The sequence below is a fragment of the Mesorhizobium sp. Root552 genome (genome assembly GCF_001427285.1).
Taxonomy (GTDB): Bacteria; Pseudomonadota; Alphaproteobacteria; order Rhizobiales; family Rhizobiaceae; genus Mesorhizobium.
Window position 1 is genome coordinate 1 of record NZ_LMFV01000007.1, and the last position, 57497, is coordinate 57497.

Genomic DNA, 57497 nt, shown 5'->3' on the forward strand with positions numbered 1-57497 from the left:
ATGCCTATCGTCCAGCTTATGTGCGGACGTGTTCATGTCAAACGGTCGCTTGCCGACATGGTTGCAAAGTTCTCCTTTGCCGATCCTTCGGGCGCGGCAGGGCTGGAGAACCAGTTTCCACGCTGGAATGGCGCTCCCCGCCAAATGTATCCGATCATCGTTGTTGATGAGATCGCGAGACGTTCCAGTGCCTTTGTAAAGGCGCGCTGGGGCCTGATCCCGCGATGGGTTACGGATGAGAGTGGCGGAAGGCAGCCGATCAACGCAAAGGCAGAGACGATCAAGGTGCTGCCCTCGTTCCGCTCGGCATACCGCACTGGGCGGGCGCTTATGCCAATCGACGGCTTTTTCGAGTGGAAGGACATCCACGGCACCGGCAAGAACAAGCAGCCCTACGCCATTGCGATGAAGTCGGGCGCACCGTTCGCCCTGGCTGCGATCCATGATGAGTGGGTGCATCCGACCACAAGAGAGGTAATCAAGACGTTCGCCGTTATCACCTGCGAACCGAACCGGATGATTGCCGATATCCATGACAGGATGCCCGTCATCCTGAAGCCGGAAGACTATGACCGCTGGTTGTTCGATCCCGATCCGGCAGACCTCATGAAGCCGTTTCCGGACGAACTCATGACCATGTGGAAGATCGGCAGCAAGGTCGGTAAGCCGGTGAACAACACGCCCGATATCCTAGACCCACTCAGGGATGACCTGTTCGACCTTTGACGGCTATTCCATGTCCGGTACATCGCCAGCCGTGAACAACGTCGTCGGTGCGCCATATTCCCCAAGATCGGGATTGGCGTCACGGCTCCATGCAATCACACCGGCGTGCTTGTCGGCAAGAGAGCGCGCCAGCGTCACGGCCCGTTCCTCTGATCGCTGGTCGGCGGGACCGAAGGCGGTGAACAGGTTGCCGTCATCGTCCTTGTCGAACGCCATGACGACGATCAGCTTCGGCATTTTCCGTTGAGGCAATACGTGGTCGGACATGTCGAGCCCTCATATGATGGCCGACGCGGTTTGCACCTTCAGGAGGGAGGGAATACTCCGCGCCGGCCTGACGGTCCTTTTCAGGTCCGCCGCTTGGAATAGATGGAGCGCGCTACCCCGTTCGTCAAATATCCGATTGCGTAGGGCAAGAAGGTTCGGGATTTCTCGCCTAAACTGCGGGAAAAGGGAGCGCCCTAACTTTCGATAAGTCGTTGTATATCAATCCGATATACACCCCGCCCCTGGGCACCAAGATTCGCAAGCCTCGCTGCAGCCGCTTTCCTTAGGCCATGTGCCGGGCAATGCGGTAGGCCAGCCTCATCGCAGCGCTTTCGAAACCAGTTGCCGAAACCGTTGGCTGAAAACGGCTTCCGAAACTCAGTTGCCAGAAACGTCAGATCGCCGCACGGCGAAGCATCGACAATCGTCTGAAGCTCAGGTCGGGCCTTGATGATACCGTTTGCAGCTTCGGGCGTTTCTGTGCGCGCATATATGGCATGGCTCCAGTTCAGCAAAATAATCCTCGGCTTGACGCCTTGCGCACGCGGGAACGAGCAAAAAGATAGGACTTTTATCCTCTCGTGCGCCTAAAGTTTATGACGAACTGTTACACGATGCAACAATTCTGTGATATCTTTAACGGGTACTCATCGTCAGACTAACAAAAGGGAGAACAACGATGACAAACCCAGAATGGGTAAAGCCCGGCATGTTAGGCGCAGTAGTCGGCGCTATCGGGATTGCGGTAATAGGTTTTTCGTGGGGAGGCTGGGTCACTGGTGGAACCGCTGAAAAGATGGCCGAAGACGCCAGCGTCAAAGCGGTTGTAGGTGTGCTGACACCGTATTGCATTGCGCAGTCCAAGAGCGCACCGAACTCGGCAGAGGTACTCGCGGCGCTCGAAGCGGCAAAATCCTATGAACGGCGCGGCATTATCGAAAAGGCGGGATGGGCAACTCCCCTTGGAAAAGAAAAACCCAACGACAAACTAGCGGTCGCGTGCAGCACCGCTCTGGCGTCTACCTAAGCGCATATGGCGGCGGCTTCAGGGCCGTCGTCTCTCCCGTTGGACTGCTGCCAATCCCAAAAATTTCTTCTACAGCTGTGGTGAAGCTGTTGCCCATCACCGGCTGGTGCCATGACATCGCCAGAATGTGCAGTCGCCCCTACCACTTGAATTATATGTCTGCTTGGCCGACATAGGCCTCATGACAATTGCGATTGCTCATCGAAAAGGGCCGATCCAAATCGGCTAGCCGCCTGGTGCCGCCACCTGCGATGGCAAGCGCGGCGCCAGGGCAAATCTCACACCAATTCAATTTGAACCGCCAATCTGGTCATCGCCACCTGCGCGATACCGGGCGGCGACGGCACATGGATATCGCAATGACCTTTCAATTTAGCGCAACCTTCCCGATCAGTGGCCCGAACAAGCTGCCCCGTTTCAAGACGTGGGCCGAGACCAATGTCCCCGGCGTCGCTATACACACTCCACCGCAGGTTCCTGTGAAGGCAACGGCCATGACGATCCGGTTGAAATCCGATACGGATCGACAGACCGTTATGGGCAAGTTGGCAACCGCAAAACTCTAAACGGCGCGCTGCCGGCGGATAGTGGCGCCGCCGGCGGTCTGCTTCGCCACCGCATGAAGGCGTCTGTCGATTTCATCCTGCGGATCTTCCGCATTGATGTACCAAACCCGCAACGGCGCCTTCAGCGACCCATCTGAATCAAGCAAAGGCCGTCCGATCACCATCGCCAGCACCTCCGATACGGCATGCGCCGATGCGAGGTAGTCAAACACCTGTCAGACGTTGACCACTGAAAAATCGGTGGGCCGGGATTCTGAAAAACTCAATGAACAGTGGGGCAATCGAAGTGTTCCACTTTTGCCTAAACTGTTGAGTTATTTATCTTTAAGTTCTCCACCCTGGGCACCATCTGGCCCCAGAGACCGAATTCTTTCACATAATCCACACCATGGCGCGGCAAGGGGCGCAACAATGAACCGCCAATGTGAGGCTTTTCACAGAACGGGCTTTTTCATTGTCGGAATGTCCCCGCGCAGGGGCTGACGCATAGAACCCGACTGTTGCACATTCAGTCGCGTTGCCCCTTGCAACCGATCAGTGCCGAGCCAGCGCATCATGGATGACAGCCCGCCAAGCGGCAGTTTGCGTACGGCGCTATTCTCATGTCCGCCCGATGCTTTTTGGCAGCGCTTGGAACAAAGTCTGGCCAAGACCATTGTCCTCTTGCAAAAAACAGGAGGGCTACATGCTTCGAGGTTTCATACTTTGGCTACTTGGTGTCCCGTTGATCGGCATCATCATTCTGTATCTGCTCGGATATCTGTGATCCCCTTGCCCAAGGTCGCCGCTCACGGGCCCAGAGCCACGATCTAATCCGGCTGGACGAGGGTGCGGAACGCGCCCGCCCACATCGCGCTGCCCAGGCCCATGCGGCACATGGCTTTGCGGCGCGGCGAAAACGAAACAGTTCTCGTTACGCTCCCAGCACGACAATCGACACAGCTCCTCCCCTCAGCCGGGGAGCTGTGCCGTTCGTTTTATCGATTTCAACCCAATTTCAGAAATCACTTGACTGCACCCATCATTTCCATCTGAATTGAACCAATTGCAAATTGGTACGCACCATTGCGCCATATCGATGGATGAGCCTCGCGGAAACTCCAACTACGCGCTTGAGAAGCTAAGGGAGCTTCTCCAGTCGGGCGAGGTTGGCGCCGATGGAAAATTGCCAACCGAACGCACGCTCTCCGATCGTCTTGGTCTTGGACGCCGCGCCATTCGACGCGCGCTGGAGGTGCTTGAGGCGGAGGGCCGAATCTGGCGGCGTCAAGGATCCGGCACCTATGTCGGTTTGCGGCCGGACGGCTGGAGCGAACATCTCGGCGCAATCGTCGCAGGCACCGACTTCATGGAAATCATGGAGGTGCGGCTGCGCATCGAACCTCAACTGGCACAACTGGCGGCACTTCGGGCCAAGGCGCCCGACGTCGAGCGGATGTACGACCTGATCGACAAGACGCGTCAAAGCACTGATGCGGACGGGCATGAACTTTGGGATGGCGCATTGCACCGCCAGGTTGCCCAGTGCGCCGGCAACACGTTCTTTCTCGCTATCTTCGATGTGGTCAACCGGGTCAGGCAGGATCCAGCCTGGCAAACCATTCGCGAGCGCGCACGCAACGCAACAAGAAGCATGCCGCTAAGCCATCGCCAGCACCTGGCGATTGTCGATGCAATCGCCGCGCATGATCCGGTTAGGGCCGGCGAAGCGATGCGGCAGCATCTGCTGACACTGCAGGAGAGCTTGATCCGTCTTACATCGCTGGATCGTCAGGAAACGGAGGCAGAGAAGGAACTTAGCTAAGCGAGACACTTCGGCACGACAGACTGGCCGAAGTGAAAAATGGGAGGAAAACAAAAATGAGAATTACCAGATTTCTGCCGGCGCTGGTGGCAGGAGCGCTGTTTGCGCTGCCCGCAGCCGCGACTGAACTTAAAATCGGCTTGCAGGACGATGCGGATATACTCGATCCGGCGCAATCCCAGACCTTCGTCGGCCGCATCGTATATACGGCGCTGTGCGACAAGCTGGTCGACGTCTCGCCGGATTTGCAGATCGTGCCGCAACTCGCAACCGAGTGGCATTGGTCCGATGACGGCAAGGAACTGTCGATGAAACTTCGCGAAGGTGTGAAGTTTCACGACGGCACACCGTTCAACGCAGAGGCCGTTGTCTATGACATCACGCGTTCGATGACATTGCCTGAATCCAAGCGCAAAAGCGAACTCAAGTCCGTCGAAAAAGTCGAAGCAACCGGCGAGTACGAGGTCAAGTTTACCCTGAAAGGGCCGGACGTGACCCTTCTCGCGTCACTTTCGGACCGGGCAGGTATGATGATTTCGCCGACGGCGGCCAAGGAAATGGGACTGGATTTCGGCAACAAGCCAGTGTGCTCAGGGCCTTTCAAGTTCGTCGAAAGGGTGCAGCAGAGCCGCATCGTGCTTGAGAAATTCCAGGACTACTGGAACAAGGACAATATCTTCATCGACAAGCTCACGTACATGCCGATCCCGGACACGACCGTGCGCCTTGCCAATCTGCGCGCCGGTGATCTCGACATGATCGAGCGTCTGGCGGCAAGTGACGCCGCAGCTGTTAAGTCGGACCCCGGTCTCTCGTACGAAAGTGTTGTCGGCACCGGCTGGCTTGGCATCTATTTCAATGTCGGCGACAGCGCGCAGGCCGACAATCCGCTCGGCAAGGATAAGCGCCTGCGTCAGGCCTTCTCGCTGGCAATCGACCGCGAGGCGGCCAACCAGATCGTCTACGAGGGCACCTCGGTTGCCGGGAACCAGCCGTTCAGCCCGCAAAGCCCGTGGTACGACAAGGATATTCCAGTTCCGGCCCGCGACATCGAAAAAGCGAAGGCACTGGTCAAGGAAGCCGGCTTCGACCGCGTGCCGGTCGAATTGATCGTCACCAACAATCCGGTCAGCATGCAGATGATGCAGGTCGTCCAGTCGATGGTGGCGGAAGCCGGCTTCGACGTTTCCCTGAAGGCGACCGAGTTCACCACGCTGCTCGACGAAATGGAGGCCGGCAACTATCAGGTCGGCCGATCCGATTGGTCAGGGCGCGCCGATCCTGATGGCAACATTCATCAATTCCTGACCTGCAAGGCGGCACTCAACCAGTCCAAATACTGCAATCCGGAAGTCGACAAACTTCTCAACGAAGCGCGACAGGCCCCGGACACTGCCGTTCGCAAGCAGAAATACGACGCCGCGGCAGCAATCCTGCAGGACGACCTGCCGATGACCTATATCGGCCATCAATCATGGATCTGGGCGCTGAACAAGAAAGTCAGCGGGTTCGTCGCTTCTCCTGACGGCATGATCCGACTTGCCGGCGTGAAGAAAGCCGACTGAGCAATGGCAGTCGCCGGTCGGGGTGCACCCCTCGCCCGGCGTCGCATTGCGTGAAACCGCGGCTGCAGGAAGCGCCCATGTACAGCTACATCGCAAAGCGGCTTCTGGTCGCCATTCCGACGCTATTGATCATTTCCGTGTTCGTATTTTCGCTGCAGAAGCTCTTGCCGGGCGATCCGGTACTTGCCATGGCAGGCGAGGAACGCGACCCGCAAGTGATTGAGTACCTGCGCGAGAAGTACCGGCTCAACGATCCTGTTCCAATTCAATATGCTCACTGGCTGGGTTCTGCGCTCCAGGGTGATCTCGGCATTTCCCTGCGCACCAATCTGCCGGTCTTGACGCTCGTGGGGCAAAAGCTGCCCGTCACAATTCAGCTTGCGATCATGTCGATGATCTTTGCCTTCGCGATAGGCATACCCATGGGTATCCTGGCGGCGGTGAAGAAGAACACTGCGCTCGACTACATTGCCAATGTGGTTGCGCTGTCGGGGCTATCGATCCCGAACTTCTGGCTGGGGATCATGCTGATCCTGCTTGTTTCGGTGAACCTCGGCTGGCTGCCGGCTTCGGGATACCGGCCGTTTTTCGAAGACCCGCTCAATTCCATCAAGACCATGCTTATGCCGGCGTTCGTCCTGGGTAACGCCTTGGCGGCTACGCTGATGCGCCACACACGCTCCGCCATGCTCAGTGTGCTCAGCGCCGATTACATACGCACTGCTCGTGCCAAAGGGCTTTCGGAACGAAAGGTGGTGCTTGAGCACAGCTTCCGCAACGCGGTCCTACCCATCGTTACATTGAGCGCGCTTTTGTTCGGCGAACTTCTCGCGGGCGCGGTGTTGACCGAGCAGATATTTACCATTCCCGGTTTCGGCAAACTGATCGTCGATGCCGTCTTCACCCGCGACTATGCGGTTGTGCAAGGCGTGGTGCTTTGCACGGCGATCGGCTTCATCCTGATGAACCTCATCGCCGACGTCCTCTATGTCGTCCTCAATCCGCGCATGAGGGCCAATCTATGACCACCGTCGAACAGGTCGTGCTTTCGGCGCCTGCGAGCCAACGTCCGCAAAGCCGGGCATGGCGCAAGCTGAAGGCCAACAAGGGTGCGTTGGTCGGACTGGCGATCATCACATTCTTCACCGTCCTTGCGCTCACCGCGCCGCTGCTTCCTATTGCCGACCCGAACGGTACAAACTGGTCGGCAATCCGCAAGGCGCCATCAGCGGCCTACTGGCTAGGTACCGATGATATAGGCCGCGATATCCTGGCTCGCATGATCTGGGGTGCGCAGGCATCTCTTTTGGCCGGTGTGCTGTCGGTCGCCATTGCCGTTGTTATCGGCGTGCCATTCGGCCTTGTCTCGGGTTATTTCGGTGGCTGGATCGACCAGATCATCTCGCGCATTACCGAAGCCTTCCTTGCCATGCCGTTCCTGATAACGGCCATCGCACTGGCCGCTTTCCTCGGCCCGAGCCTGATGAATGCCATGATTGCCATCGGGTTGTCGGCGATGCCCGTTTTTATCAGGCTGACACGCGGCCAGGTACTTTCGGTCAAAAACGAAGACTATGTCGAAGGCGCGCGCTCGATCGGCCTCAGGCACTACACCATCATCAAGCGATACATCCTGCCCAACGTCTTCGCCCCGATCCTCGTACAGGCAACACTGATGATCGCGACTGCCATCATCGCGGAGGCCAGCCTTTCCTTCCTCGGCCTCGGCCAACAGCCGCCGGCGCCAAGCTGGGGCTCGATGCTGAACGTCGCCAAGAACTACCTCTCACAAGCGCCCTGGATGGCGATGTGGCCTGGGGCCGCGATCTTCCTCGTGGTCATCGGCTTCAACCTTCTGGGCGACGGACTGCGCGACGCGCTTGATCCGCGCGAAGCATGATTTGCCAAAAGGACATTGCATGATGAACTCATTTACGACCCGTCCCGAAATCCTGGGAACCTTCGGCGTCGTCGCTTCCACCCACTGGATCGCTTCGGCGGTCGGCATGAGCATCCTCGAGAAAGGCGGCAATGCTTTCGATGCCGCGGTGGCAATGGGGTTCGTTCTGCAAGTCGTGGAACCACATCTTGTCGGCCCGGGCGGGGACATGCCGGCCGTGCTCTATTCGAAGAAGAACGACAAGGTTGAAGTCATCTGCGCGCAGGGCCCGGCCCCCGCCGGGGCCACCATCGAACACTACACGTCCGAGGGGCTGAAGATGATCCCCGGCGACGGCTTGCTGGCGACAGTTATTCCGGGATCATTCGACGGCTGGATGCTGATGCTGCGCGACTACGGCAGTATGAGCGTGCGCGATGTCCTGGAGCCGGCAATCTACTATGCTGAGCGCGGACATCCGGTGTTGCCGCGCGTGTCTGCAACAATCGAGGGGCTGGTCGAATTTTTCAAGTCCGAGTGGCCGACCTCTGCTCAAACATGGTTGCCGGGCGGTTCGGCGCCAGCCCCGCATTCGAATGTAATGAACCTGGATCTTGCCGCCACATGGAAGCGCATCATCGCAGAGGCAGAGGCAAAAAGAGGGCGGGAAGAGCAGGTCGAAGCCGCACGCAACGCCTTCTACCGTGGCTTCGTGGCCGAGGTGATCGGCAACTACTTCGCAACCGCCGAGGTCATGGACGCAAGCGGCAGCCGCCACAAAGGCGTGCTGAGCGCAGATGACATGGCAGGCTGGTCGGCGACGATCGAAGCGCCCCTGACCTACGACTACCACGGCTGGACAGTCGCCAAGACCGGCCCTTGGGGCCAAGGGCCGGTCTTGTTGCAGATGCTGTCGATCCTCAAGGGTTTTGACATCGCGGGGATGGACCCTGTCGGCGCCGATTTCGTCCATGTCGTCACCGAGGCAATGAAACTCGCCTTCGCCGACCGCGACGTCTACTACGGTGACCCGAAATTCTCCGATGTGCCGGTGGCCCATCTGTTATCGGACACTTATGCGGCGGCGCGGCGCAAGCTCATTTCCCCGCAGTCGTCACTCGACCTTCGACCGGGCCTTGTGCCGGGTTTTGAAAAGCAGTTCGACCTGACAACGGCCATGTTGGGCGAGGATTCACGAACGGGCGCCGTTTATGAGCCGACCATGGCCCATCTGTCCGAGAAGCGCGGCGACACCGTCCATATCGATGTCATCGACCGCGAAGGCAACATGGTTTCGGTGACACCGTCAGGCGGCTGGCTGCAATCTTCGCCAACCGTCCCCGGGCTTGGCTTCTGCCTGAACACGCGCGGCCAGATGTTCTGGCTCAAACCCGGCCTGCCGACCTCTCTGGTGCCCGGCAAGCGTCCACGCACCACGCTTACGCCATCGATCGCTCTCTATGAGGGCCGCCCGACCTTGTCGTTCGGCACGCCCGGCGGCGACCAGCAGGAGCAATGGCAGCTTTCATTCTTCCTGCGCCATGTCCATCACGGGCTGAACCTGCAGGCGGCAATAGACCAACCCTTGTTTCACACGGCCCATTTCCCAGCATCCTTCTACCCACGCACGCGTGAACCGGGCAGCCTGATCGCCGAAGCGTCTTTCGGCAAAAGTGTCCTCGACGAGTTGAGCAAAAAGGGGCATCGCCTGACGGTTGCCGACGAATGGACCGTCGGACGCCTCACTGCAGCGAAGCGCGATGCGGATGGGTTGTTGCGCGCGGCTGCAACGCCGCGCCTGATGCAGGCCTATGCTGTAGGGAGGTAGTCGTGACCTGGTCCATCGTCGCAAGAGATGCCGAAACCGGCCATCTGGGAATTGCCGTCGCCAGCAGATTTTTTGCCGTGGGCGGGGTGGTGCCGTACATTCGTGGCAATATCGGCGCCGTCGCGACGCAAGCATTTGTCAACCCGCTCAACGGTGTCGACGGGCTGGCACTGCTGGCGGCTGGCAAAGCTCCCTCGGATATTGTCACGGAACTGGCTGATCGGGATGCAGGCCGCGACCAGCGGCAGTTCCACCTCATAGACGGGGAAGGGCGCAACGCCGCCTATACCGGGTCCAAATGCATCAACTGGGCCGGGCATATTGTCGACGACAATGTTTCGCTTGCCGGCAACATGCTCGCGGGGCCGCAGGTGCTGCAAGCAACGTTCGAAACCTTTCGCGGAACTGCGGCGAAACCACTCGCAGAACGTCTCCTTGAGGCCATGCAAGCTGGCGAGGACGTAGGCGGCGACAAGCGCGGCAAGCAATCCGCGGCATTGGTTATCTATCGCGATCAGGACTACGGCTGGCTAAGCCTGCGCGCCGATGACCATGGCGATCCCTTGGCGGAATTGCGACGCCTCTACGCCGTGGCGCAAGAGCGCTACCTCTATGTGGCGGAGACCATGGCGACCCGTCAAAACCCATCCGGCATGATCGACAGGCGCGAAATCGACCAGAAGATCGCGACGCTTGAGGCGGAGCGGATTGCGACTGGCCGCAAATCGGTCTCGCTCGCCACTACGGCCGCAACTTGAGCGAGGCACGCATGGCAACGGAACCAGGTCGCGCGAGACAGCCATGAAAAACCCGATAGACCCGCTGCTTTCCAAACCCGCCTCTGCCGCAAGCGCGCCGGTACTCTCCGTGTCCGACCTGACCACATCCTTTCTCATCGATGGCATATGGAAGCCGGTCGTCAGAAACGTCTCGTTTGAGGTCGCACCCGGAGAAACCGTTGCTATCGTTGGTGAAAGCGGCTCCGGAAAAAGCGTTACATCGCTGTCGATCATGCGCCTGCTCGCCAAGAGATCCAGTCGGATCGAAGGGTGTGTCATGCTCAACGGCAGAGATGTGCTTTCACTCCCCGAAAAGGAGATGCAACAGGTGCGTGGCAACGACGCTGCCATGATTTTTCAGGAGCCGATGACCAGTCTGAACCCAATTTTCACGATCGGGCGGCAGATTTCAGAGGCTCTGACCTGCCACGGAGATATCAGCAAGATTGAAGCCCGGGCGGAAACTATCCGCCTGCTGGAAAAGGTCCGTATTCCGAATGCGGCCTCACGCTTTGAGGACTACCCGCACCAGTTTTCCGGCGGCATGCGGCAGCGCGTCATGATCGCCATGGCGCTCGCCAGCAAGCCCAAACTGCTCATAGCCGACGAACCCACCACCGCCCTCGACGTTACCATTCAGGGGCAAATCCTCGACCTCATAAAGCTGCTTCAGGAAGAGGAGGCTATGTCGGTTCTGTTCATCACCCATGACATGGGCGTGGTGGCGGAAATCGCAGACCGCACCATCGTGATGTTCAAGGGTGAAGCGATCGAAACCGGAACGACCGAGGATATATTCCACAAAGGCAAGCATCCCTATACGAGGGCGCTGCTATCGGCCGTCCCTCGCCTCGGCTCGATGACCGGCCACAAATGGCCTTTGCGGTTTCCGACCGTCGATGCCGCGACAGGTGCGCGCATCGAACCAATTGAAGTCGCCGACACCGTCGACCGCCGCACGCAGCCGATCCTGAAAGTCGAAAACCTGACGACACGCTTCGATATCCGTGATGGGTTGTTCAGCCGCAAGATCGGTGCAGTTCATGCCGTCGAGAGCGTCTCCTTCGAACTTTTCCAGGGGGAGACGCTGGCACTGGTCGGTGAATCGGGATGCGGCAAGTCAACCACAGGCCGTTCCATAACGCGCCTTGTCGAACCGAACGCAGGCAAGGTGGATCTCGACGGCCGCAATGTTCTAAGCCTGGGCACATCCGAACTTCGCGAAATGCGGCGCGGCATCCAGATGATTTTCCAAGATCCGTTCGCCAGCCTCAACCCGCGCATGACGATCGGCGCGACAATCGCCGAACCGATTGTCGAGCATGGAATTGGAAAGCCGACCCAAGCCCGGCAAAAGGCTGCGGACCTGCTCGAGCGCGTCGGCTTGAATGCCGACATGATGACGCGCTACCCGCATGAATTTTCAGGCGGCCAACGCCAGCGCATCTGCATCGCAAGGGCATTGGCGCTCGACCCGAAAGTCATCGTCGCCGACGAGAGCGTGTCGGCGCTCGACGTATCGATCAAGGCACAGGTCTGCAACCTGCTGATGGATCTGCAACAGAGCCTGCAACTGGCATTCCTGTTCATTTCCCACGACATGGCCGTCGTCGAGCGCGTCAGTCATCGCGTCGCAGTCATGTATCTGGGCGAGATCGTGGAGATCGGACCGCGGGAGTCGGTATTCGGCAATCCACAACACTCCTATACCAGGAAGCTGATGGCTGCGGTTCCCGTGCCCGATCCGGCACGGCGCGGGATCAAGCGTAACCTCAAGGCGGACGAACTCAAGAGCCCTGTACGTCCCGTCGGATATGTGCCGCCAACCCCGAATTATCGTAATGTTGGGTCCGGGCATATTGTGCGGATCGAGGCTTGAGCAAACGAGGCTGGACCGCCGCAGCTGTTGCTGCTCGCAATGAAACCGTCCGGTTGGTCGCGTGTGTTGCTGCAAAGGGCGACAACTTGCGATGGCCCGCATGAATTTTCCGGCGGCCAGCGCGTCTGCATTGCGCGCGCACTCGCGTTGAAGCCCAAGCTGATCATTGCCGATGAGAGCGTGTCCGCGCTCGACGTTTCAGTTCAGGCGCGGGTGCTGGAGTTGCTGAAGGAACTGCAACGGGAATTCGGCATCGCCTACCTGTTCATCTCGCATGACATGGCGGTCGTCGAGAACATCTCCGATCGCGTCGCAGTGATGTATCTCGGCCAGATCCTGGAGATGGGCACGCGAGATCAGGTGTTCTCGAACCCTTCCCACCCCTACACCAGACGCCTGATCGAAGCCGTTCCGGTACCGGACCCGGCAAGGCGGCGCATCCGCTTCGAGCGTCTGGATAAGGAAATCCCGAGCTCAACCTACAAGGTCGGCGACGCGCCCCACAAAGTGGCTTTGCAGGACATCGGCGGCGGGCATCTCGTCGCCATTTAGACGTGAAAAGATTTAGCGGAAATCGACGAGGCTGCCCGTCAGGTTGCTCGCGTTCTTGCCGATCATCAGAACGCTGCTATCAGGCGCCAGCAGTGCTGTCATCGGCAATGTCGCAGCCCCGATCGGTGACGCTTGCGAACCGAATTGACCGCTCAGGATTTCTGGAGGCACGATACCAAGGGCGGATATCCGATTGAACTGCATCTGCACCTGATTCAAAAGCTCAAGGTGAATTGGCCTCGGCAGGATGCTGTCCAATATGATCGCCTCGAGGTCGATGACCGAGGTGATTGCGATTATCGCCTCCACCAACGCGCCAGCGCAATCGTCCATCCACTCGGCCAATGGCGCGCGCGCCGCAGCCGGCAGCGGGTCCAGTTCGCGGATGCGGTTGATCTCTACGCCGCGCGACCTCAGATGATTGACCAGCACGTAGATCGACGCCCGATGCAGCAGGCTTTGGTATCTCGCCGGCTTGGCTGCCATGGAATCGAGGCTGGATGGCGACACCGGCAAAGGACCGAGCGCAGCGCTGTTGCCATGCGGCCCAGTATGCACTTTTCCATTCTGCACAAGACCCCCGCCGATGAACGTATCGATGGAAATGTGCATGAAGTCGCGAAAGCGCGAACCGACACCTAAAACCAGTTCGGCATGGGCCGAGGATGAGGCATCGTTCTCGACAAAGACGGGTGTCTTCGGGTCCACGTTAAAGAAGTTCGTCAGGTCATACGCTTCCCATCGGCTGTCCAGGTCGCTTGGAAAATCCAGTTCTTCACTCCAGCCCCCGAGAAAATAGGGCGATGCAATGCCAAGTCCGACAATGGACGCCTCACCCAGACGCTCCACCTGAAGCTTGAAATTCGCCAAGGCCGCATTTCCGGCCTTCAGAACCAAGGCCGGATCCGGATAGCCATATTCGTGCTCTTCCCGCGAGCGCACATTGCCGACAAAATCGATCATTACCGCCTCAAGGGCGCGTCGTCCGATCTTGATCCCGATGCTGAACAGACGTTCGGCGTTGAGTCGATAAAGCGTGGAAGGCGAGCCCCGCTGGCCAAATCTTTTTCCAACCTGCTTTATAAAGCCGGATGCTTCCAGGCTGTCGACGATGTCCGCGACGGCGGCATTGGTCAGGTTTGCAGTTCGGGCCAGATCCGACTTCGAGGCCTCCCGCAGACGCCGGATAGCATCGAGCACAAAGCGCTCGTTGTAATGTCGCAGCTTAACGGAATTACTGCCTTTTCCCGACAAAAAGCCACTCCCCTCGGCGCTCGTCAACGCACCTGCTCACCACCGCCATCACCTATCCGCATATTATCCGGCGGGGTCAAGGGGGATGCGGTTCTGTCCCCGCCGAACCATCCGGAGCGATTTACCGATTGCAACATCACTTCATTTAATATAGCAAGTTAAAAAAAGATATAGCACATGGGAGGATATGTGCTGGACACTCACGCGACCGTCGACCGGCCCCAAAGCGATGCCACCACTGCCGCGCCGCTTGCACTCAAGGACGTCACGAAGGCGTTTGCAGGCACTATCGCGCTCAAGGATGCCAGCATCGAACTGCGCGCGGGCGAGGTGCTGGCGCTTCTGGGCGAAAACGGGGCTGGAAAAAGCACCTGCGTAAAGCTTCTCGCCGGCGTCTATACGCCCACGGAAGGCAGCGTCGTCCTGGACGGGCAGCCGGAGATCTTTCACTCGCCGCTTGATGCACAGACGGCAGGCATTGCCGTCATGCACCAGCATCCGGGTCTTTTCCCCGACCTGTCGATCGCCGAAAACATCTATCTTGGCCACATGCCGCGCGACAGCTTCGGTGGCATCGACCACTCCGCTATCCTGTCCGGCGCGCGCAAGGTCATTGCCTTGGTCGGCCTCGATGTTCCTGTCGAGACCCGCCTCGGCACGCTCCGGACATCCGAGCAGCAGTTGGTGGAAATCGCGCGCGCGCTCTCGCTCGAGGCTCGCGTCCTCATCATGGACGAGCCGACCGCCGCGTTGTCCCAGCGCGAGGTCGAGCGTCTGTTCAGCGTTGTCGGCGAACTGCGGCGGCGCGGTGTTGCGATGATGTTCGTCGGACATCGCATGGACGAGATTTTCCGCATCGCCGATCGCATCGCCGTGCTGCGCGACGGTCGTCTGATCGATGTCAGGAAGAAGGATGAACTGACGCGTGCCGCGGCAATTGCCATGATGGTCGGCCGCGAGATCAGCGACTTGTACCCCGACAGAAGCCACCAGCCAGGCGAGGTCGTTCTGGAAACCAGAGTGCTTTCGTGCGGCGATGCTTTCTCGGGCATCGACCTCACTCTGCGCGAGGGCGAAGTTCTTGGCCTAGGTGGCCTCGTCGGAAGCGGCCGTACCGAAATTGCCCGCGTTCTTTTTGGCATCGACAGACCCGACAGCGGAGAGATCCTCGTCGACGGCAAACGGGTCAGCTTCGCCTCGGCGCGGGATGCGATGGATGCGCGTATCGCCTATGTGTCGGAAGACCGCATGGGGCAGAGCCTGGTGATGGATTTTCCCATCCTGGACAACGCCGTACTTCCTATTCTGGACAAGGCCGCGCCAAACGGTCTCTACAGCACCAGGCGTGCTACCGATCTGGTTGCGGATTGGCTCAAGCGCATGAAATTGCGGTTTGCTGGCTATGACCAGCCGGTCAACCAGCTCTCGGGCGGCAATCAACAGAAGGTGGCGCTTGCCAAATGGCTGCGCACGGAACCTCGCATCCTCATTCTCGACGAACCGACGCAAGGCATTGACGTCGGCACCAAGGCCGAGGTCCACACAATGATCGCCGAGCTTGCCCGGCAGGGCATGGCAATCATCCTGATCTCTTCGGAGATGCCGGAACTGATCGGCATGTGCGACCGCATCGTCGTCTTGCGAGAAGGCCACAAGACGGCGGAATTCGCGCGCAAGGACGCAACCCAGGAAAAAGTTCTCGAAGCCGCCACCAAAAGTGGAGACCATGCGGTCGCTGCTTCGGCTGACGATGCGAATAGTCAAGAAGATCAACCGAGGCCTGGGCCATTCGATGCCTTCAAACGGCGCGAGCTTGGACTGCTCGCCGCCATGCTTGCCGTCATCATCCCGGTTGCGATCATCAATCCGCGCATCTTCAGCGCCGCCAACATAACGGCCGTATCGATGGATGCATCGTTGCTGGTAATCGCAGCACTTGCGCAGATGCTTGTGCTGATTACGCGCAACATCGACCTGTCCATCGCGTCCGTGATCGGCCTGTCCGCCTATATGGCGGCGAGCATGGTGCAATCGTATCCGGGCCTCGACATCCTGATGGGTCTGTCAACGGCCTGTGCTGTCGGGCTTGTCGCCGGCCTGCTCAATGGCATCGTCGTCACCAAGGGCAACATCCCGGCAATTGTCGTTACGCTCGCCTCGATGTCGATCTTTCGCGGCTTCGACTCGCTTTGGGCAGCTGGCGATCAGGTCAGCGCCGACGAAGTTACCCAATCATGGCTGGACATGACCAACCAGCGCATCGTTGGCATACCCCTGATCGTGCTGATCGCCATTTTCGTGGTCGCTGCGACCTACGTCATCCTTTACCGCACCGCCTTTGGCCGCGAACTGTTTGCGGCAGGTTCCAACCCGGAAGGCGCGCGGCTGATCGGCATACCGGTTGACCGACGCATCCTTGCCGCCTTCGCATTGGCAGGCCTGCTTGGCGGCCTTTGCGGCGCGCTATGGGCCTCGCGCTATGCCACGATCGACGCCCGCGTCGCTCTAGGCTTCGAACTGACCGTGATCGCCGCAGCAGTCGTTGGCGGGGTCGCCATCCGGGGTGGCGCCGGAACGCTGCTGGGGGTTGTGTTCGGCTCGCTTGCGCTTCTCGTCATCAAGAACGGACTGACGCTGGTTCGCGTCGACCCGCTCTGGCTCCAGGGCGTCTATGGCCTCGTCATTCTCGTGGCCATCGGCATCGACTCGCTGATCGTCCGCCGTACGCAGCAATCCGGCCGCAGGAGGCCTTGATGCGGAAATTTTTCGCCTCCATAGACTTTTGGGACATGTTGCTGGCAGCAGCCTGCCTCGCCACTTTCCTCTACGCGGCCATTTTCGTTCCGAATTTCCTGTCCGGCTTCAATCTCTCGCAGCTGGCGGCGAGCGCCTCGGAAAAGGCTCTGCTGATCCTGCCGATGACCCTTCTCATCATAACGCGCGAGATTGACCTGTCGATCGCATCGGTGCTGGCGCTGACATCGGTGATCTTCGGTCTTGCTGTCCAGTCGGGAATCCCGGCGCTTGCCGCAATCCCGCTGACACTGGTCTTTGGCGCAATCCTTGGTGCGTTCAACGGCTTTCTTGTCGCCGCCTTCGGCCTGCAATCCCTCGTGGTGACCCTTGGCACGATGGCGCTCTACAGGGGCATCGGCTACATCCTGCTCGGCACAGGGTCGGTCAACATACTGCCGCCGACAATAGTGGATTTCGGCATCAACAACTTCCCGGGCACGCAAATTCCCTGGACGGTAGTCCCCTTCCTGCTGCTTGCGCCCATCTTTGCCATCGTCCTTCAAAAGACGCCGACCGGAAAGCGCATCTACGCGCTCGGCGGCAATCCGGAAGTTGCGCGCTACTCGGGCATCGACATAAGGCGAATGGTGTTCCGGCTTTTCGTCGTGTCGGGCGTCGTCGCCGCGATTGCCGGCATCGTCTATACGGCCCGCCTCTCCAACGCCCGCGCCAACAACGCACTCGGCATGGAGCTTGATGTCATCACCATCGTGCTGCTCGGCGGCGTCAGCGTCTTCGGCGGCAAGGGCAAGCTCACCGGCGTCATGCTGGCGCTCGCCCTCATCGCCATCATCCGCAACGTGCTTGCCCTCAACCAGATCGGCGGAGACGCCCAGGGCATGGTGATCGGGCTTTTGCTGATCGGATCGCTTCTGGTCGGCAATTTTTGGCGCTCCGCTCAGGAGACAAGGCAGAGATCGCGCGCAATGCGCGAAACACAAAGGGTGAGTTCGGCCCCTTGAATGAAGCCCGAATAGTATGGAGGAAAAAATGAAAGCGTTTCGACTGGCACTTCTTGCGTCGGCTGTCCTCTTGGCCCCGACCGGACTCGCCCTCAGCCAGGAATGCGCCAAGGAACCGGTAACCGTTGGCTTCCTGCCCAAGCTCGATACCGACCCCTATTTCAAGGTTGCCCAGCAAGGGGCCGAGGAAGCAGCCAAGGAGATCGGCGGAAAGGTCGTCCAGGTCGCTCCCTCGCAGGCGACTGCCGAAGCCCAGATCGAATTCATCAACAGCCTCGTATCACAGCAAGTTGGCGTGATTGCCATCTCGGCCAACGATGCAAACGCGGTTGCACCGGCGCTGAAGCGCGCCACACAACAAGGCGTGCGCGTCGTTTCCTATGATTCCGACGTCGCAGCCGATGCCCGTTCGGTCTTCGTCAATCAGGCCAAGGGCGACAGCCTTGCCGAAATGATGCTGGAAAGCGCCTACAACCTGATCGGCGGCGAAGGCGAGTTTGCAATCCTGTCCTCGACGCCGACGGCTACCAACCAGAACGCCTGGATCGACTTCATGAAGAAGAAGATGGAAGCCGAGCCGAAGTTCAGCAAGATGAAGCTGGTTCAGGTCGCCTATGGCGAAGAAAGCGAGCAGGTCAACCAGCAGCAGGCTCTGGCTCTGGTGCAGGCATTCCCTGGCCTGAAGGCGATCATCGTCCCGGCGGGTATAGGCCTGCCTGCGGCAGCCCGCGCGCTTGAGGAAGCCGGCATGATCGGCAAGGTCAAGCTGACCGGTCTTGCTCCGGCAACACTTATCTCCAAATACATCAAGGACGGCGCTGCCCAGGACATCTGGTGGAACGTCTCCGATCTCGGCTATCTGACCTACCAGACGGCTCAGGCACTTGCTCAGTGCAAGATCACCGGCAAGGAAGGCGAGAAATTCCAGGCCGGCCGCCTTGGCGAATACACGATCGGTGCAGGCGGCGAGCTCGTTCTCGGCCCGGCAAAGATCGTCACGCCCGACAATCTGGCCGAGTTCAAGTTCTGATCGGAATAAGGCAAGAGGGGCGCCGGCAGATGTCGGCGCCTCTCTGTCGTATTCCTATGCATGGGATTGTTTGACATGAATGTTCTGCTGGCCGGTGAAACGTTCTCGGCGATGACGTCGGTTGCCACTGGAGCCGACGTCATAACCGGCGCAACGTGGTCGAACGGGGCACTTGCCTTCAATGCCGCGCTCGCGGATGCCGGCATTGCGGTTACACAGATTGGCGGAGAGCGGTGCGGCGCGGAATTTCCCGTCGATCTGGCGACGCTGCAGCGCTATCGGGCAGTCGTTATCTCCGACGTCGGCGCGCTTACGCTCCTCGTCACGCCCGACACCCGAGCCGGCCGCACCGGCGTCAATCGCCTGGAGCTTCTCAAGACCTATGTCGAAGATGGCGGCGGGCTGGTGGTCGCGGGCGGATATATGGGCTTCCAAGGCATGTTTGGCACCGCGCGCTTCTACGATACGGCGGTCGAGGATGTGCTTCCGGTCCGCTGCCTTCCATTCAGCGATGGTCTGGAAGCTCCGGAAGGCCTTAGTGCCAGCGTGGTTCAAAAGGACCACCCCCTCCTCGACGGAATTGACGGGGCATGGCCCCCTATCCTCGGTCTCAACAAGCTCGACTTCCGGGCCGACGGTTCATCCCAGCTCATCGCTTCCTGTCCCTACCGAGGCACGAACTGGCCACTTCTGGCCGTCCGCCAATACGGCAAGGGCCGGACAGTGGCATGGGCAACCGACATAGGCCCGCACTGGCTGTCGCAGCAATTCGTCGCCTGGGAAGGCTATCCCAGGCTCATGGTCAACATGATCGACTGGGTGAGCGTGCGGCATGACCACCACACCCGGCATCAGAAATGACGTCTATCCGCAAAAGGTAAGGACACCTTCATGAAATTCTTCGTCGATACCGCCGACATCAAGGAAATCCGCGAGCTGAACGAGCTCGGCCTTGTCGACGGCGTCACCACCAATCCCTCGCTGATCCTGAAGTCGGGTGGCAAGATCGATGAGGTGACCCGCCAGATCTGCGACATCGTCTCCGGTCCGGTCTCCGCCGAAGTCACCGCCACCGACTATGCCGGCATGATGACTGAGGCCAAGGTGCTGGCCAGGATCGCCGACAACGTCGCCATCAAGNTCCGGTCCGGTCTCCGCCGAAGTCACCGCCACCGACTATGCCGGCATGATGACTGAGGCCAAGGTGCTGGCCAGGATCGCCGACAACGTCGCCATCAAGGTGCCGCTCACCTTCGACGGCCTCAAGGCCTGCAAGGCGATCCGTTCGGAAGGCCGCATGGTCAATGTCACACTGTGCTTTTCGGCCACCCAGGCGCTGCTCGCCGCCAAGGCCGGCGCTTCGTTCATCTCGCCTTTCGTCGGGCGTCTGGACGACACCGGCATCGAGGGCATGGACCTGATCTCCGAGATCCGCCAGATCTATGACAACTATGATTTCGCCACCGAGATCCTGGTCGCCTCGGTGCGCACCATCAACCATGTCAAGGATGCGGCATTGATCGGCGCCGACGTCGCCACCGTGCCGCCGGCCACGCTGCGTGCGCTGGTCAAGCATCCGCTCACCGACAAGGGTCTCGAAGCCTTCCTCGCCGACTGGGCAAAAACAGGCCAGAAAATCGGGTAGCATCTTGCAACAATTGAATGAGCTAGTGTCTCGTATCGTTGAGCTTGGCGATCACGAACGCCGGGCAATAATTGCGATTGCCGGTCCGCCCGGCTCCGGAAAATCTTTTCTCTCGGAAAGAACCTGCAACCTCTTGCCGCCGGGCAGCGCGCAGGTGGTGCCGATGGATGGCTTCCACTATGACAACGCGATCCTCGACGAGCTTGGACTTCGCAATCGCAAAGGCGCGCCAGAGACTTTCGATTTCGATGGTTTCGAAACAAACCTGAAACGCCTCCGGCACGACACAAACGGCGTGGCCGTTCCGGTGTTCGATCGGCCGATTGACCTCTCACGTGCCAGCGCCCGCCTGATCAGGCCGGAGACCAGATATATACTCGTGGAAGGCAACTACCTGCTGCTTGGCGAGGCACCATGGTCGGGCCTGAGGCCCTTGTTCGATTTTTCGATCTTCATCGACGTTCCCCGCGCCGAACTGGAACTGCGGCTGGTCAAGAGATGGCTTGACCTCGGCCATTCGGAAGCGTCGGCTCGCGCCTGGGTCGAGAACAACGACTTGAAGAACGTCGATCTTGTACTCGCATCGCGACAGCGCCCGGATTTCACATGGCATTTTGACTAGACAGACTGTCCACCAGTTCGATGTAGCGCTCCTACCCGAGCGTGAGTTAGACAGTTCCATGAAGAAAATTGGCTTTCTGTCGTTCGGGCATTGGACCCCCTCGCCCCAGTCGCAGACGCGGTCCGCGGCGGACGCGCTTCTGCAGTCCATCGACCTTGCCGTCGCGGCCGAACAGCTTGGCGCTGACGGAGCTTATTTCCGCGTCCATCATTTTGCCCGGCAACTTGCCTCGCCGTTTCCGCTTTTGGCCGCGGTTGGCGCGCGGACCAACCGGATCGAGATCGGCACAGCCGTCATCGACATGCGCTACGAAAACCCGCTCTACATGGCAGAAGATGCGGGTTCAGCCGACCTTATTTCCGGCGGACGCCTGCAACTCGGCATCAGCCGCGGATCGCCCGAGCAGGTGATCGATGGATGGCGCTACTTCGGCTATGTTCCCGAGGACGGCCAGACCGACGCCGACATGGCCCGCCGCCACTCAGAAGTTTTTCTGGAGTTGCTGCGCGGTCAAGGCTTTGCGCAACCCAATCCACGCCCGATGTTCCCCAACCCGCCCGGGCTGTTGCGCGTCGAGCCACATTCGGAAGGCCTGCGCGAACGCATCTGGTGGGGCGCTGCGACGAACGCCACCGCCGAATGGGCGGCGAAACTGGGAATGAACCTGCAAAGCTCGACGCTCAAGTTCGACGAGGGCGGCCTGCCGTTCCATGTCCAGCAAGCCGAGCAGATCAGGGCGTACCGGAAAGCATGGAAAGACGCCGGCCACACCCGCGAGCCTCGCGTCTCGGTAAGCCGCAGCATCTTCGCACTGGTGGACGATCGCGACCGGGCCTATTTCGGGGGCAGCGAAGGTGAGGACCACTTCGGCTATATCGAAGCGAATACGCGCGCCGTCTTCGGCCGTTCCTATGCGGCAGAGCCGCATGTCCTCATTGAAGAACTGAAAGGCGATGAAGCGATCGCCGAGGCGGACACGCTGCTGCTCACCGTCCCGAACCAGCTCGGCGTGGACTACAACGCCCATGTCATCGAGGCGATCTTGAAAGAGGTCGCGCCAGCCATGGGCTGGCGCTAGTCAACTATATCCGCAAGCTGGATAACCGGCGCCCAATTGGCGTCGACCCGTTTCAAGGTCGACTCCTCGTCGGCAGGATCTGAAGCCCCGCTACAATCGCCGACCACCAGTGGAATGAACCCGAAGTCGCGCGCGGTCCTCGCCGCCTGCTCGACACAGTGGTCCATATGGTAGCCGCAAATGATCAGCGTGCGGGTCCGCCACGTATTGAGCGTCGCCAAAAGCGGCGAGCCGAGGAACACGTTGCCGAACGACGTATAGACGCTGTCCAGGTCGCCTTCTTCACGCACCTCTGCGATCTCGTCGATCAACGCACCTTCCCAGGCCTTTTGGTCAGGCGTCCAGCGGCGGTTCTGATACCAGTAGTCATATTGCGCGGTATCGAGCGCCGTCGCCGGGTAGTGCTGGCGCAGATATTCATAGCGCAGCCATGCGACCGGGAAATTGCGCTCGCGAGCGAATTGGACAAGCCGAAGGATCTTCTCCAGCGAGCCGTTTTCGGCGCGGGCGCGCTTCCACAATCCATCGCCGCTTTGAGCGCCATCCTTGTGCAGGACGCCGTTGCTGGGATCGATTACCAGCAAGGCGGCGTCTTTCACGAAGTCGGAGAGATCAAGATCGCTCCATTGCGGATGGCGCCCTATGGCCATGGCTTACTCCCGTCCAAACGGCATCACTTGAGGAAATTCGTCCACAAGCGGTCATAAAGCTTGATGACCTTCTCGTTGCAAACCTTGACGAATTCCGGCTTCGGAGCTCCTTCCGGCGGGCGGTACTCATGCGCCTTGGCCAGTTCGGCATCGACGAATTTTTCGCTACCGACAACCCCGTTGGCGTAGCCGGTAAAATTGGTCATCATTGCCGCGTTTTCAGGGTCCATGAGGAAATTCATGAACAGCTTGGCGTTTTCCAGATTGGGAGCGCCCTTGATGACGACGAGATTGTCCATCCAGCCGGTGTAGCCTTCCTTCGGATAGGAATACTGGAGGTCCGACCGACCCTTCCTGGCCAGATAGGCCTTGCCGTTCCAGATCTGCGCCAGATCGACCTCGCCCGATTCGGCGAGTTCCTTCGATTCATAGGCGAAGCTCTTCACCGATGGCTTCAGTTCGGTCAACAGCGCCTGCACCTTCTTCAGGTCGTCGGGGTTTTCATTGCAGCGCGGCAATCCGAGGTAGCGCAAGGCGGCGTTGATGACGTCATTGACGTCGCGCAGCAGGTTGATGCGCCCCTTGAGTTCGTCCGGTGGGTTGAACATCACGCCCAGCGTATCGACGTCGCCCTTATAGACCTTGGTGCTGACCGTAAACGAGGTGGTGCCCCACACCCACGGCACCGAATAATGGCGGCCCTGGTCCCAGTAGACGTCTGCCCATTGCGGCTCGAGGTTCTTGTATTCTCGAACGTGTTTGGCTCGACCTTCTCGATCAGGCCTTCCTTGATCAGGATCTCCACCATGTAGTCGCCCGGCACGGCAAGATCGTAGCCGGTGATGCCCGACTTCAGCTTGGCAAGCATGGTTTCGTTGGAATCGTAGGTATCGACCGTCACCTTGACATCGTACTTGGCCTCGAATTTCTTGACCATTTCCTCCGAGATGTAATCACCCCAGTTGAAGATGGCGAGCGACCCCTCGGCGTGCGCCGATACAGGCATCATCATGAATGCAGCGATGGCGATGTAGGATGCTGTTGAAATGCGGCTCATCGAACCTTCCCCTTTTGATGTTTATGGTTGTTCTGTGGCTGGACGAACGTGCTTGGAACCCGCCTTGGCGACGAAATAGGAAGCGGCAACCAGGACGATTGAAACAGCAAGAAGCACGGTCGAGATCGCATTGATCTCCGGCGTCACCCCTTGCTTCAATTGCGTGTAGACATAGACGGGCAGCGTGCCTGAACCCGCGCCGGCAACCATTGCCGTGATGATGAAATCATCCAGCGAGACAACGAAAGCCAGCATGGCGCCCGATATGATGCCCGGCATCAGAAGCGGCATCGTCACATGGCGGTAGGCGTCCAGCGGCGAGGCATAAAGGTCTGACGCAGCCTCCTCCAGCCGCGCGTCCATCGTCTCCAGCCGGCTGCGGATCGGCAGGTAGGCGAACGGAATGCAGAACACCGTATGCGCGATGATGATGGTCAGCAGCGACAGCTTCATGCCAAGCAAGGCGAAGAAGGAAAGCGTGCCAACCGCGATAATGATCTCGGGCAACATCAGCGGCAGGTTGACCAGCATGTAGAACGCCTGCGAGCCACGAAAGCGCTGTCCGCGCCCGGTGGCAAGCGCCGCCGCAGTGGCAATCGCGGTGGCGACGATCGTTGCAATCACCGCGACGACCAGTGAATTCCACGCTGCATTCTGCAGCCCGCCATTGTAGGCAGCCTTGGCGTACCATTGCAGGCTGAAGCCGCCCCATACCGTGACCGCACGGTTGGCATTGAAGGAAAAGACGACGAGAACCAGCATCGGCACATAGAGGATGAACAGGCATAGCCCCGTCACCGAGCCAAAGCCGCGAAACGAAATAAGCGAATGAGGTTCTTTGCGCTGGAGAATTGCCATGTCAGCGTCTCTCTGCAGTATCGGGAACGCGGCTTCGACGCGCCGCCAGCATCAGCACGACAAGGATCGCCGCAAGCAGGATAACGGCAAGTGCCGCCCCGAACGGCCAGTTGCGGCTGCTGCCGAACTGCAACTGGATCAGGTTGCCAATCAGGAGCTTGCCGCCGCCGCCCAGCATGTCCGGCACCAGGAATGTTCCAAGGCTCGGAATGAAGACGAGCAGGCTGCCGGCGACGATGCCGGGACGAGCGTGCGGCAGGATTACTTCTGTGAACACACGGCGCGGCGTGGCGTAAAGATCGTAGGCAGCCTCGACCACGCGCCGGTCCATCCTCTCCAGGTTGGCATAGAGCGGCAGGATCATGAACGGCAGGTAGCTGTAGACGAGCCCGGCCCCCATCGCGAAGTCGTTGTAGAGGTATGTCACCGGCGTGCTGTAGAGGCCGAGACCAATCGCGATCGAATTGACCAGGCCGTCGTCGCGCAGGATCAGCAGCACGCAGAAGGTTCGGATCAGGAGGTTGGTCCAGAACGGCAAGGTGATCAGGAAAATGAGCAGGTTCTTTTGCCGGTCGGGCCGCGTCGCGATGAAGTAGGCGGTTGGAAAGCCGATGATGAGGCTGACCACGGTAGCCGAAACGGCAAGCATCACCGAGCGCAGGAAAATCTGCAGATAGGCCGCATTGAAGGCCAGCGTTTCGTCAAAGATATCGCGCTCGAACAGGAACTGCGTGTAGGCCTCGGTCGAGAACTGCCAGACCACGCCGCCGAACGTTGCCGGCACGAGGAACGAGTAGGTGATGATGATCACCAGCGGCAGAACCAGGAAAAAGCCGATCACCAAAACGGCCGGCAACAACAGCAGGCGTGACTTGGGAAACTTCTCCCGCTTGGGTTCGGGAGCCGGGATCAATTCCGGCATTGGTGCCGTTTCCAGTTTGGCGCGCGCGTAAGTCAAGTTGAACGCCCCACCGTCCTGAACGCACCTTCTTCGGCCCGCACCCTGACGGCGGCGCCGACATCGAACCGGTTGTCGATCGCGCTCGCATTCTGAATGCGGGCCCGCAAGGTTTCGCCACCCTCGAGATCCACATAGTAGACCGTATCAGTGCCGAGATAGAGCTTGTTGGTCACCACGCCGCGCAACCGTGCCTGCGGGTCGCTTGCCAGATCATCCGGGTTGCCGAGGCGCAGTTTTTCCGGGCGCACGAAGGCAAGTGCCGGGTTGTCGTCATCGGCAGGCGTATCGCCGAGCGGCAGCAAGGCGCCAGAGCTTGTCTTGAATTCCGGCTGCTTGCCGGGAAGCCGGATGAGCTTGCCTTCGAACACGTTGGTTTCGCCGACGAACTGCGCGACGAACCGGCTGCGCGGCCGCTCGTAGATGTCGTCAGGCGTACCGACCTGCTGTATGCGGCCCTCTGAAAGCACCGCGATGCGGTCACTCATGGACAGTGCTTCGCCTTGATCGTGCGTGACGAAGATGAACGTGATGCCGGTGTTGCGCTGAAGCAATTTCAGTTCCACCCGCATCTCGTCGCGCAGCTTGGAATCCAGCGCCGACAGAGGCTCGTCCAGCAGGAGGACACGCGGCCTTGCCGCAAGTGCCCGGGCCAGCGCCACACGCTGCTGCTGGCCGCCGGAGAGTTGGTGCGGGTAGCGATGCGCAAGGCCTTCCAGTCGGACAAGGCGAAGCATGCGCTCGATTTCGGGCTCGATCTCCGGCGCTGGCCGCCGCAGCATCCTCAGGCCGAAGCCGACATTTTGCGCGACGGTCTGGTGCGGAAACAAGGCGTAGTGCTGGAACACGGTGTTGACCGGACGCGCATTGGGAGGCGTCCCTTCTACACGCTCGCCAAACAATTCAATCGTGCCGGAGGTTGGATGTTCAAAGCCGGCAATAAGACGCAGCAATGTGGTCTTTCCACAACCAGAGGGTCCAAGAAGCGTGAAGAACTCGTTGTCGTTGATCGTGAGGTTTATGTCGTCCAGTACAGGGTGCGCACTGCCGCCGGCGAAAATCTTGCTGATTGATTTCAGTTCTATCGTCACGGATTTCACCTGCCCCGTAGCCGTATCAACCTTGTTCGGCGACACCGCCCGCAAAAGTATAGTTGTTCATGGTGTTGTCGATAGGCATAGTTTCCTTTGTTTTCGCCCTTGGGAAGAAATGACTGCGCCGATCACGCAGTTGGCTAGCACCTCTCAATTGGCGTCGACGGGTTAGCTATGGCCACCTCGTCGTCAGAACTTGCCGGCGCGTGTAGAAATTGACGCCATCCGCCCCGTGAACTGCAAGATCCCCGAAGATCGACTTCTTGCTGCCCCCAAAGGAATAGTAGGCGACAGGCGACGGCACCGGCACGTTGACGCCCGGCATACCGCAGTGAATGTCCCGCTCGAACTGGTGCGCAGCCTTGCCGGAGGAAGTGAACAGAACGGCGCCATTGCCGAGCATGTGCTCGTTGCTCAGCTTAATGGCGCCGTTCAAAGTTTCCACTCGCATGACTGCGAGTACCGGTCCGAAAATCTCTTCTTTATATATCGTCATGCTAGGTGTGACGTTATCGAAGATGACCGGACCGATGAGGAAACCGTCTTTATTGGAAGCGTTTGAAGGGCGACCGTCGAGCCGCAGGGCGGCTCCTTCCTGCACGCCCGTCTCGATGAGACGCAGGATTTTCTTGTACTGTTCCAGCGAATTGACCGGCGGCACGAAACAGTCCGCCTGCGTGCCTGCCGAAACCTTCAGGCGTGAAGCAGCGTCAACCAGCGCAGGCATCAGCTTGTCGTAGGCTTCTCCTACCGCCACCACGACCGAAATCGCCATGCAGCGTTGGCCGGCGGAATTGAAGGCGCCATTGAGAATGGCATCGACCGTAGTCGGCATGTCGGCATCGGGCATGACGATGGCATGGTTCTTGGCGCCGCCAAGCGCCTGCACCCGCTTGCCGTGACGGCTGGCCGTTTCATAGACGGAGCGCGCCACGGCGCTTGAGCCGACAAAAGAAACCGCCGCGACATCCGGATTCGTGACAAGCGCCTCGGCAACATCGCGACCACCGTGTACGACGTTGAAAACGCCATCCGGCAAGCCTGCTTCGCCCAGCATTTCAGCGATCATGTTGACGGCGCTTGGCGTCTTTTCGGAGGGCTTCAGTACGAAGGTGTTGCCGCAGACCAGAGCCAGCGGAAACATCCACATCGGGATCATTGCCGGATAGTTGAACGGCGTAATGCCGACACATACGCCGAGCGGTCGCCTGGACGAACGGGTCGCAATCCCGGTCGCCACATGGTCGGAGTTTTCGCCCTTGAGCAGATGCGGCGCACCCATGGCAAATTCGACGACTTCCAGTCCGCGTTGTATCGAACCGTAGGCATCTGAAAGCGGCTTGCCATGTTCACGCACGATGGCGTGCGCCAACCGGGTCTTGTCCCGCTCCACGATGTCGCGAAAGCGCATCAGGTGACGAGCTCGCTGGGCAGGCGCCACCTCTTTCCAGCTCTCGAAAGCTTCGCTCGCGGCACTGACGGCGGCGTCAACAATAGACTGATCGGCACAAATCAGCCGGGCCGTGGCAGAGCCGCTTGCCGGATCGATGACCACCGTCTGCCTGTCGGATCTCGCTGGCTTGCCGGCGACGACCGAAGAAATATGGGGCAGATCAACAAGATCGTTCATGTTTCAGGATCCGTTCTTGCCCGTACCTGGACCGCCGCCGACTGAGGCCGGAGGCAGGCTCATGAAGGCCAGATCACGTCGATTTCTCTTGTGATGTCAGCTTCCTAGAAACATGGAACCACACATAGAAACAGTGTAAGCAAACAGATGGATACAGTTTCACGAAGGCATGGGTTCACTGGGATCTTGACGGAGAAACATCACTGGAAAACTGAAGTCGCCTGCCTGCTTCGCAAAAGGAACTTCTGATGCGAGACAGCCTGTTCCACATCGACCGCAGCAGCGGGCTCACCCTTCAGATGCTGCTGCGTGAAAAGCTGGTGAGCGCCATTCTGGCCGGCCATCTGCCGCCAAGCTCGCGCCTACCCTCCTCGCGGTTGATGGCCAAGCGGCTGAAAGTATCCCTCAATACCGTGCTGCTGGCCTATCAGGCCCTGACGGAAGACGGCTATATCGTGGCGCGCGACCGTTCCGGTCATTATGTTGCGCCGGACATCATGCACCGCCTGCCGCCGGAGTCCGGGGTAGGGCCGGCTCAGGCCGCTCAACCGGGCAACTCTCCCGTCGACTGGGCAGCCAAGCTTGCGCTGCATCCGGCCGAACAGTCCAACATCGTCAAGCCCAAGAACTGGTACGACTATCCCTACCCGTTCATCTACGGCCAGGTCGACGCCAACCTGTTCCCGGTGAGTGTCTGGCGCGACTGCACCCGGCAGGCGATGAACCGCAAATGGCTCTACGCTTGGACGGAGGATCGCTACACCGAAGACGATCCGATGCTTGTCGAGCAGATCCGGCAGCGCGTGTTGACACGACGAGGCATCCTGGCAAAGCCGGATGAAGTGCTGGTCACGCTCGGTTCGCAAAATTCGCTCTATCTTTTGGCAAGCCTTCTGGTGCGGCCAGGCACGGTGGTGGCGATGGAAGATCCGGGCTACGCCGATATCCGCAACATGTTCTCCCTGCTGTCGGCAGACGTACGCACCGTCGCCCTAGACACTGAGGGGCTGAGGGTTGATCAACTTGGCGCGGCGCAACTGGCCTTCGTGACGCCAAGCCACCAGTTTCCGACCAATGTCACCATGAGCCTCGACCGGCGACGGGCCCTGCTCGACTGGGCGAGTTCGTCCGACGCGCTGGTCATCGAAGACGACTATGAATTCGAGACAAACTACTACGGCAGCCCTATCCCCGCGCTGAAATCGCTCGATACCGCCGACCGTGTGCTCTACACCAGCAGCCTGTCGAAATCACTGATGCCCGGCCTGCGCATCGGGTTCATGGTCGGCCCGCGCGAACTGATCAAGCAGGCACGGGCGCTGCGCCGGTTGATCCTTCGCCATCCGCCCAGCAACAATCAGCGCGTGGCGGCGCTCTTCCTCTCGCTCGGTCATCACGATGCGCTGATCGCCAAGCTGCATCATGCCTATACGCAGCGTTGGCAGACCCTTGCTGCGGCGCTCGACGCCTACCTGCCCGGCTGGGCGCAGGCGCCGACATTCGGCGGCACTTCGTTCTGGGTAAAGGCGCCACCATCGATCGATGCGCGGCTCCTGGCAGCGCGGGCGATCGAGAGAGGCGTGGTCATAGAGACGGGCGATGTCTATTTCGCCGACCCCGAGCAAGGGCGCAACTACTTCCGCCTCAGCTTCTCTTCCATTCCCGAGGACCGCATCTGGTCGGGTATCGCCAACCTTGCCGCCGCGGTCGCCCAGCTAAAGCACGAAACGTCAGGGACCTGAGCCTTCGCCAGCCAAGGCGGCTGCCCGCGTGGCGGAAGGTGCTCAATTCCCGAATACGAACTGCGCCTTTGCAGGGGATGGCGACAACGCCCTTTGCAACAGCATCTCGGCGTGCGCATTGCGCTCACGCGCGCTGTCGGCTCCCATCACGACCACGACCAGCCGTTTGCCGCCGGCATCATATGACGTGACGATGTTGAAGCCCGAGGCTCGAACATAGCCTGTCTTTATCCCGTCGACGCCCGGAACGCGGCTCAGCAGTTCGTTGTGCCCACGTACGAGCTGGCCACGGAACATGAAATCAGTCGCCGAGAAATAGTAATAGAACTGCGGAAAACGGGCGCGCAGGGCGAGGCCAAGCACCGCCATATCGCGCGCTGTCGTGTGCTGGCCGCCATCAGGTAGGCCAGAGGCATTGCGAAAGACAGTGCCGCGCATGCCGATCTGCCTGGCCTTGGCTGTCATCGCGGCCGCGAACGCGTCTTCACTACCGCCCAGATATTCGGCAACTGCCACGGCCACGTCATTGGCGGACTTGACCGCCAGCGCCTTGATCGCCGTATCGACGTCGACGGTCTCACCGGCCCGGAAACGCAATTTGGTCGGCGGCTGCGATGCAGCGTTAGCGGAAACGGGTATCTGCGTCTCCTTCGACAACCGTCCCGACTCCAGTGCCTCGAACACCAGATAAAGCGTCATCATCTTGGTTAGCGAGGCCGGGTAGCGCGAGGCGGTCGAGTTCATTTCGAAAAGCTGCTTGCCGGTGCGGGCATCGACCACGATTGCTGCATATTTCTGTGGCGCGGCAGGCACGGTCAGCACTTGTTCCGGCGTTGATGCCGTGGTGCAGCCGCTTACCAATGCCAAAAGGGCGAAGGAGACGACAATCTTTTGCAACAGGGAAAGGAGGCGTGCGCTGGACAAGACCATATCTGCGTTGACTAAGACACCGGTTCAGGAAGCGGCGCGAACCTAGCCTAACAGGTTTGCCGCGTCTATTTGGATCGCTTGTCAGCGCGCAGGCGATGGTGGATTGCTGTGGGCAACGCGGGCCACCTCTTACTTTCGGCTCGGCGAATGAAGCTCTCGACAGGAACAGGGATGGACATCGCGACTTTCGAAGCCAAAGGCATTCGCATCTCCGTCGACCTCGCTGTCGGCCATCTGGCTGACTTTGTCATCGAAACCCAAGGCCGCAAGCTGAAACCCCTGCATCGCGCGCCGTGGGCGGACGGACCGCCAGAACTGCTGCCAGCTCATTTGCCGGAAGGCGTGCGGCGTCTTTCAGGCGATTTCCTATGCGCACCATTTTCGCGCAGCGACGTCGAAGAGGCGCCTCTACACGGCTGGCCTGCGAACAGTGCCTGGGAAGTTGCCGACAGCACGGCAGTAGACAAAGGCCGGCGCATGCTTTTTCGTCTCAAGCGCAAGGTCATGGGCGCCACGGTGGAAAAGATCCTGACGCTGCGCGACCATCATCCCTTCCTTTATCAGGAACATGTGTTCCTTGGCGGATCTGGGGCGATTTCGGTCGCTCATCACACCATGACGCAAATGGGGGCGGGCGGGCACTTGGCATTTTCACCCAAGCGGCTTGCCGCTACACCCGAACAAGCGCCTGAAACAGATCCAGCGCGTGGCCGTTCGCTGCTGACATATCCGGCACGCGCCACGAACCTTCAGCAATTTCCAACCGCGGATGGCACGTTCACTGACCTCACCGAATACCGGGCGAACGGCCGCCATGAAGATTTCGTAACGCTGCTCGAAGCAGATCATGATGGTCCGGGCTGGGCGGCAGTTGCGCGGCAGGCCGAAGCCGACCTTGTGTTGGTGCTAAAGAACCCAGCCCAACTGCCGGTCACCATGCTTTGGATCAGCAATGGCGGGCGCGACTACGCGCCATGGAATGGCCGTGGAGGTGTTATCGGCATCGAAGATGGCCGAGCTGCCATAGGCCATGCCGCATCGCTCGGCGACAACTGGCTGAAGCGCGAAGGCGTTTCCACTGCATTTGCGCTTGGCGGGCGCATATCGTTTCGCCAGATCATCGGTGCCTTGCCACTGGATGGATTTGGGCTGCCTCGCCACATCGACACGGCAAGCGGCCTTCTGCGCATTTCGGCCGACCAAGGCTCCCCAAGGCAGGTTCCTTTCGATGATCAGTTTCTGTGGTCCGCTTGATTTGAAATCGCCGCAATCTGTGAACACAGTGCCGAGGTCCACGGGCAAGAGAGCATGTCAGAGATCGCGACCATAGCCGCTGCCATCTTCAAGCGCGCAGGAAAAGCGCAGCGCTGCCTTATTGCCATTGCCGGCCCGCCCGGCGCCGGCAAGTCCACCCTGGCGGCCGCGCTACGCGACCTTCTCCCGGAGGGGACAGCTGAAGTCGTACAGATGGGCGGCTTCCACTATGACGACGTCGTGCTCAACCGGCGCAGCCTTCGTGCCCGCAAGGGTGCGCCCGAAACCTTCGACTTTGCCGGCTTTGAAATTTTGCTGAAACGGATCAAGGCCGGAGAACCCGATGTCGCCATTCCCATCTTCGACCGCAACATGGAACTCTCCCGGTCCGCCGCCGCGGTGATTTCCTCCGACATCAAATTCGTGCTGATCGAAGGCAACTACCTGCTGCTTGACGAAGAACCCTGGGCGCGTCTTGGCGGCCTGTTCGACTTCTCCATCTTTGTCGATCCAGATCGTGCCGACCTGGAGCAGCGTCTTCTGTCGCGCTGGCACGAGCATGGAAAGTCCGACGACGATGCCCGCGCTTGGGTTGCGTCCAATGACATCCCGAATGTCGAGCGCGTCGTCGCGCGCCGGCGTGCGGCCGACCTTACCATTGGCAACCGCAGTTGAGCGGCCGGATCCGATGTTGGAACCCGGCCTCAGCTTGTTCGTTATTGCGGATAACAAATTAGACAGGAAACGAGAGATTCGATGGCAACCAAGGCAAAAAAGACGGCTTCCAAGCCAGCCAAGACAACTCACGTGAAAGCCGGAGCTGATCCGGCAATCGCAGCGCGCTCGAAAGATGCCAAGCCTGCATTTGGCAAGGCCGCTCCGAAGAGAGTGACGCCGATCACTGCCAAGGCGACCAAGGCCAAGTCGCAAAGCGCCTCCTCGGCTGCCCGTGAAGGTACATCGATTGCCGCGAAGGTTGCCCGCACTGTGAAAACAACCGCAAATGTTGCAGTAGGCGCAGTCGTGGCGACCGCAAAAGGCGCTGCGACGCTCGCGTCGTCGGCCGTGGGCAAGTCCGGCACCAAGGCCGGATCTCGCGCCAAGGCCAAATAGGCGAGCGCCGATTATGGTCGTGCAGGGATGACTACGCCCTTCTGCACGGCCGGGCGCGCCAGACCGCGTTCCAGCCAGGCGGCAACTGCCGGAAAGTCGTCGAAGCCGACCAGTTCACGTGCGTCGTAAAAGCCGATCAGGTTGCGGACCCAGCCGAGCATCGAGATGTCGGCGATGGTGTAGTCGTCGCCCATGATCCAGGTCCGCTCCTTCAGCCTGCCGTCGAGGACGCCGACAAGACGGCGGGATTCGACGCGGTAGCGTTCCAGGGGACGCTTGTCGCTGATTTCCCGGCCGGCGAATTTGTGGAAGAAACCAAGCTGGCCGAAAATGGGCCCAATCGCTGCCATCTGGAAGAAAACCCACTGGATCGTTTCGTAGCGAAGGGCCGGGTCAGCGGGCAGTAATTTGCCGGTCTTCTCGGCAAGATAGAGCAGGATGGCGCCGGATTCGAACAAGGCCAGCGGTTTGCCGCCCGGGCCGTCGGGGTCGATGATCGATGGGATCTTGCCGTTCGGATTGAGTGACAAGAATTCCGGCGTCCACGTCTCGTCCTTGCCGATGTCGATATAGTGCACCTCGTAAGGCAGGCCGAGTTCCTCCAGGATGATCGAGACCTTGACCCCGTTCGGGGTGGGCGCCGAATAGAGCTGGATGCGGTCGGGATGCTTCGCCGGCCAGCGCTTGTCGATGGGAAAGTCTGAAATACTGCTCATCAAGAACTCCTTGGAAGGATAGGCAAATCTGCCGGCAGGCCGCCATCAGGCAGACCCGCGATCCATCGCCATGCATATGGGATGGGGCATAGATTTGACGAGACGGCCAGGACGGCAAGCTCGATCAAAATACCTTGAATGCAAGCACCGCATTGGTTCCACCAAAGGCGAAGGCGTTGCTCAGGGCTGCACGCACCTTGCGCTCGCGTGCCACGTTCGGCGTGATGTCGAGGTCGCAATCTGGATCGGGCTCGCGGAAATTCGCCGTCGGCGGCACGACGTTCTCACGAATTGCGTTGATGCAGGCGATCATTTCCAAAGCACCCGATGCACCGAGGCAGTGCGCATGCATCGATTTGGTTGATGATACCGACAGATTATAGGCGTGATCGCCGAACACGCGCTTGATCGCAACGGTTTCGATCTGGTCGTTGGCCTTTGTGCCGGTACCGTGGGCGTTCAGGTAGTCGATATCCTCGGCATTGAGGCCGGCATCGGCGAGGCAGGCCCGCATCGCATTTTCCGGACCGTCGATCGTCGGCGCCACAATGTCCGACGCATCGCCTGACAGTCCCACGCCGGCAATCTCGCCCAGTATCGTCGCGCCACGCGCCCTGGCATGCTCGAGGCTTTCCAGAACCACCATGCCGGCGCCTTCGCCCAGCACCAGGCCCTGCCTGTCAGCGGAGAACGGGCGGCAGGTGTCGGGCGAGAGGACGCGCAAGGCTTCCCATCCTTTGAGGATACCCCAGACCATGGGAGCGTCGGTGCCGCCTGTAACCATGACGTCGGCGCGCCCAAGCCTGATCTGGTCCACGGCAGCAGCAATCGCATGGTTCGACGACGCGCAAGCCGAGGTCACGCCATAGACGGGACCGCGCAGACCAAGGCTCATGCTGACCTGGCCGGCTGCCGCGCCCGGCATGACCTTCGGCACGGTAAAAATCCCGGCCCTGTTCTTGCCGTCGATCAAAATCGAACGGTAGTTCTCCTCGACAGTCTCCCAGCCGCAGATACCGACACCGACAATTGAACCCGCGCGACGGGTATTGGCATCAGTGATTGCCAGTCCGGATTGCTGCAAGGCCTCGCGCGCGGCAATCACCGCGAGCAGGCTGAAACGATCCATAGCGACGAGCTGTTTTCGGTCTATGCCGTGATCGGGCAGTCGCTTGATTTCGCAACCGGTGCGCACCTTAATATCATGCAGGGCGAGATTGCAGATCGGGCCGATCGCCGAACGGCCGGCGCGCATTTCTGCCCATATGTCAGCAGCATTGGTGCCGAGACCGCATATCCCGCCAATGCCGGTGATGACGACGCGTGTGCGCATGACAGGCGAGATCAGGCTTTCTTGTCGATCAGTGCGCGAACGGCCTCGACCATGTCGCCGACATTCTTCAGGTTGCTCCAGGCCTCGACCGTGTTCATCTCGATCTCGATGTTGTACTTCTCCTCAAGGTCGAAGATGATCTCGGTGAGTTCGAGCGAATGGATGCCAAGAGCGGTCAGCTCGGTATTTACTGTGATCTGATCATCACCAGGTTCGGCATGTTCCTTGATCTTCTCGATGATTTCCGTCGCGAGCTGATCAGCCATTCGGTTCCTTTTCCCTTCCCGACCTGACGCTGCAGCGCCTTTTACCCTTGGCAACCATTTGTTGCCCCACTCACTGCTCCAAGAGAGCAAAGAGCCTATTCTCTATAGAAACCGAAGCCTATCGAAGCAACAACCATATCAACAAAGCCCGTATTGTGCTTAAGGTTCCAACCTCCAGCGCGTTTCCGCAGAAATGCAGAGTAGGCTCCAGATGCTCGAACTGCGCCCAAACTGTGAATGCTGCGGCAGGGATCTGCCGCCTGACGCTGCCGACGCCCGCATCTGCACATTCGAATGCACCTTCTGCGTTGATTGCGCCGAAGGCGTGCTGGGCGGCGTTTGCCCCAATTGCGGCGGCAATTTTGCAGCCCGTCCGATCAGGCCCGCCACCATGCTGGCCAAATACCCCGCGTCGACCCGGCGCGTGCTGAAGGCGGAAAGTTGCAGCCCTATCCGCAAGGTTGGCTAGATCGCGCGGTTGCCGGCGCGCCTCAGCCTTGCCGTCGCTTCCAAATCGACCTTGGAACCATCTTCGGATATGGCAACGCCGAACTTCCCGGCAACTTCTTCAGGCGTGTAGTAGCCAAGCGAAACGTCCCGCAACACGGCCTGTGGCTCGCGCCGAAAAGGATCGCCATAGCCGCCGCCGCCCGGCGTCGCCACGCGCACGCGATCACCTGCCTTGAGCGGAATGTCCTGTTCCTTGGACAGATGCGGCGGTACATGCGCCTCACCGTTACGGAATACAGTCACGGAATTGACCGCGCCGTCATCGCCGCCGAGCACGCCTTGCGGGCCGAAGCGGCCATGATCCATGACGAACGAGGCGCGCGCCTGGCCACGCAGGAGCTCCACCTCATAGGCAAGGCCGAACCCGCCTCGTTGCCTGCCGGCTCCGCCCGACCCTTCACGCAATGCATAGTGACGATAAAGCACCGGAAACGCCTGCTCCATGATTTCCACCGGCGGCGATTTGGAAATGCCGATGGTGGAACAGCCATTGGTGAGGCCGTCGTGTCCTATATTGCCGCCATAACCGCCACCGGAAATCTGATACATGACGTAGTCGCGTCCGCGTCCCGGATCGCTGCCGCCAAGGGCAAAGTTGCCGCTTGAACCGGCAGGCGCCGCCGTCACCTTGTCGGGCAGGGCCTGCACCATGGCCGCAAAGACGGCTTCGGCGATGCGCTGCGAAACTTCCGCCGCGCACCCCGAAACGGGTCGTGGATATTTCGCGTCGAGAAACGTTCCCTCCGGCCGCTTGACGACGAGCGGTTCGAAAGCCCCGGCGCTGATCGGAACGTCCGGGAAAATATGGCGCATGGCGAGGTAGACCGACGATAGGGTTGTCGCCAGCACGCTGTTCATCGGCCCCGCACATGGCTTCGACGAGCCTGAAAAATCGAAAGTCAGCGTATCGCCCCGTTTCTCGATGGCGAGTGCGATGGTGAGCGGCTCATCCACCACGCCGTCGGAATCGACATAGGCTTTTGAACAATAGGTGCCGTCCTCGACGGTGCGGATGTTGGCGCGCATCTGGCTGGCAGCCCGCGCTCGCAGTTCCGCAATCGCCTCGATAACCGTGTCGTCGCCATATCGGTCCAGGATCTCGAACAGCCGGTCCTGGCCCACCATCAAGGCCGCGGCCTGCGCCTTGATATCGCCGATACGCTGGTCTGCCACCCGGATGTTCGAACAAATGATCGCGTAAATCTCCGGGTCGAGCTTGCCCTTCTTGAACAGCTTCACCGGCGGCAGGCGCAGACCTTCCTGTTCGACGGCCGTGGCGGATGCGGAAAACCCTCCAGGCACCGCGCCGCCGATATCCGGCCAATGGCCGGTGTTCGACAGCCAGCAGAAAATCGCACCGTTGCGGTAGACCGGCATCGCGAAGCGCACGTCCATCAGGTGCGTGCCGCCGAGATAGGGATCGTTGACGATGTAGATGTCACCGGGCTGCGGAGGCAGGCAGCGGCCGTCCGCGATCATCTCGATCACGGTCATAGTCGAATATTGCATGACGCCGACGAACACCGGCAATCCTTGGCTGCCCTGTGCAATGAGCGATCCGTCAACGGCGGAATAAATGCCGTCGGAGCGGTCGTTGGCCTCCGCGATCACCGGCGAAAACGCCGCGCGCGAAAACGTCAGGTCCATCTCGTCGCAAGCCTGCTGGAGGGCCGCCTGGATAACCGAAAGCGTGATCGCGTCGAGCCCTGCCATTGCTCAATCTCCGGCAATGTCGATGATCAGGTTGCCATCCCTGTCGGAGAGCGCGACATCTCCCGGCTCCAGCACGGTCGTCGCGTCCATCTGTTCGACGATCGCAGGCCCCTTGACCACCGCGTCCAGCGGCAGCTTGTCGCGCGAATAAACTGGCGTGTCGTGCCATTCACCGTCGAACCAGACTGGCCGCATTTCCAGCCGCGCATCCTCCAGTCGTGCCGCCCTTCCCGCCGGATCGATCAACCGCGAGAGGTCGATATCGGGCCGCACGCCGATGACGGAGGTGTTCAGATTGACCAGATTGGCGCGGATTTCCGGCAATTCTACCTTGAAACGGACGAAGTAGCCTTTTTCGAACAGTTGCTGCAACGTGGCCCGCGTTATTTCCGCAGAAGGCAGCGGCACGTTGATGATATGGGTCTGGCCGACAAATTGCATGTCAGCGGAATGGACGACATGCAGTGATTGCGGCCGCACCGCCTCCTTGGCGATCAGCTTCGCCCCCTCCTTGCGATGATGGTCCAGAACTTCCCGGATGAGCGCCTCATCGACCAGAGCCACCGGCTGGTTGACCGTGTTGACGAAATCATGGCGCAAGTCCGCCGCCACGCAGCCCAGCGCATTGGTTATGCCCGGCCGCGCCGGCACCAGAACCTTGGGCAGCCCAAGCTCCCGCGCCAAAGCCGCCGCATGCAATGGGCCGGCGCCGCCAAAGGCGAACAAGGCGAAGTCGCGCGGGTCATGCCCTCGCGACACCGAGACCATGCGAATGGCTCCCGCCATCTTCAGATTGCCGAGCCGCAGCACCGCACCTGCTGCCTCGACACCGTCCAGCCCGCTGGCAACGCCAATCTTTTCAGCGAAAACCTTGCGCACCGCGTCCACCGATACGGGATTGTCGACTGCCAGAAGCTTTTTCGGCGCGAGCCGCCCAAGCACCAGATTGGCATCGGTCAGCGTCGGCTCGGTTCCGCCGCGACCATAGCAGATCGGGCCCGGATTGGCCCCGGCACTTTGCGGGCCAACCTGGATCAAGCCGGCCGCATCGACGCGGGCAATCGAGCCGCCGCCTGCCCCCACCGTATGCACTGCCACCATCGGCACATGGATCGGCATGGCATATTCGATCTCGATTTCGTTCGAGACCGCCGGCTCGGCGTTGCGGATCAGGGCAACGTCGGTCGATGTGCCACCCATGTCGTAGGTAACAAGGTTGCCATAGCCTGCCCGCCTGCCAGTGTAGGCGGCGGCGATGACGCCGGAAGCCGGCCCGGACATCACGGTCTTTGCCGCCTCGCGGGTAACGAAGCGGGCCGAGATCATGCCGCCATTGCCGTTCATCATCAGGAAGTCGCGATCATAGCCTTGCGCCGCCAGTTCGTTGCGCAGTTTCGCGACGTAACGTTCCAGGATCGGCTGCACCGAAGCGTTGACGCAGGCGGTTACGCCGCGCTCGAACTCGCGCGCTTCGGACAATAGCGAGTGTCCTGTGGTGATGTAGCCGTTCGGCCAGCTTTCCGCGGCGATTTCGGCGGCGCGCAGTTCATGCGCCGGATTGGCATAGGCATGCAGGAAATGGATGACGAGCGCTTCGCAACCGGCGGCCAGCAAGGCGGCCACGGCGCGGCGGACATCATCCTCATCCAGCGGCGCGCGCACTTTACCCGTCGCCTCGATGCGCTCGTCGACTTCGAGCCGCAGATTGCGCGGAACGACCGGCGTAAAGGTGCCGGTCATGCCATAGGCTTGCGGGCGCGTGCGCCGGCCAAGCTCGATGATGTCGCGAAAGCCCTTGGTGGTGATCATGCCGGTCTTGGCGAGGCGTCGTTCCAGAACGGCATTGGTGGTCGTCGTCGTCCCATGGACGATCAGGTCGACATCACGGACGGGAAAGCCCGTTGCGCCAAGGGCTGCGACGACGCCGAACGCCTGATTGTCGGTAGTCGTCGGGGTCTTGGCGATATGCACCCGCCCGCCGTTCTTTCCATCGATCAAAAGGAGGTCGGTGAAAGTGCCGCCCACATCGATGCCAGCGACGACGCTGCCCGACTGTGCCGGAACTTTCTCACGCATTGGCCAAATCCGAAATGCCCGAACTGCTTCTATGTACCAGATTGGAAAGGCGTTTTACGAGCGTATCTTGACGCAAAACTCATTTGTATACTAATAGTTTCAGGGCACAAGGTCTTACCAGACAGAACTGCACGAAGGCGCGACGGACCCAAAAAGGATCGGGCGCATAGAGAATTTCGTGCGCCGCATTTGGCAGAAGGTCGTCTTGATGAACACCGTACCTCTCCTGAATACCGCCGACGCGCGACCGCTGCAGTTTCCCATTCCGGCCAATGTCTATGCCCAGAGCGTTGTCTCTGTCCGGCATTATACCGAGCGGCTGTTTTCCTTCCGCATCACCCGCCCGCAATCGCTGCGCTTCCGCTCCGGCGAGTTCGTCATGATCGGGCTCCCCAACGCCGAGAAGCCGGTGTTCCGTGCCTATTCCGTCGCCAGCCCGTCCTGGGACGACGAACTGGAGTTCTTCTCGATCAAGGTTCCCGATGGTCCGTTGACCTCGGAACTGCAGAAGATCGAGATCGGCGACACCGTTCTCATGCGCCAGAAGGCAACCGGCACGCTGGTGGTCGATGCCCTGACGCCGGCAAAGCGCCTGTTCATGATCTCGACCGGCACCGGCGTTGCGCCGTTCGCAAGCCTGCTGCGCGATCCAGACACCTATGAGAAGTTCGACCAGATCGTGCTTACCCACACCTGCCGCGACAATGCCGAGCTCACTTACGGGCAGGAGCTGGTCGCCTCGCTGGAAGCCGACCCGTTGATCGGCGAACTCACCAGCGGACGCGTGACGCTCTACAATTCGACGACGCGCGAGGAGTCCGAGCGCATGGGCCGCATCACCGGTCTCATCGAAACCGGCAAGTTCTATTCGGACCTGGATATCGAGCCGCTCAATCCTGAAACCGACCGCATCATGATCTGCGGCTCCATGCACATGCTACAGGACGTCAAGGCATTGGCGGAAAAGCTTGGTTTCAAGGAAGGCTCGCTGGCCAATCCGGCCGAGTTCGTCGTCGAGCGCGCTTTCGTCGGCTGAGCGAAGCGTCTTTTCCGCTGCGCTTTGGCAATCACAGCGCCGGACAGGCCGGCGCGTAATTCTCTTGTGATGAAAACAAGTTTCCCATAAATAAACATCGGCACGCATGGGGCGCGCTCTTTGCCCCACTGCGCCGCGCTGGGCGGTTGTGTCTCATTGGCCTATCGCGGCGGACCGGGATAGGAAGCCTTACCCGCTTGGCCTCGGTTAGGTTTGCGCGGGAACGCATTCGAGGGAGGAAACATGAAACTGTTGCGATATGGCGAGACCGGGTCCGAAAAGCCGGGGATTCTCGATGCGGACGGTACGATCCGCGATCTTTCAGGGCATGTCGCCGACATTGGCGGCAAAGTGCTTGAACCGGCTTCGCTTGCGTCGCTTGCCAAGCTCGATCCCAAGACGCTGCCGGCCGTCGCCGGCAACCCGCGCATCGGCCCCTGCGTCGCTAATGTCGGCAAGTTCATCTGCATCGGCCTCAACTATTCCGACCACGCAGCCGAAACCGGTTCCGCCGTTCCATCCGAACCGATCGTGTTCATGAAGGCGAATTCGGCCATCGTCGGCCCGAACGATGACGTGCTCATTCCGCGCGGCTCTGAAAAGACCGACTGGGAGGTCGAGCTTGCCATCGTCATCGGCAAGAGCGCCAAATACGTCTCCGAAGCCGATGCACTCGACTATGTTGCCGGCTACTGCGTCGCCCATGACGTGTCCGAGCGTGCGTTCCAGGTCGAGCGCAAGGGCCAGTGGACCAAGGGCAAGTCCTGCGACACGTTCGGTCCGATCGGACCATGGCTGGTGACCAAGGACGAAGTCGCCAATCCGCAGGATGTCGGCATGTGGTTGAAGGTCAACGGGGAGACCATGCAGGACGGCACGACCAGGACCATGGTCTATGGCGTCGCCTACCTCGTCTCCTACCTCAGCCAATTCATGTCGCTGCATCCCGGCGACGTCATCGCCACCGGCACGCCGCCCGGCGTCGGCATGGGCAAGAAGCCGCCGCGTTATCTGAAGCCCGGCGACGTGGTCGAACTCAGCGTCGAAGGCCTCGGCACGCAGAAGCAGACCTTCCGGGCAGACGCCTAAGCATTTCCAGCAAAAGCGTGAAGCGGTTTTGCGTCCGGAAATGCGACAATAGGGCCTCGGCGACCTACTTCACCGCCCGGCCGTCTTCGCCGAAGCGATAGGTTCTTGCCGGATCGGGCGTGGCATAAAGCGTCGCGCCCGGTTCGGCATCGTAGACGCCAAAAACGCGCACGGTGAGCAGGCCGGCCTTCTCGCAATCGAGATAGATGTTGGTGTCGGCGCCGAGATGTTCGGCATGGATGACGGTGCCCTTCCAGGCGCCCTTCTTCGCATCGACCGTAAGATGCTCCGGCCTGACGCCGATGGTCTTGACGCTTTCGCCGAGGCGCGCGCCCTCGATGAAGTTCATCTTCGGCGAACCGATGAAGCCCGCGACGAAGACATTTGCCGGCGAATTGTAGAGTTCCATCGGCGCGCCGACCTGCTCGATGCGGCCGGCGTTCAACACCACGATCTTGTCGGCCAGCGTCATCGCCTCGACCTGGTCGTGGGTGACGTAGACCATCGTCGCCTTCAGGCGCCGGTGCAGTTGCGCGATCTCGAGGCGGGTGTTGACACGCAGCGCCGCGTCGAGGTTCGACAGGGGTTCGTCGAACAGAAACAGCTTCGGCTCGCGCACCACGGCACGGCCGATGGCGACGCGCTGGCGCTGGCCACCGGAAAGCTCCGCCGGACGCCGCTCGAGGTAAGGCTCAAGCGAAAGCATCGTCGAAGCCGCCGCAATCCGCTTTTCGATCTCGGCGGCTGGCGTGCCGGCCTGTTTCAGGCCAAGAGCCATATTGTTCCTGACCGTGAGATGCGGATAGAGCGCGTAGGTCTGGAACACCATGGCGATGCCGCGCTTCGCCGGCGGTGTGGACGTAACCTCGTTGCCGTCGATGATGACGTGCCCGGAACTGGCATCCTCCAGCCCCGCGATGACGCGCAGCAATGTCGACTTGCCGCAGCCGGACGGCCCGACAAAGACCACGAACTCGCCGTCGGACACGGCAAGGTCTATGCCCTTCAGCACGTCGACCGGACCGAAGGACTTCTTCACGTTTTCGATGTTGAGAGAACCCACGGCGTTTTTCCTATAGCTTGACGGCTTGGCCGGTGCGCACGCTCTCGTCGGCAGCGAGGCAGACGGCGAGCGATTTCACGGCATCGTCCATGTGACGGGTCAGATCGAGGTTTTCGCGGATCGCCTTCAACACGAAGGCCTGTTCCAGATCGCACAGGTCCTGGTGACCCGGTTCGCCCTGCATCGACAGCATCTCGTCAGGGCGGGCGAATTTGCCATTCGCGCCAGTTCTGGCGCTATGAAGGCGTATGGTCGATGTCTTGGTGTGGGTATCGATGTCGTCCGACTTCGCGCCCTCGGCCATGACGATGGACACGCAGCCATTGGGCGAGATTACATCCTTCACGAAGAAGGCCGTTTCCGAAATCATCGGTCCCCAGCCGGCCTCGTACCAGCCGACCGAGCCGTCATCGAACAAAACCTGCAGGTGGCCGTAATTGTACATGGCCGGCGCGATCTCGTCGGTCAGGCGCACGCCCATGCCGCGCACCTCGACCGGTCTTGCGTCGGTGATCTGCAGCATGACGTCGAGATAGTGCACGCCGCAATCGACGATCGGCGAGGTCGTCTGCATCAGTTGCTTGTGCGTTTCCCAGGTCGGGCCGGACGATTGCTGGTTGAGGTTCATGCGGAAAACGTAAGGCCCGCCAAGCAGCCTGGCCTCTGCGATCAGCCGCATCCATGACGGGTGATGGCGCAGGATGTAGCCGATGACCAGTTTCCGGCCGTTGGCCTTGGCGGCATCGACCACGCGGCGAGCATCGGCCACGGTCGTTGCCAACGGCTTTTCCACGAACACATGGCAACCGGCCTCGAATGCCTTCACCGCATAGTCGGCATGGCTGTCCGAATAGGTCGCGATGGAAGCCAGATCCGGCTTTTCCTCGCGCAAGGCGTCGTCGAACGAACGCCTTATCTCATGGCCCGCCAATCCGCCCGGCAACGGCACGTCGGAGCGGTTGACGAGCGCCGCAATCTCGAAGCCGGGGTTGTTGTGATAGGCGAGCGCGTGGCTGCGGCCCATATTGCCGAGCCCGGCAACCACGACCCTGACCGGTTGTTCTTTACTCACTTGACTGCTCCAGACGTGATGCCGCGGATCAGTTGCCGCGAGAAGATGAGATAGAGGACCAGCACCGGCAGGATGGCCAGCGACAGCGCCGCCAGCACGGCATTCCAGTTGGTGACGTATTGGCCGATGAACATCTGCGCGCCGAGCGTGATGGTCTTCGTCGCTTCCGAAGGCGCGAGGATCAGCGGGAACCACAAATCGTTCCAGATCGGGATCATGGTGAAGACGGCAACGGTTGCCATGGCGGGCCTGACCAGCGGCAGCACCAGCCGGAAGAAGATCGTGTATTCGGACAGCCCGTCGATGCGTCCGGCATTCTTCAGGTCATCAGAAACCGTGCTCATGAACTCGGCCAGGATGAAGATGGCGAGCGGCAGGCCCTGCGCGGTGTAGACGAGGACGAGCGCGGTGAGCGTATTGACCAACCCGCTTGCCACCATCAACTGCAGGATGGCGACAGTGCCCAGCCGGATCGGGATCATGATGCCGAGCGCCAGATAAAGCCCCATCAGCTTGTTGCCGCGGAACCGGTATTCCGAGAGCGCGAACGCCGCCATCGCGCCGAACAGCAGCACGAAAAACAGCGAGGAGACGGTGACGATGAAGCTGTTCTGGAAATATTGCAGGAAATCGCCCTGTGCGAGCACCGTCCGGTAGCCGACAAGATCGAACGTCTCGGCAGTCGGCGGCGTCATCGGCGCATTGAAGATGGCGTTGCGCGCCTTGAACGAGTTGATGACGATGATGAACACCGGAAACAGCGCGATGATCGTGTAGGCGATCAGGATCGCATGCGCGGCCGCCGAGCGGGAAAACGAGTTGGTTGCTCTGCTCATGACCCGTCTCCCAAGGACCTATCGACATTCAGGTTTCGGGCGTGGCGCGAGCCGGATTTCGGTCCTGGCAAGGAGAAAGGCGCAAGGCGGTGTCGACCACCGTCGAGCATTTTCGACGCAGTCAGGGCTGAAATCCGCCGCGTCCCGGAGGGATATGGCCAAAATCGTCCATTTCCACGTCGCGAAGCCTTGACGGTGGATAACACCGCCTTCGGCTCCGCTCCTCGAACTGGTCGATTTTTGCTCATACCACGCTCCAAACCCTGAGTGTCGATTGGTCCTAAAACTGATACCGACGCAGGCGCGTCTGGATGAGGAAGAGATAGATGCAGACGCCCACCAGGATGATGAGGAACATCATGGTGGCGATGGCAGCCCCCATGTTGGGATCGCCCACCTGCAACTGGAAGCCGAAGAAGGCGCGATAGAGGAAAGTGCCGAGGATATCGGTCGAGTAGTTCGGCCCGGCAAGCGCGCCCTGCGCCGTGTAGATCAGGTCGAAAGCGTTGAAATTGCCGACAAATGTCAGGATCGAGATGATGCCGATGGCCGGCAGGATCAACGGCAGCTTGATCTTCCAGAACTGCGCCATGCCGGTGACGCCATCGCATTCGGCAGCCTCGATCACCTCGTCGGGGATCGACAGCATGGCGGCATAGATCAGCATCATCGGGATGCCGATGAACTGCCAGACCGAGATCAGGCTGAGCGCCGTCAGCGCATACTCTTCCTTGCCGAGCCACGGTGTGAACAGGCTTTTCAGGCCGACCAGATCAAGCAGGTTGGGCGCCACGCCCCAAAGCGGCGACAGGATCAGCTTCCAGGCGAAGCCGACGATGACGAAGGACAAGATGGTCGGGATGAAGATCGCCGTGCGGTAGAAGGCCGAGAAGCGCAGCCTGGGGCTCGATAGAAGTGCCGCAAGGACGACGCCGACCGGATTTTGAACCAGCATATGGATGATGAAGAACCAGACGTTGTTCCTCAACGCATTCCAGAAATTGGTCGACCAGTTCGGGTCGCCGAACAGGGTGCGGAAATTGTCGAGGCCGACGAAGACCTGGCTTTGCGAGACATTGCGAAACAGCGCGAGTTGCAGCGTGCCGAACAGCGGCATGATCATGATGGCGGTGTAGACCAGCACCGCCGGCGCCAGGAAGATGGCGATATGCCAGCGGAATGGTCGCTTCGTCGCGGATGTTGCAGTCATGCCTTCGGCCTCCGCCTAAAGCGTGTCGCGATCGTTCGGATTCGCGCCACACGCCTTAGCTCCTTGATTAAGTGCATGTCTTTGTCCCGAAACCGGTTCCCGCTTTCGGGAGACGTGCATCAATCGCGGTCCAGTTCAGGGGATGCTTAGAACGCCTTGTCACCGTCGAGGCGGACGACGTTGCTGCGCGCGCTATCTGACCCCACCAGCGTGGAGGGTAAGGATCATGGCAGGCGCATGCAATCGGGATTTGGTCCGGCCGGGATAACGCTCCCGGCCGGTTCCATGAGGTCGAGTTACTTCGCCGGCTTGTACCAGCTGTCGAGGCCGTCCTGCAGCTTCTTGGCGGCAACTTCCGGCGTATCCGTGCCGTTGATGACGTTGGCCGATTCAACCCAGGTCTCGTTCTCGAGGTTCGGCGTGCCGCGCGACAGGATCTGGTAGGTCGAGCGGATCGTCGACTTGCACTTGTCGCGCCAGGATACGAATTCCTGGGCAAGCGGATCGGCCATCTTCACCGGTGTTGAGTTCAGGCTGAAGAAGCCCGGCAGCGCGTTGGCGTAGATTTCCGCGAACTCAGGCGACGCGACCCAGGACAGGAAGGTCTTGGCTGCATCCGGGTTCTTCGATGCGGCGTTGAGGCCGATGCCGATATCGGTGTGGTCGGAAATGTAGCAGGTGTCGCCTGCCTTCCTGACCGGCGGCGGGAACGCACCCATCTTGAACTGTGCCTGGGTGTTGAAGACCGAGATTTCCCACGAACCGGCCGGATAGATCGCCGCGCGGCCCAGCGTGAACAGGTTCTGGCTGTCCGGATAGGTCTGGGCTTCGAAACCGTCACCAAGATAAGGCTTCCACTTGGCAAGCGTCGCATAGGGCTCGACCCACTGCGCGTCGGTCAGCTTCTGCTCGCCCTTGAGCAGCGCAAGGCGGCCTTCCTCGCCCTGCCAGTAGTTCGGGCCGATATTCTGGTAGCCCATGGTGGCTGCTTCCCACAGGTCCTTGGTGCCCATCGCCATCGGGATATAGGTGCCGTCGGCCTTGATCTTGTCGAGGGCGGCAAAGAACTCTTCCTCGGTCGCCGGCGGCGTGATGCCCAGCTTGTCGAAGGCATCCTTGTTGTAGATGAAGCCATGGATGACGGATGCCATCGGCACGCAGAAGGTGGCCTTGCCATCGTCGGTGGTCCAGGCCGACTTGGCGACGTCTGAGAAGTTCTCCATGCCGGCCAGGCTGGTAAGATCGGCGAGCTTGCCCTTGGTGTAGAGATCGAGCGAGGCGTCGAACGGCCGGCAGGTGATGATGTCGCCGGCAGAGCCTGCATCGAGCTTGGCGTTCAGGGCAGCGTTGTATTCGGTTGGCGCGGATGGCGAGAACACCACCTTGATGCCGGGGTTCTTGGCTTCGAAGGCCGGGATCAACTTGTCCTGCCAGATGGCGAGGTCGTCGTTGCGCCAGCTTTCAATGGTCAGCGTCGCGTCTTGTGCGAATGCGGCCCCGGCGGAGCAGAGAACGCTCGATCCAAGAAGAATTGCCGTCAAGAGTTTCGTATTCATGCTCAGTCTCCCTGTTGACCTTTGTCAGGTTCGGTTTTTGATGAGATCGGAGGTCGCCTGACCCTTGCTCCCCTCAATTGCGGAAAGGGCGGGCCGCAATTTCTGGCCCGTCCCGTCCAATAGTCTGCGTGCCGCTTCCGCGCTGGCGGCACCCGCCGCAAGCAGGATTGCCGTCTTCACCTGTCCGCCGCAGCGCTCCAGAAGCACCTCTGCCTCGTCCTTGCCGCGGCCGGTAATCGCCGTGACGATGCGGCTGGCGCGGTCGCGCAGCTTCTTGTTGTCGGCGGTCAGGTTGATCATGTAGCCGTCATGGACGTGGCCGAGATGTATGGCAGCCAGCGTCGACATCATGTTGAGCGCGATCTTCTGCGCCGTGCCGGCGCCCATGCGGGTCGAGCCGGCAATCACTTCCGGCGGCGTTTCGATGAGGACGGCAACGTCGGCCTTGTCGAACAAGGGCGCGTTCCCGTTGTTGGCGATCGCGATCGTCGACGCGCCCTTAGCCTTCGCGACCTCGAGCGCACGCACCGCATAGGGCGTCGATCCGCTTGCAGAGATGGCAATAACGCAATCCGCAGAACCGACGCCGGCATCTGCGACGGCTTGCTCAGCTTCGCTGGTGTCGTCTTCGGGTCCGCCCGCAAGATTATGGAGTGCCTCATCGCCGCCCGCGATCAGGATCGCGATGCGGTCGCGTGCAATGCCGAAAGTTCCGGGAAGTTCCAGTGCATCCGCGAGCGCCATCAAGCCCGAACTGCCCGCGGCGGCGTAGATCAACCGGCCGCCACCTTCCAACCTGTCGGCCATCAGGCGCGCGGCGACGGCAATGTTGGGAATGGCCTTCTTTACCGCGGCAGCCGCTTCGATCTGGGCATCGGCCAGGGCAGAAAGCACGACATGCGGCGGCTGGATATCCAGCCCCTCGGCACTCCGGTGCAGCGCTTCCGTGCGCATTTCCGCCATCCCTTTTCCTCCAATGACAAAACAATACCAAAAAAATACCACTTGTCCACACGCATTAACGATTTCTCTCACCTAAAACGTGCAGCAGGGCAGAAAACCAATATTTTTCAATAAAATACGCCTTAATCTTTTCGAAACAGAAATTAAGACTTGGCTATTGGTATTTTATTGGTATCATCCAGCCAGTGGAGGCATCATCGTGGATTTCGTGCTCGGCATTGACGGCGGCGGCACCAGCTGCAGGGCAGCCCTGGCGACGACGGATGGCGTGGTCATCGGTCGCGCCAAGAGCGGCGCAGCCAATATCCGCACCGACCTGACGGGCGCGCGCACGCATATTGTCGATGCGGCCAGGCTGGCCTTCCTCGATGCCGGCAAAGATGCCGACCTCATTTCCAAAACACCCGCCGTGCTCGGGCTGGCAGGCGCGAATGTCGGCACCTATCGCCAGCAATTGCAGGCAATCCTGCCGTTCAGGCAAAGCCGCGTCGAGACAGACGCGGAAATTGCGCTCGAAGGCGCGATCGGCGACAGTGATGGGGCTATCGCCGTGCTTGGAACCGGCTCGGCCTATATGGCGCGCAAGGCCGGCATATCGCGTGCCATCGGCGGCTGGGGCTTCCAGGTCGGCGACCAGGGCAGCGGCGCGCGCATCGGGCGCGATCTCCTGGAGCAGGCCCTTCTGGCCCATGACGGCATTCGCGAGGCTTCGCCCCTGACGCGCGAGATGCTCGCCGTTTTTCGGGGCGATCCGCAAGACGTCGTCGAGTTCACGACCAATGCCAAGCCCGGCGACTTCGGCGGCTTCGCGCCGAAGGTGTTCGAGCACGCCGCCAAGGGCGACGTCGTCGCCATCTGGATCGTCGACAAGGCAGTGGCCGATGTCGAAGCCTCGCTCGCGGTCCTCGGCCTTGCGGCCGGCGACGCGCTGTGCCTGCTCGGCGGATTGGCCGGCCTTTATGCGCCCCGGCTGTCGGCCAGGTATCAGGCACTGCTGCGGCCACCGCGCGACGATGCGCTGGGCGGCGCCGTGCGCATGGCTGCCCGCCTGTTCGCATCCTCGACGGAGGCGGCGAATGGCTGACGTCTCCGACCAGATTTTCGGCGGGCTGAAGCAGGCAGGCCAGAGCGGCCTGCCGCTCTACCTCCAGCTTCGCAAGAGCATCGAAGACGCGGTCAAGACCGGGCTGATCGGCCCCGGAGACGCCCTGCCGTCCGAACGCGATATCGCCACCAAGGCCGACATTTCGCGCGTCACCGTGCGCAAGGCGGTGCAGGATCTGGTCAAGGGCGGCCTTCTCGTCCAGCGCCACGGTTCGGGTACCTTCGTCGCGCCGCGCGTCGAGCGCGTCGAGCAATCGCTGTCGCGGCTGACCTCCTTTACCGAAGACATGGCGCGCCGGGGCATGGCCGTGCGTTCGGCGTGGCTCGACCGTGGCGTGTTCACGCCCTCGCCGGAAGAGATCATGGCGCTTGGCCTGTCGTCGAAGGAACTGGTTTCGCGCATAGCGCGCCTGCGCATCGCCGACGATACGCCGCTTGCCATCGAGCGGGCCTCGCTGTCGTCCTCGATCCTGCCCGATCCTTCGGCAATCGAGTTCTCGCTCTACGCCACGCTTGGAAAAACCGGCAACCGGCCGGTCAGGGCGGTGCAGCGGATTTCGGCGGCCAACCTCAACGAAACAGATGCAAGGCTGCTGGCCGTGCAACCCGGCGTGGCGGGCCTGCACATCGAGCGCATCTCCTATCTGGCAAGCGGCAAGGTGGTGGAATTTACCCGCTCGATCTATCGCGGCGATGCCTATGACTTTGTCGCGGAGTTGCGGCTAAGCGGGCCCGGCGAAGAGACAGGAGACCGTTCGTGACGGCAACCAAAACGCATATGCGCCGCGAGATCGAGGAGATTCCGCAGGCGGTCGCGCGCCTGCTCGACGGCTCGGCACCCGCGTTCATCGAGGCAGGGCGCGGCATACGCGAACTTGACCCCAACTTCATCGTTACCGTCGCGCGCGGCTCGTCCGACCACGCCGCGACCTTCCTGAAATACGCCATCGAGCTCACCGCCGGTCTGGCCGTGGCTTCCATAGGCCCCTCGGTGGCCTCCATCTACGGCGCCAAGCTAAGGCTGAACGGTTCTGCCTGCGTCGCCGTCTCGCAATCCGGCAAAAGCCCCGACATCGTCGCCATGGCCGAAAGCGCAAAACAGCGTGGGTCGCTGACAGTTGCGCTGACCAACACAGCGGACTCGCCGCTGGCACGCACCTGCACCTATTCCATCGATATCCTCGCCGGGCCGGAGCGCAGCGTCGCCGCCACCAAGACCTTCGTGAACTCGGCGGTTGCAGGCCTTGCGCTGATGGCGCACTGCACGAATGACGAGGGCCTGCTTGTCGCCTTGCGGGAATTGCCCGCCCATCTCGAAAAGGCAATCGCCTGCGACTGGATGGCGCTTGCCGGAGCGCTTGAAGGCCAGCGGTCTTTGTTCATCCTTGGCAGGGGGCCGTCCTTCGCCATCGCCAGCGAAGCGGCGCTTAAATTCAAGGAAACCTGCGCCATGCACGCGGAAGCCTACAGCACCGCCGAGGTGATGCACGGCCCGCTTGCACTGGTCGGGCCGAAATTCCCGGTCCTGTCGCTCGCCTCGCGCGATGCCGCCGAAAAATCCGTCGCCGACACCGCAGATGCTCTGGCGGCAAAGGAAGCGTCGGCCTTCGCCACAACCACCCTTGTGAAGCGGGCCCAACAGCTTCCGCACGTCGCCACCGGCCATCCGTTGACCGAGCCTCTGGCGCTGATCGTTTCCTTCTACGCCTTCGTCGAGGCTTTCGCCCGCCATCGCGGCCTCAACCCCGATGCGCCGCCCAATCTGCACAAGGTGACCGAAACCGTATGAACGGCCGCTTCGCACTTTCAGCTACGAGAATCTTCGACGGCGACGCCTGGCATGAAGATGCAGCACTGGTCGTCGCAAACGGCATCATCGAAGCGATCGTCCCGCGAAGCTCGTTGCCCGCCGATATGAGCGTGGTCGAGGACAAACGCGCGATCCTCGCGCCCGGCTTCATCGACCTCCAGGTCAATGGCGGCGGCGGCGTGATGCTGAACGACCATCCCGACGTCGCCTCGATCAGGACGATCTGCGCGGCGCATGCGCCGTTCGGAACAACCGCGCTGTTGCCGACCCTCATCACCGATACGCCCGAAATCACCGCCGCCGCCGCCGCGGCTGGCAGGGCCGCCGCAGAAGAAAAGATACCCGGTTTCCTCGGCCTGCATCTGGAAGGCCCGCATTTGTCGCTGGCGCGCAAGGGCGCACACGACCCCAAGCTCATCCGCCCGATGACGGAAAAGGATCAGTCCGCCCTGATTGCCGCCAAGGATGGTCTGCCGGTGCTTCTCACCACCATTGCGCCTGAATCGGTGACGGCGGATCAGGTCGGCAAGCTGGCACAAGCCGGCATCGTCGTCAGCCTCGGCCATTCCGATGCCGGCTTCGCTACGGCGCGCGCCTATGCACATGCAGGCGCTTCGGTCGTCACCCACCTTTTCAACGCGATGAGCCAGATCGGCAACCGCGAGCCGGGCCTTGCCGGTGCCGCCATCGATACCGGCAGCCTGTCCGCCGGCCTGATTGCCGACGGCATCCACGTCGACCCGGCCACCATCGGCATCGCGCTTCGCGCCAAAACCGGGCCGCGCCACATTTTCCTCGTCACCGATGCGATGGCGACCATCGGCACCGACATGACGTCATTCACGCTCAACGGCCGCACCATCTACCGCAAGGATGGCAGCCTGCGCCTTGCCGACGGAACGCTTGCCGGCGCCGATCTCGACATGATCTCGGCAGTCCGCTTCATGCACGAGGTCATCGGGCTTGAACTGGCAGAGGCGCTTCGCATGGCATCGACCTACCCTGCCGAAGCTGTCGAGCAATCACACCGCATCGGCCGCCTTACCAAGGGCCAGGCAGCCAATATCGTCGCGCTTTCGGAAAGACTGGCCGTCGAAAGCGTATGGATCAACGGCAGCAAGGTTTTCGCCAAGGCCTGATCCGCAGCGCAGCCCTTCGTTAGCGGGCTGCGCCGTCAGCCGCGGAGCGGATCGCGGCAATGTTCTTGCGATAGGCTTCGAAGCCGTCACCCTTGAACACGGCAGCACCGGCCACCAGAACGTCAGCACCGGCAGCGGTCACCAGCGGCGCGGTCTCCGCCGTCACGCCGCCGTCGATCTCGATATGGATCGGCCTGCCTCCGATCATCGCCTTCACGCGCTTCACCTTATCGATCATCGCCGGGATGAAGGCCTGTCCACCGAAACCCGGATTGACCGTCATGATCAGGATCAGGTCGAGCCGGTCGAGCACATATTCAATCGCGCTTTCCGGCGTGGCCGGATTGAGCGAAACGCCCGCCCTCTTGCCAAGATTGCGGATGGTCTGCAGCGAGCGGTCGAGGTGGGGGCCAGCTTCCGCATGGACGGTGATGCCATCGCAACCGGCTTCCGCAAAGGCGGCCAGATAGGGATCGACCGGTGCAATCATCAGGTGGCAGTCGAAATAGGCCTTGGTGCGGTTGCGGATCGCCTTGATGACCGGCGGGCCGAACGTGATATTGGGAACGAGGTGGCCATCCATCACGTCGAGGTGCACCCAGTCAGCGCCGGCGGCAACCACGGCCTCGACCTCGTCGCCCAGTTTGGAAAAGTCGGACGACAGCACCGACGGTGCGATCAGGGTTTTTCCGCTCATGGCTGGCCTTTCACGATTGATGGAGATTTCGCCGTTTGCCTAAAGGCACGAACAGGACTTGTCGAGTGGATTGAGACGGGTTCCCCTGTTCAGATTCTGGCAATTGCCCCGACAAAGCCAAAATCCTGCCCCACTCAGCGCCGGTGCACAAAACCTGCGGAGATCCACGTTGAAATCGGCTTTAGCGGCGTCCGTTCTTTGCCTGACCGTTACCGGCTGCGCCAATTCACTGGTCGCGGATCAGGACCGCAATGTCGCCTCGGCTCTGCCATATGACAGTGTCGACTGCGCCACGCTTTTGGCCGAGCGGGACCAGCTTGCCCGGCGCTACAATCTTTCCATCAACGCCAAGCCGGTTTTCGCCAAATCCGCGATGGGCCTGGGGCCGATAACGCCTGATATACGCTCAAACCGCCGCCGCGACGTGGAAAAGGCTAGCGGCGAGATCAACGCGATGAACCGCTCGCTATCGCGGCGCAAATGCGCTGGCGCTATCCAAACCCTGCCCGCTCAATAGCCCGCGCTGCGGTCGACAACGTTGTCCAGCGGCTCGCCGCGCTCGAAAGCCGCCATCTGCCGCAACATGATCGGCACCAGATGATTGGGATCCGATGTCGCTGCTGCATGCGGCGTGACGAATATCCTGGGATGATTCCAGATCGGGCTGGTTTTGGGCAGCGGCTCCACCTCGAAAACGTCGAGGCTTGCCTCCTTCAATATGCCATCGTCCAGCGCGCGGACAATGTCGGCATCCTTTTGCAGCCGTCCGCGCCCGGCATTGATCAGCACCGCGCCGCCAAGGCCGTTGCGCCGGCGCAATTCCTTGAGCAGGCCGTAGTTGACGATGCCCTGCGTCGCCGGCGTCAACGGCAGCAGCACCACAAGTATATCCGTGGCGTTGAGGAACGGGACGAGGCCGTTGTTGCCGCTGAAGGTCGAAACCCCTGCAACCTGTTGTTCCCGGCGTGACCAGCCATTGACCCGAAAGCCCAGCGAAGACAGCGCAAGTGCAGCAGCGCGGCCCAGACTGCCAAGCCCCATGATGCCGACTGAAATGTCGTTGGCAGTCCGCTGCGGCGGCTCATGCCAGACTTTCTTCTTCTGCTGGCCTTCGTAGAGCATCGCCTGGCGATGGTGGTCGAGTACCCGCCAGACGACGAACTCGACCATGTGCTGGGTCAGATTGTCAGCCACCACCTTGACGATCGGAACGTCCGGCACGGTCTTGTCGGCCATGATGTGATCGACGCCTGCGCCGATGGAAAAGATCGCGCGCAGGTTCGGCAGCTTGGTCAAGAGATTGGGCTTCTGTTTCCACACAACCGCATAGTCGATCGACGGGTCGGCAGGCCCATTGGGCTCCAGCACCACCTCGCGCTCGGTCGATAGAAGCTCACGCCAGCGTTGCGGATGAAACCCGGTAACGGCGAGCAGAACACGGCCCTTGTCGAGTGTCGGCATTTCGTGCCCCCTGGTTCTACTCGCTCACAACGCCGACCGGCGCGGTTTCGATCCTGAAAGCAGCCGACATCAGCGCTTTCGTATAATCGGTTTGCGGATTGCCGAATATCTGCTCGGAGGGCCCCGCTTCGACAATCCTGCCATTGCGCATGACGATGACATGGTTGGCCAGCGCGCGGACCACTTTCAGGTCGTGGCTGATGAACAGGTAGGCCAGATTGTGCTTGGCCTGCAGGTTGCGCAAAAGGTCGACGACCTGTGCCTGCACGCTCATGTCGAGCGCCGAGGTCGGCTCATCCAGCATCACGAAACGCGGCTTCAGCACCATGGCGCGGGCAATGGCGATGCGCTGGCGTTGGCCGCCGGAGAATTCGTGCGGATAGCGGAAGCGGGTGGCCGGATCGAGCCCGACCTCGCCAAGCACGGCGACAACGCGCTCATCGCGCGCCTCTGGCGACAGCTTCGGCTCGTGTATCTTCAGACCCTCTTCGATGATTTCCGACACCGACATGCGCGGGCTCAGCGAACCATAGGGGTCCTGGAACACGATCTGCAATTCATGGCGCAACGGGCGCATATCGTTGAACGACAGCTTGTTGATGTCGCGGCCATCGAACCGGATCGCACCCTTGGACGAGATCATGCGCGCCAGCGCAAGGCCGAGCGTGGTCTTGCCGGAACCGGATTCACCAACGACGCCGACCGTTTGGCCTTCGCGCACCGTGATGTCGATCCCGTCAACCGCCCTGACATGGTCAACCGTCTTGCGGAAAAAGCCCTGCTTGATGGGAAACCAGACCTTGACGTCATCGCCCGCCATGACCGGCCTGGCGGCGTCGTTCGCCGCCGGCGGTTTACCCTTCGGCTCGGCGGCGAGCAGGTGGCGCGTATAGGCGTGCTGGGGGTTATCGAATATCTCGGCGGTCGGACCGGTCTCGACGATCTTGCCCTTGGTCATCACGCAGACGCGGTCGGCGATCTTGCGCACGATGCCCAGATCATGGGTGATGAACAGCATCGACATGCCGTTCTTTTGCTTGAGCTTTGCCAGCAATTCGAGGATCTGCGCCTGCACGGTGACGTCGAGCGCCGTCGTCGGCTCGTCCGCGATCAAAAGCTCGGGCTCGTTGGCGAGCGCCATAGCGATCATCACGCGCTGGCGCTGGCCACCCGATAGCTGGTGCGGATAGGCGGACAGGCGCTTTTCGGGGTCGCGGATGCCGACTTCCTTCAAAAGATCGAGCGTGCGTTGCCGTGCCTCGCGCTCGCCCATGCCCCGGTGCAGTTCCAGCACTTCGACGATCTGCTGCTCGATCGTGTGCAGCGGATTGAGCGATGTCATCGGCTCCTGGAAGATCATGGTGATCTTGTTGCCGCGCACCTTCCGCAACGCCTTTTCGTCCAGCGCCAAGAGGTCGTTGCCGTCGAACAGAATCTGGCCGGATGGATGGCTGGCCGCCGGATAGGGCAAGAGCTTCAGCACCGATAGCGCCGAAACCGATTTACCCGAACCGGATTCACCGACCAACGCCACGGTCTCGCCCTTGGCGATGTCGAAGGACACATGATCGACGGCAAGCGACGTGTTGCCGCCTTGCAAAAAAGCAACCGAAAGGTCGCGGACGGACAGAAGCGGCGCGCTCATCTGAACGTCTTTCGCGGATCGAAGGCGTCGCGGGTCGCTTCACCGACGAAAATCAGCAGCGACAGCATGATCGAGAGCGTGGCAAAGCCGGTGATGCCCAGCCAAGGCGCGTTGAGGTTACGCTGGCCCTGCTTCAAAAGTTCGCCAAGCGAGGCCGAGCCAGGCGGCAGGCCGAAGCCGAGGAAGTCGAGCGAGGTCAGCGTCGAGATCGAGCCGTTGAGGATGAAGGGCAGGAAAGTCAGCGTCGCCACCATGGCGTTGGGCAGGAGATGGCGGAACATGATGGTGCGGTTGGGCACGCCCAACGCACGCGCAGCGTTGACGTATTCGAAATTGCGGGCGCGCAGGAACTCGGCCCGGACGACGCCGACGAAGGCGACCCATGAAAACAGAAGCATCAGGCCGAGAAGGATGAAGAAGCCGGGCGGCAATATCGCCGCAACGATGAGCAGCAGGTAAAGCACCGGAATCGCCGACCAGATTTCGATGAAGCGCTGGAAGATCAGGTCGGTCCAGCCACCGAAATAGCCCTGCACCGCCCCTGCCGACACGCCGATGATCGCCGAGCCGATAGTCAGGATCAGGCCGAACAGCACCGATATGCGAAAGCCATAGATGGCGCGCGCCAGCACGTCGCGGGCCTGGTCGTCGGTGCCG

The 57497-nt window shown here is 60.7% G+C and carries 54 protein-coding genes and 3 pseudogenes (1 of these 57 running past the window's edge); 31 read left to right on the forward strand and 26 right to left on the reverse strand.

Annotation, left to right across the window (positions count from 1 at the left end; genetic code table 11):
* The first annotated feature begins 18 nt into the window (after positions 1–18).
* On the forward strand, positions 19–726 hold the full coding sequence (locus tag ASD50_RS04030) for an SOS response-associated peptidase (protein WP_056236692.1): 708 nt from the start codon (positions 19–21) through the stop codon (positions 724–726).
* 3 nt (positions 727–729) lie between these two features.
* Here the strand turns inward: ASD50_RS04030 and ASD50_RS04035 are convergent, their stop codons facing one another.
* On the reverse strand, positions 730–993 hold the full coding sequence (locus ASD50_RS04035; protein ID WP_056236504.1) for a hypothetical protein: 264 nt from the start codon (positions 991–993) through the stop codon (positions 730–732).
* Positions 994–1672: 679 nt separating this feature from the next.
* Here ASD50_RS04035 and ASD50_RS04040 point away from each other — a divergent pair.
* Together ASD50_RS04040 and ASD50_RS23740 are read left to right on the forward strand one after the other, a co-directional pair.
* On the forward strand, positions 1673–2020 hold the full coding sequence (locus tag ASD50_RS04040; protein ID WP_056236505.1) for a hypothetical protein: 348 nt from the start codon (positions 1673–1675) through the stop codon (positions 2018–2020).
* Positions 2021–2214: 194 nt separating this feature from the next.
* Positions 2215–2586 carry a hypothetical protein gene (locus ASD50_RS23740; protein WP_244484424.1) on the forward strand — a complete coding sequence of 124 codons (372 nt, stop codon included), beginning with the start codon at positions 2215–2217 and terminating at the stop codon, positions 2584–2586.
* Here ASD50_RS23740 and ASD50_RS04050 read toward each other — a convergent pair.
* On the reverse strand, positions 2583–2798 hold the full coding sequence (locus ASD50_RS04050; RefSeq protein WP_056236510.1) for an AAA family ATPase: 216 nt from the start codon (positions 2796–2798) through the stop codon (positions 2583–2585). The two genes, ASD50_RS23740 and ASD50_RS04050, sit on opposite strands and share 4 nt — an antisense overlap.
* Positions 2799–3658: 860 nt before the next feature.
* Between ASD50_RS04050 and ASD50_RS04055 the strand changes: the two genes are divergently transcribed.
* The 8 genes and pseudogenes from ASD50_RS04055 to ASD50_RS04090 form a co-directional block, all read left to right on the forward strand.
* Entirely contained in the window at positions 3659–4390 is a 732-nt protein-coding gene (locus tag ASD50_RS04055) for a FadR/GntR family transcriptional regulator (RefSeq protein WP_056236694.1), read from the forward strand.
* Positions 4391–4446: 56 nt separating this feature from the next.
* The gene (locus ASD50_RS04060) at positions 4447–5955 is read left to right on the forward strand and encodes an ABC transporter substrate-binding protein (RefSeq protein ID WP_056236512.1); all 1509 of its coding nucleotides are present in this window, start codon (positions 4447–4449) and stop codon (positions 5953–5955) included.
* 77 nt (positions 5956–6032) lie between these two features.
* Positions 6033–6980 carry an ABC transporter permease gene (locus ASD50_RS04065; RefSeq protein WP_056236515.1) on the forward strand — a complete coding sequence of 316 codons (948 nt, stop codon included), beginning with the start codon at positions 6033–6035 and terminating at the stop codon, positions 6978–6980.
* Positions 6977–7855, forward strand: coding sequence for an ABC transporter permease (locus tag ASD50_RS04070; protein WP_056236518.1), 879 nt, complete (start codon positions 6977–6979; stop codon positions 7853–7855). The genes ASD50_RS04065 and ASD50_RS04070 overlap by 4 nt, the downstream gene beginning before the upstream one ends.
* 22 nt (positions 7856–7877) lie before the next feature.
* On the forward strand, positions 7878–9662 hold the full coding sequence (locus tag ASD50_RS04075) for a gamma-glutamyltransferase family protein (protein ID WP_056236696.1): 1785 nt from the start codon (positions 7878–7880) through the stop codon (positions 9660–9662).
* A gap of 2 nt (positions 9663–9664) precedes the next feature.
* Positions 9665–10420 carry a DUF1028 domain-containing protein gene (locus ASD50_RS04080; protein WP_056236521.1) on the forward strand — a complete coding sequence of 252 codons (756 nt, stop codon included), beginning with the start codon at positions 9665–9667 and terminating at the stop codon, positions 10418–10420.
* A gap of 43 nt (positions 10421–10463) precedes the next feature.
* The gene (locus tag ASD50_RS04085) at positions 10464–12320 is read left to right on the forward strand and encodes an ABC transporter ATP-binding protein (RefSeq protein WP_056236523.1); all 1857 of its coding nucleotides are present in this window, start codon (positions 10464–10466) and stop codon (positions 12318–12320) included.
* 96 nt (positions 12321–12416) lie between these two features.
* A pseudogene (locus ASD50_RS04090) lies at positions 12417–12872 on the forward strand (ABC transporter ATP-binding protein); the annotation flags it as partial.
* 12 nt (positions 12873–12884) lie between these two features.
* Here ASD50_RS04090 and ASD50_RS04095 read toward each other — a convergent pair.
* Complete coding sequence (locus tag ASD50_RS04095; protein WP_056236528.1) at positions 12885–14072, reverse strand: ROK family transcriptional regulator; 1188 nt, start codon at positions 14070–14072, stop codon at positions 12885–12887.
* 243 nt (positions 14073–14315) lie between these two features.
* Between ASD50_RS04095 and ASD50_RS22260 the strand changes: the two genes are divergently transcribed.
* The 8 genes and pseudogenes from ASD50_RS22260 (at position 14316) to ASD50_RS04130 (ending at position 22259) form a co-directional block, all read left to right on the forward strand.
* Complete coding sequence (locus tag ASD50_RS22260) at positions 14316–16880, forward strand: ATP-binding cassette domain-containing protein (RefSeq protein ID WP_244484425.1); 2565 nt, start codon at positions 14316–14318, stop codon at positions 16878–16880.
* Positions 16880–17884 carry an ABC transporter permease gene (locus ASD50_RS04105; protein ID WP_056236530.1) on the forward strand — a complete coding sequence of 335 codons (1005 nt, stop codon included), beginning with the start codon at positions 16880–16882 and terminating at the stop codon, positions 17882–17884. Before ASD50_RS22260 ends, ASD50_RS04105 begins: the two co-directional genes overlap by 1 nt.
* Before the next feature lie 28 nt (positions 17885–17912).
* On the forward strand, positions 17913–18914 hold the full coding sequence (locus ASD50_RS04110) for a rhamnose ABC transporter substrate-binding protein (RefSeq protein WP_056236699.1): 1002 nt from the start codon (positions 17913–17915) through the stop codon (positions 18912–18914).
* 75 nt (positions 18915–18989) lie between these two features.
* Entirely contained in the window at positions 18990–19775 is a 786-nt protein-coding gene (locus ASD50_RS04115) for a glutamine amidotransferase (RefSeq protein ID WP_056236532.1), read from the forward strand.
* 30 nt (positions 19776–19805) lie between these two features.
* Positions 19806–20054 (forward strand): transaldolase family protein (locus ASD50_RS22915; RefSeq protein WP_274533310.1); only part of this gene is annotated, 249 nt, incomplete at its 3' end.
* Between the two features lies 1 nt (position 20055).
* A pseudogene (locus tag ASD50_RS04120) lies at positions 20056–20559 on the forward strand (transaldolase family protein); the annotation flags it as partial.
* A gap of 13 nt (positions 20560–20572) precedes the next feature.
* Complete coding sequence (locus ASD50_RS04125) at positions 20573–21181, forward strand: nucleoside triphosphate hydrolase (RefSeq protein WP_413813872.1); 609 nt, start codon at positions 20573–20575, stop codon at positions 21179–21181.
* Positions 21182–21239: 58 nt separating this feature from the next.
* The gene (locus tag ASD50_RS04130) at positions 21240–22259 is read left to right on the forward strand and encodes an LLM class flavin-dependent oxidoreductase (protein WP_056236536.1); all 1020 of its coding nucleotides are present in this window, start codon (positions 21240–21242) and stop codon (positions 22257–22259) included.
* Here the strand turns inward: ASD50_RS04130 and ASD50_RS04135 are convergent.
* The 7 genes and pseudogenes from ASD50_RS04135 to ASD50_RS04165 all read right to left on the reverse strand — a co-directional run bounded on the left by ASD50_RS04135 (position 22256) and on the right by ASD50_RS04165 (position 28506).
* Positions 22256–22909 (reverse strand): cysteine hydrolase family protein, encoded by a 654-nt coding sequence (locus ASD50_RS04135; RefSeq protein WP_056236538.1) that lies wholly within the window; start codon positions 22907–22909, stop codon positions 22256–22258. The two genes, ASD50_RS04130 and ASD50_RS04135, sit on opposite strands and share 4 nt — an antisense overlap.
* Before the next feature lie 23 nt (positions 22910–22932).
* Positions 22933–23607, reverse strand: a pseudogene (locus ASD50_RS22265) (extracellular solute-binding protein); the annotation flags it as partial.
* Entirely contained in the window at positions 23517–23966 is a 450-nt protein-coding gene (locus tag ASD50_RS23745) for an ABC transporter substrate-binding protein (RefSeq protein WP_056236543.1), read from the reverse strand. The pseudogene ASD50_RS22265 and the gene ASD50_RS23745, both read right to left, overlap by 91 nt.
* Positions 23967–23987: 21 nt before the next feature.
* Entirely contained in the window at positions 23988–24824 is an 837-nt protein-coding gene (locus ASD50_RS04150) for an ABC transporter permease (RefSeq protein WP_056236544.1), read from the reverse strand.
* A gap of 1 nt (position 24825) precedes the next feature.
* On the reverse strand, positions 24826–25746 hold the full coding sequence (locus ASD50_RS04155; protein WP_056236546.1) for an ABC transporter permease: 921 nt from the start codon (positions 25744–25746) through the stop codon (positions 24826–24828).
* Positions 25747–25778: 32 nt separating this feature from the next.
* Positions 25779–26873, reverse strand: a complete 1095-nt coding sequence (locus tag ASD50_RS04160; RefSeq protein ID WP_200952374.1) for an ABC transporter ATP-binding protein — start codon at positions 26871–26873, stop codon at positions 25779–25781.
* 175 nt (positions 26874–27048) lie between these two features.
* A complete protein-coding gene (locus ASD50_RS04165; RefSeq protein WP_056236548.1) occupies positions 27049–28506 on the reverse strand; it encodes a CoA-acylating methylmalonate-semialdehyde dehydrogenase in 1458 nt (485 codons plus the stop codon).
* 248 nt (positions 28507–28754) lie between these two features.
* Between ASD50_RS04165 and ASD50_RS04170 the strand changes: the two genes are divergently transcribed.
* The gene (locus ASD50_RS04170; protein WP_056236549.1) at positions 28755–30248 is read left to right on the forward strand and encodes a PLP-dependent aminotransferase family protein; all 1494 of its coding nucleotides are present in this window, start codon (positions 28755–28757) and stop codon (positions 30246–30248) included.
* 42 nt (positions 30249–30290) lie between these two features.
* On the opposite strand, the gene ASD50_RS04175 is transcribed toward ASD50_RS04170, so the two are convergent.
* Positions 30291–31172 carry a D-alanyl-D-alanine carboxypeptidase family protein gene (locus tag ASD50_RS04175; protein WP_244484427.1) on the reverse strand — a complete coding sequence of 294 codons (882 nt, stop codon included), beginning with the start codon at positions 31170–31172 and terminating at the stop codon, positions 30291–30293.
* Positions 31173–31349: 177 nt separating this feature from the next.
* Between ASD50_RS04175 and ASD50_RS04180 the strand changes: the two genes are divergently transcribed.
* The 3 genes from ASD50_RS04180 (at position 31350) to ASD50_RS04190 (ending at position 33545) form a co-directional block, all read left to right on the forward strand.
* Complete coding sequence (locus ASD50_RS04180) at positions 31350–32432, forward strand: hypothetical protein (protein WP_056236554.1); 1083 nt, start codon at positions 31350–31352, stop codon at positions 32430–32432.
* Between the two features lie 15 nt (positions 32433–32447).
* A complete protein-coding gene (locus tag ASD50_RS04185; protein WP_274533311.1) occupies positions 32448–33107 on the forward strand; it encodes a nucleoside triphosphate hydrolase in 660 nt (219 codons plus the stop codon).
* 81 nt (positions 33108–33188) lie between these two features.
* Positions 33189–33545, forward strand: coding sequence for a hypothetical protein (locus ASD50_RS04190; RefSeq protein ID WP_056236558.1), 357 nt, complete (start codon positions 33189–33191; stop codon positions 33543–33545).
* An 11-nt stretch (positions 33546–33556) separates the two neighbouring features.
* Here ASD50_RS04190 and ASD50_RS04195 read toward each other — a convergent pair whose 3' ends face one another.
* The 3 genes from ASD50_RS04195 to ASD50_RS04205 form a co-directional block, all read right to left on the reverse strand.
* Positions 33557–34261 (reverse strand): glutathione S-transferase N-terminal domain-containing protein, encoded by a 705-nt coding sequence (locus ASD50_RS04195; RefSeq protein ID WP_056236560.1) that lies wholly within the window; start codon positions 34259–34261, stop codon positions 33557–33559.
* Positions 34262–34385: 124 nt separating this feature from the next.
* On the reverse strand, positions 34386–35594 hold the full coding sequence (locus ASD50_RS04200; RefSeq protein WP_056236562.1) for a beta-ketoacyl-[acyl-carrier-protein] synthase family protein: 1209 nt from the start codon (positions 35592–35594) through the stop codon (positions 34386–34388).
* 11 nt (positions 35595–35605) lie between these two features.
* A complete protein-coding gene (locus ASD50_RS04205) occupies positions 35606–35860 on the reverse strand; it encodes an acyl carrier protein (protein WP_056236564.1) in 255 nt (84 codons plus the stop codon).
* A gap of 211 nt (positions 35861–36071) precedes the next feature.
* Here ASD50_RS04205 and ASD50_RS04210 point away from each other — a divergent pair, with 211 nt between their 5' ends.
* Positions 36072–36329: a DUF1272 domain-containing protein gene (locus ASD50_RS04210; protein ID WP_056236567.1), complete on the forward strand. Its 258-nt coding sequence runs from the start codon at positions 36072–36074 to the stop codon at positions 36327–36329.
* Here the strand turns inward: ASD50_RS04210 and ASD50_RS04215 are convergent.
* A complete protein-coding gene (locus ASD50_RS04215) occupies positions 36326–38083 on the reverse strand; it encodes a hydantoinase B/oxoprolinase family protein (protein WP_056236569.1) in 1758 nt (585 codons plus the stop codon). The genes ASD50_RS04210 and ASD50_RS04215 overlap by 4 nt on opposite strands.
* Before the next feature lie 3 nt (positions 38084–38086).
* The gene (locus ASD50_RS04220) at positions 38087–40159 is read right to left on the reverse strand and encodes a hydantoinase/oxoprolinase family protein (RefSeq protein ID WP_056236571.1); all 2073 of its coding nucleotides are present in this window, start codon (positions 40157–40159) and stop codon (positions 38087–38089) included.
* 208 nt (positions 40160–40367) lie between these two features.
* On the opposite strand from ASD50_RS04220, the gene ASD50_RS04225 reads away from it, so the two are divergent.
* A complete protein-coding gene (locus tag ASD50_RS04225; protein WP_056236703.1) occupies positions 40368–41195 on the forward strand; it encodes a ferredoxin--NADP reductase in 828 nt (275 codons plus the stop codon).
* Positions 41196–41438: 243 nt separating this feature from the next.
* Positions 41439–42284 (forward strand): fumarylacetoacetate hydrolase family protein, encoded by an 846-nt coding sequence (locus tag ASD50_RS04230; RefSeq protein WP_056236573.1) that lies wholly within the window; start codon positions 41439–41441, stop codon positions 42282–42284.
* A 64-nt stretch (positions 42285–42348) separates the two neighbouring features.
* Here ASD50_RS04230 and ASD50_RS04235 read toward each other — a convergent pair whose 3' ends face one another.
* From ASD50_RS04235 to ASD50_RS04260, 6 genes are all read right to left on the reverse strand, one after another.
* Entirely contained in the window at positions 42349–43347 is a 999-nt protein-coding gene (locus ASD50_RS04235; protein WP_056236575.1) for an ABC transporter ATP-binding protein, read from the reverse strand.
* Between the two features lie 10 nt (positions 43348–43357).
* Positions 43358–44419 carry a Gfo/Idh/MocA family protein gene (locus ASD50_RS04240; protein WP_056236577.1) on the reverse strand — a complete coding sequence of 354 codons (1062 nt, stop codon included), beginning with the start codon at positions 44417–44419 and terminating at the stop codon, positions 43358–43360.
* Positions 44416–45255 (reverse strand): carbohydrate ABC transporter permease, encoded by an 840-nt coding sequence (locus tag ASD50_RS04245; RefSeq protein ID WP_056236580.1) that lies wholly within the window; start codon positions 45253–45255, stop codon positions 44416–44418. The genes ASD50_RS04240 and ASD50_RS04245 overlap by 4 nt, the downstream gene beginning before the upstream one ends.
* Positions 45256–45535: 280 nt before the next feature.
* A complete protein-coding gene (locus tag ASD50_RS04250; RefSeq protein ID WP_056236582.1) occupies positions 45536–46465 on the reverse strand; it encodes a carbohydrate ABC transporter permease in 930 nt (309 codons plus the stop codon).
* 296 nt (positions 46466–46761) lie between these two features.
* Positions 46762–48021 carry an ABC transporter substrate-binding protein gene (locus ASD50_RS04255; protein WP_056236584.1) on the reverse strand — a complete coding sequence of 420 codons (1260 nt, stop codon included), beginning with the start codon at positions 48019–48021 and terminating at the stop codon, positions 46762–46764.
* Positions 48022–48045: 24 nt separating this feature from the next.
* Positions 48046–48984, reverse strand: a complete 939-nt coding sequence (locus tag ASD50_RS04260) for an N-acetylmuramic acid 6-phosphate etherase (RefSeq protein WP_056236586.1) — start codon at positions 48982–48984, stop codon at positions 48046–48048.
* Positions 48985–49183: 199 nt separating this feature from the next.
* Between ASD50_RS04260 and ASD50_RS04265 the strand changes: the two genes are divergently transcribed.
* From ASD50_RS04265 to nagA, 4 genes are read left to right on the forward strand one after another with little or no spacing between them, the layout of a single operon-like run.
* Positions 49184–50068, forward strand: a complete 885-nt coding sequence (locus ASD50_RS04265) for an N-acetylglucosamine kinase (RefSeq protein WP_056236705.1) — start codon at positions 49184–49186, stop codon at positions 50066–50068.
* Complete coding sequence (locus ASD50_RS04270) at positions 50061–50849, forward strand: GntR family transcriptional regulator (protein WP_056236587.1); 789 nt, start codon at positions 50061–50063, stop codon at positions 50847–50849. The genes ASD50_RS04265 and ASD50_RS04270 overlap by 8 nt, the downstream gene beginning before the upstream one ends.
* A gap of 17 nt (positions 50850–50866) precedes the next feature.
* Complete coding sequence (locus ASD50_RS04275; protein ID WP_156464936.1) at positions 50867–51877, forward strand: SIS domain-containing protein; 1011 nt, start codon at positions 50867–50869, stop codon at positions 51875–51877.
* Positions 51874–53037 carry an N-acetylglucosamine-6-phosphate deacetylase gene (nagA, locus tag ASD50_RS04280; protein ID WP_056236591.1) on the forward strand — a complete coding sequence of 388 codons (1164 nt, stop codon included), beginning with the start codon at positions 51874–51876 and terminating at the stop codon, positions 53035–53037. Before ASD50_RS04275 ends, nagA begins: the two co-directional genes overlap by 4 nt.
* 19 nt (positions 53038–53056) lie before the next feature.
* Here the strand turns inward: nagA and rpe are convergent, their stop codons facing one another.
* Entirely contained in the window at positions 53057–53734 is a 678-nt protein-coding gene (gene rpe / locus ASD50_RS04285) for a ribulose-phosphate 3-epimerase (RefSeq protein ID WP_056236593.1), read from the reverse strand.
* Between the two features lie 169 nt (positions 53735–53903).
* Between rpe and ASD50_RS04290 the strand changes: the two genes are divergently transcribed.
* Positions 53904–54251, forward strand: coding sequence for a hypothetical protein (locus tag ASD50_RS04290; RefSeq protein WP_056236596.1), 348 nt, complete (start codon positions 53904–53906; stop codon positions 54249–54251).
* Here the strand turns inward: ASD50_RS04290 and ASD50_RS04295 are convergent.
* The 3 genes in view from ASD50_RS04295 to ASD50_RS04305 are tightly spaced (at most 16 nt apart) and all read right to left on the reverse strand, a layout consistent with a single transcriptional unit that may run on beyond the window.
* The gene (locus ASD50_RS04295) at positions 54245–55195 is read right to left on the reverse strand and encodes a 2-hydroxyacid dehydrogenase (protein WP_056236598.1); all 951 of its coding nucleotides are present in this window, start codon (positions 55193–55195) and stop codon (positions 54245–54247) included. The two genes, ASD50_RS04290 and ASD50_RS04295, sit on opposite strands and share 7 nt — an antisense overlap.
* A 16-nt stretch (positions 55196–55211) precedes the next feature.
* Positions 55212–56840, reverse strand: a complete 1629-nt coding sequence (locus tag ASD50_RS04300; RefSeq protein ID WP_056236600.1) for an ABC transporter ATP-binding protein — start codon at positions 56838–56840, stop codon at positions 55212–55214.
* Positions 56837–57497: the 3' portion of an ABC transporter permease gene (locus tag ASD50_RS04305; protein WP_056236602.1), read on the reverse strand. 494 nt of this gene lie beyond the right edge of the window; 661 of the gene's 1155 nt are visible here — the last part of the coding sequence; its start codon lies off the right edge, out of view; it ends in the stop codon at positions 56837–56839. Before ASD50_RS04305 ends, ASD50_RS04300 begins: the two co-directional genes overlap by 4 nt.

Coding starts and splice junctions, on each gene's coding strand:
- ASD50_RS04030 (WP_056236692.1), top strand. CDS start 19: ATGTGCGGACGTGTTCATGTCAAACGGTCGCTTGCCGACATGGTTGCA.
- ASD50_RS04035 (WP_056236504.1), bottom strand. CDS start 993: ATGTCCGACCACGTATTGCCTCAACGGAAAATGCCGAAGCTGATCGTC.
- ASD50_RS04040 (WP_056236505.1), top strand. CDS start 1,673: ATGACAAACCCAGAATGGGTAAAGCCCGGCATGTTAGGCGCAGTAGTC.
- ASD50_RS04060 (WP_056236512.1), top strand. CDS start 4,447: ATGAGAATTACCAGATTTCTGCCGGCGCTGGTGGCAGGAGCGCTGTTT.
- ASD50_RS04065 (WP_056236515.1), top strand. CDS start 6,033: ATGTACAGCTACATCGCAAAGCGGCTTCTGGTCGCCATTCCGACGCTA.
- ASD50_RS04070 (WP_056236518.1), top strand. CDS start 6,977: ATGACCACCGTCGAACAGGTCGTGCTTTCGGCGCCTGCGAGCCAACGT.
- ASD50_RS04075 (WP_056236696.1), top strand. CDS start 7,878: ATGAACTCATTTACGACCCGTCCCGAAATCCTGGGAACCTTCGGCGTC.
- ASD50_RS04085 (WP_056236523.1), top strand. CDS start 10,464: ATGAAAAACCCGATAGACCCGCTGCTTTCCAAACCCGCCTCTGCCGCA.
- ASD50_RS04105 (WP_056236530.1), top strand. CDS start 16,880: ATGCGGAAATTTTTCGCCTCCATAGACTTTTGGGACATGTTGCTGGCA.
- ASD50_RS04110 (WP_056236699.1), top strand. CDS start 17,913: ATGAAAGCGTTTCGACTGGCACTTCTTGCGTCGGCTGTCCTCTTGGCC.
- ASD50_RS04115 (WP_056236532.1), top strand. CDS start 18,990: ATGAATGTTCTGCTGGCCGGTGAAACGTTCTCGGCGATGACGTCGGTT.
- ASD50_RS04130 (WP_056236536.1), top strand. CDS start 21,240: ATGAAGAAAATTGGCTTTCTGTCGTTCGGGCATTGGACCCCCTCGCCC.
- ASD50_RS04135 (WP_056236538.1), bottom strand. CDS start 22,909: ATGGCCATAGGGCGCCATCCGCAATGGAGCGATCTTGATCTCTCCGAC.
- ASD50_RS23745 (WP_056236543.1), bottom strand. CDS start 23,966: ATGAGCCGCATTTCAACAGCATCCTACATCGCCATCGCTGCATTCATG.
- ASD50_RS04150 (WP_056236544.1), bottom strand. CDS start 24,824: ATGGCAATTCTCCAGCGCAAAGAACCTCATTCGCTTATTTCGTTTCGC.
- ASD50_RS04155 (WP_056236546.1), bottom strand. CDS start 25,746: ATGCCGGAATTGATCCCGGCTCCCGAACCCAAGCGGGAGAAGTTTCCC.
- ASD50_RS04165 (WP_056236548.1), bottom strand. CDS start 28,506: ATGAACGATCTTGTTGATCTGCCCCATATTTCTTCGGTCGTCGCCGGC.
- ASD50_RS04170 (WP_056236549.1), top strand. CDS start 28,755: ATGCGAGACAGCCTGTTCCACATCGACCGCAGCAGCGGGCTCACCCTT.
- ASD50_RS04180 (WP_056236554.1), top strand. CDS start 31,350: ATGGACATCGCGACTTTCGAAGCCAAAGGCATTCGCATCTCCGTCGAC.
- ASD50_RS04190 (WP_056236558.1), top strand. CDS start 33,189: ATGGCAACCAAGGCAAAAAAGACGGCTTCCAAGCCAGCCAAGACAACT.
- ASD50_RS04195 (WP_056236560.1), bottom strand. CDS start 34,261: ATGAGCAGTATTTCAGACTTTCCCATCGACAAGCGCTGGCCGGCGAAG.
- ASD50_RS04200 (WP_056236562.1), bottom strand. CDS start 35,594: ATGCGCACACGCGTCGTCATCACCGGCATTGGCGGGATATGCGGTCTC.
- ASD50_RS04205 (WP_056236564.1), bottom strand. CDS start 35,860: ATGGCTGATCAGCTCGCGACGGAAATCATCGAGAAGATCAAGGAACAT.
- ASD50_RS04210 (WP_056236567.1), top strand. CDS start 36,072: ATGCTCGAACTGCGCCCAAACTGTGAATGCTGCGGCAGGGATCTGCCG.
- ASD50_RS04215 (WP_056236569.1), bottom strand. CDS start 38,083: ATGGCAGGGCTCGACGCGATCACGCTTTCGGTTATCCAGGCGGCCCTC.
- ASD50_RS04220 (WP_056236571.1), bottom strand. CDS start 40,159: ATGCGTGAGAAAGTTCCGGCACAGTCGGGCAGCGTCGTCGCTGGCATC.
- ASD50_RS04225 (WP_056236703.1), top strand. CDS start 40,368: ATGAACACCGTACCTCTCCTGAATACCGCCGACGCGCGACCGCTGCAG.
- ASD50_RS04230 (WP_056236573.1), top strand. CDS start 41,439: ATGAAACTGTTGCGATATGGCGAGACCGGGTCCGAAAAGCCGGGGATT.
- ASD50_RS04245 (WP_056236580.1), bottom strand. CDS start 45,255: ATGAGCAGAGCAACCAACTCGTTTTCCCGCTCGGCGGCCGCGCATGCG.
- ASD50_RS04250 (WP_056236582.1), bottom strand. CDS start 46,465: ATGACTGCAACATCCGCGACGAAGCGACCATTCCGCTGGCATATCGCC.
- ASD50_RS04255 (WP_056236584.1), bottom strand. CDS start 48,021: ATGAATACGAAACTCTTGACGGCAATTCTTCTTGGATCGAGCGTTCTC.
- ASD50_RS04260 (WP_056236586.1), bottom strand. CDS start 48,984: ATGGCGGAAATGCGCACGGAAGCGCTGCACCGGAGTGCCGAGGGGCTG.
- ASD50_RS04270 (WP_056236587.1), top strand. CDS start 50,061: ATGGCTGACGTCTCCGACCAGATTTTCGGCGGGCTGAAGCAGGCAGGC.
- ASD50_RS04275 (WP_156464936.1), top strand. CDS start 50,867: ATGCGCCGCGAGATCGAGGAGATTCCGCAGGCGGTCGCGCGCCTGCTC.
- nagA (WP_056236591.1), top strand. CDS start 51,874: ATGAACGGCCGCTTCGCACTTTCAGCTACGAGAATCTTCGACGGCGAC.
- rpe (WP_056236593.1), bottom strand. CDS start 53,734: ATGAGCGGAAAAACCCTGATCGCACCGTCGGTGCTGTCGTCCGACTTT.
- ASD50_RS04295 (WP_056236598.1), bottom strand. CDS start 55,195: ATGCCGACACTCGACAAGGGCCGTGTTCTGCTCGCCGTTACCGGGTTT.
- ASD50_RS04300 (WP_056236600.1), bottom strand. CDS start 56,840: ATGAGCGCGCCGCTTCTGTCCGTCCGCGACCTTTCGGTTGCTTTTTTG.